This is a genomic window from Serratia sp. LSHTC3 (genome assembly GCF_057197125.1).
The window spans coordinates 902576-959315 of the sequence record NZ_JBXUNP010000002.1 but is presented as its reverse complement, the minus strand read 5'-3'; the positions used below and the strand labels follow the sequence as shown (position 1 = coordinate 959315).

The following is a 56740-nucleotide window of genomic DNA, read 5'->3' as shown; positions in this document are numbered from 1 at the left end:
GAAAAATTACGGCGTGTCGGTGGTCGGCGTGACCATTTCCGCCGAACAGCAGAAGCTGGCTCAGGCGCGCTGCGCCGGGCTGGATGTGCAGATCCTGTTGCAGGATTACCGCGATCTGCACCAGCAGTTCGATCGCATTGTCTCGGTCGGCATGTTCGAGCACGTCGGGCCGAAAAACTACCGCACCTATTTCGACGTGGTGGAGCGCAATCTGGCGCCGCACGGCCTGTTCCTGCTGCACACCATCGGCTCCAACAAGACCGACATGAACGTCGATCCCTGGATCAACAAATATATCTTCCCGAACGGTTGCCTGCCCTCCGTGAGGCATATCGCCGAGGCCAGCGAAGGCCATTTCGTGATGGAAGACTGGCACAACATCGGCGCCGACTACGATCGCACGCTGATGGCCTGGTTCGAGCGCTTCAAACAGGCGTGGCCGCAGCTCGCCGAGCGCTATTCCGAACGCTTCGAACGGATGTTCAGCTATTACCTGAACGCCTGCGCCGGCGCGTTCCGGGCGCGCGATCTGCAGTTATGGCAGGTGGTGTTCAGCCCGAAAGGCGTTGAAGGCGGCATTCGCGTCGCCCGCTGAACGCTTTCCCGATAAAAAAGCCCCGGCAACATCTTCGCCGGGGCTTTTTTTTTTGCTCTTTCGAACCCTGCGGGTTAACCGCAATAAACGCGAATAATTTTATCGTCGCTGTCGCCAAGGAAGTTCAGACGGCGCAGGTTGAAATCCATGGTGACGGCAGAGTTGTACGGAATGGCTCGCACCTTGCCGTCGATCCGCACGCCTTCCAGCGAGGTCATCGGTTTGCCGACAAAATTTTGATACTGCGAAGCGCCGCAGGTATCGTCCGCATCGGCCATTTGCGCGCCCGCGCCCTGCTCAGGCGAACTGCTGCAAGCGCTCAGCGCCAGCAACGCGGTTAACAACAACGTTTTCCCATAAAACTTCACGCGTTTCTCCTCTCTGCTTATGATTCGATGCCGGCGGTCACGCCAGAATCGCTGTCAGTCTTTGTGCGCCGGCGCCATCGCCGCGGCCAACGTCGCTTCCCGATTGGCCAGCACGCGCTCGACGGTGTCCACCACCGCCTGCGTTTGCGGATCGATCTCGATGTTCACCTTGTCGCCGAGGCGTTTTTTACCCAGCGTGGTGCGATCCAGCGTTTCCGGGATCAGGTGCACGCAGAAACGGTTATTCACCACTTCGCCGATGGTCAGGCTAATGCCGTCGATGCCGATGAAACCTTTGTGCAGCACATATTTCATCAATTCCGCATCCGGCATGCGCAGCCATACCTGGCGGTTATTTTCCGAGGTATAAATCTTGGCCACTTCCGCCGTGCAGATAATATGGCCGGACATCAAATGGCCGCCAATTTCGTCATTGAACTTCGCCGCGCGCTCGATATTGACGATGTCGCCCAGCGCCAGATCGCCGAGGTTGGTCAGGCGCAACGTTTCTTTGATCAAATCGAAGCTGACGCGGTTGCCTTCCACCGCGGTGACGGTCAGGCAGCAGCCGTTGTGGGCCACCGACGCGCCCAGCTCCAGCCCCGGCAGCAGCTCGGCAGGCATTTCGATCACGTGGGTGCGGAAATTGGGTTTCTCATCAATCGCGACCAGCGGCGCGGTGCCTTGTACGATACCGGTGAACATATGTGCCTCTTCTTGCTAAATAGGTTAAAACGCTACCGGCAGTTTGCCCCAGTTGGCGCTGAAAACCAAATCCGCGACGGCAAAAAAAGAATGGCTGCGCATTTAATAACTATTTATCTGCGGCGTTTGCTTAACGACGCCGAGCAGGTACAATCTTTTTGACAAAATTCCGCTATTTTAATTGTTGTCCTCTCGCGGCAGCCCTCCCTCCCACATATATAAATAGAAAAGGTGTATGCGTGCAGAAGTACTTAATTGAAGCGCGTAGTTTATTGGCTCTCGCTATCCCGGTCATCATCGCGCAAATATCACAAACCGCCATGGGCGTGGTGGATACCATCATGGCCGGCGCTTACAGCGCCACCGACATGGCGGCGGTGGCGGTCGGCACCTCGATCTGGTTGCCGGCCATTTTGTTCGGCCACGGCCTGCTGCTGGCGCTGACCCCGGTTATCGCCCAGCTCAACGGCGCCGGCCGTCGCGATCGCATCGCCCATCAGGTGCGTCAGGGCTTCTGGCTGGCCTTCGGCGTCTCTGTGCTGCTGATCGTCGTGCTGTATAACTGCAAGTTCGTCATCGACATGATGCACAACATCGATCCGCAGTTGGCGGATAAAGCCGTCGGCTATCTGCACGCCATCATGTGGGGGGCGCCGGGTTACCTGTTCTTCCAGGTGATGCGCAACCAGTGCGAGGGGCTGTCCAAAACCAAACCCGGCATGGTGATCGGCTTCCTCGGCCTGCTGGTGAATATCCCGATCAACTACATCTTTATCTACGGCAAGTTCGGCATGCCGGAGTTGGGCGGCGTCGGCTGCGGCGTCGCCACCGGCAGCGTCTACTGGATCATGTTCCTGATGATGCGCTGGTACGTGAAGCGCGCGCCGTCGCAGCGCGACATCAAACGCCAGGCCGGCGATCTCGGTGGCCCTGACTGGGCGGCGCTAAGGCGCCTGATCGGCATCGGCATGCCGGTGGCGCTGGCGCTGTTCTTCGAAGTCACGCTGTTCGCGGTGGTGGCGCTGCTGGTTTCACCGCTGGGGATCGTCGCGGTCGCCGGCCACCAGATCGCACTTAACTTCAGCGCGCTGATGTTCGTGCTGCCGCTGTCGCTGGGCGTCGGCGCCACCATCCGCGTCGGTTATCGTCTGGGGGAAGGTTCGGTCGAAGGCGCGCGCGTCGCCGCTTACTCCGCCATCGGCGTCGGCATCACCATGGCCGTCTGCACCGCGCTGTTTACCGCCACCTTCCGCGAACCGATCGCCCTGCTGTACAACGACAGCCCGGCGGTGGTGGCGATGGCCTCGCAGTTGATGCTGCTGGCGGCGCTGTACCAGATCTCGGATTCGGTCCAGGTGATCGGCAGCGGCGTGCTGCGCGGTTATAAAGATACCCGCGCGATCTTCTTCATCACCTTTATCGCTTATTGGGTTTTGGGCCTGCCGAGCGGCTATCTGCTGGCGTTAACCGATGCGCTGGTGCCGGCGATGGGGCCAAGCGGTTTCTGGATCGGCTTTATCATCGGACTGACCTTCGCCGCCATCATGATGGCGCTGCGCATGCGCTGGCTGCAGAAACAGCCGACCACCGTCATCCTGCAGCGATCCACACGCTGAACCCGCAGCCCGGCCGGTTTCCTCCCCGGCCGGGCTGCGGTTTGCGGAAAAAAACGCCGGACTGCGCACAACCTCAGCAATCGCGTGAAATACCGAATAAAATTGCGCTTTTCCCCTTGCCAGCGCGCGGGTAGCTCGTTAATATTCGTCCCCGCTGTCAGCCATGACAGACAGGAAAAGATGCGTCCGTAGCTCAGTTGGTTAGAGCACCACCTTGACATGGTGGGGGTCGGTGGTTCGAGTCCACTCGGACGCACCATATTGCTGATTCATCTCTCCCTGTCACGTTATACTTCCCGTTGTATCGTCTCTGCCCGACCGTTCGATTTTTCATGTCGATTGCGCCGAACTACCGCCATCAGCCATCAGGAACGCCACATGACCACCTTCACCGCCAAAACCGCCTTTTTGCCGCTCGACAATGGCCTTGCCCGCCGTGAAGGCGTGATGAGCGACGGTTCGCCGGCGGCGGAAGTGCGTTTCGAGGCCGGCGCCTTCGGCCAGTTGCAAAAGCCCGCGCACGCGCTGCAAACCCGGGTGATATCCGGCGAATTCGAGTTCACCCTCGGCGGCGACACCCGGATAGTACGTGCCGGTGAGAGCCTTACCCTGCCGGCCAACGTCGCCAGCGGCTGCTTCTGCCTGAGCGCCGGCACGCTGCTGGAAATTCCCCAAACGCGTTAAACCTGCATTTACAGCAAGGTTATTTGCGCAACAATCGGCCCGCAACGCGTTGCATTTGCGCCACATTTAGCCCCGTATTGCTCTATCCGCCGCACCGCCGCGGTTTTTTATTTTGTTTCCCGCCGCTTAGCCTTTATAATGCGCAACGTCTATCAGTTGAATGGTTTCAGCCCTTGATCTGCGAAAACGCAATAACAACACGATGTGATCTTACCCCGTTGCGCAGCATCCCCGCGCCCCCGCGCGGGCTGAATTTTTCCGCCCCACTTCAACTGTCGTCACCTATCCTTAACTATGTTTTTCACCACCAGGCACGGCCCAAATTCCCTACCGGCGTAAACCGCGCCGGTCAAATTCGTTTTTTTATCCATCACAACTTGTAGAAAACTCCGCCATGAAAAAGACCAAAATTGTTTGTACCATCGGTCCAAAAACCGAATCGGAAGAAATGCTGACCAACCTGCTCAATGCGGGCATGAACGTGATGCGTCTCAACTTCTCTCACGGCGACTATGAAGAGCACGGCAACCGCATCAAGAACATGCGCGCCGTGATGGCGAAAACCGGTATCAACGCCGGCATCCTGCTGGATACCAAAGGCCCGGAAATTCGCACCATGAAACTGGAAGGCGGCAAAGACGCCTCGCTGGTCGCCGGCCAAACCTTCACCTTCACCACTGACCAGAGCGTGATCGGCAACAGCGAGCGCGTGGCGGTCACCTACGCCGGCTTCGCCGCCGACCTGAAGATCGGCAACACCGTGCTGGTTGACGACGGCCTGATCGGCATGGAAGTCACCAACGTGACCGAGAACGAAGTCATCTGTAAGGTGCTGAACAACGGCGACCTGGGCGAGAACAAAGGCGTTAACCTGCCGGGCGTGTCCATCCAGCTGCCTGCGCTGGCCGAGAAAGACAAACGCGACCTGATCTTCGGCTGCGAGCAAGGCGTCGACTTCGTGGCAGCGTCCTTCATCCGTAAACGCTCCGACGTGCTGGAGATCCGCGAGCACCTGAAAGCCCACGGCGGCGAGCAGATCCAGATCATCTCCAAGATTGAAAACCAGGAAGGCCTGAACAACTTCGACGAAATCCTCGAAGCGTCCGACGGCATCATGGTTGCCCGTGGCGATCTGGGCGTTGAAATCCCGGTAGAAGAAGTGATCTTCGCCCAGAAGATGATGATCGAGAAATGTAACCGTGCGCGTAAAGTGGTCATCACCGCCACCCAGATGCTCGATTCCATGATCAAAAACCCGCGCCCTACCCGCGCGGAAGCCGGCGACGTTGCCAACGCCATCCTGGACGGCACCGATGCCGTCATGCTGTCCGGCGAGAGCGCCAAGGGCAAATACCCGCTGGAAGCGGTCAACATCATGGCGACCATCTGCGAGCGTACCGATCGCGTGATGCCAAGCCGTATCGACACCCTGAACGATCGTCGCAAGCTGCGCATCACCGAAGCGGTGTGCCGCGGCGCGGTTGAAACCGCCGAGAAACTGGACGCGCCGCTGATCGTGGTCGCCACCAGCGGCGGCAAGTCGGCAAAATCCGTGCGTAAATACTTCCCGAACGCGGTGATCCTGGCGCTGACCACCAATGAGACTACCGCGCATCAGCTGGTGCTGAGCAAGGGCGTCATCCCGCAGATGGTCAAGGAAATCGCCTCCACCGACGACTTCTACCGCATCGGTAAAGAAGCCGCCCTGGCCAGCGGCCTGGCGCAGAAAGGCGACGTCGTGGTGATGGTCTCTGGCGCGCTGGTGCCGAGCGGCACCACCAACACGGCCTCGGTACACGTGCTGTAATATAAAACGTGACATAATTGTCTTGATCAAAACGCCGCTTTGCGGCGTTTTTTTTATCAGCAGTAAACTATTTTTCTCAAAACGCAACCGCGATCCGCTCATTATTTAGCTAATAAAGAATCGGAGTAGTCCCATGGAAGCCGGCTGTTTTCCCTCGTTTTTTTAACTAATTTGTAAAACCAGATGCAAGTTTGAGCGAACGATCAAAATAAAGCACCTCAACACTAAAAAATTATTCTCTTTCGAAAAAAGTTTGTGTAATACTTGTAACGCTACATGGAGATTAACTCAATCTAGAGGGTGTTATAATGAATCGTACTAAACTGGTACTGGGCGCGGTAATCCTGGGTTCCACTCTGCTGGCTGGCTGCTCTAGCAACGCTAAAATCGATCAACTGTCTTCTGACGTTCAGACTCTGAACGCTAAAGTTGATCAGCTGAGCAACGACGTGAACGCAATGCGTTCTGACGTTCAAGCTGCTAAAGACGACGCAGCACGCGCTAACCAGCGTCTGGACAACCAAGCTCACGCTTACAAAAAGTAAGATAGCTTTGGTTATTGAAAACGGCGCACATTGTGCGCCGTTTTTTTTTGTCTGTTCGCCAGCCAGGGGGGTTCCTGCACGGCAGGCAAAAAAAAGAGGTTCAGCACGCTGAACCCCTCTTCGACCGCTCAATCCTGCAAACTTAGTTCACCGAACTGATTGGCGCTGCCTTGAATGGGCTCTTATTCGCCGCAGGAGCCGCTGCAGGTGTCAAACTCACCGCAGACGGACTCTCCCCTACGTTGACCAGCACCGGCATGCCAGAACGGCGTACAACCGCGCTATCGAATACGGCGCGATCGGTCTGACCATCGGCCGCAAAGGCTTTCTCCGCTTTAGACAACGCGATCGGCATGGTCTGCGGATCGTCGCTTTCCACCCGCGACAGCGGTTGGTGCACTTCCACATAGCGTTTGCCGTCCGGCTCAACGGAAATCTTCACCGGATCGTTGATCACTTGCACCCGCGTACCGCGCGGCACCATGTTGAACAGCGCCTCGATATCCGTCGGACGCAGGCGAATGCAGCCGGAGCTGACGCGCATGCCGATACCGAAGTTGGCGTTGGTGCCGTGGATCAGGTATTCACCGCGCCCCATCGCCAGACGCAGGGCGAACAGCCCCATCGGGTTCTCAGGGCCGGCCGGCACCACCGCAGGCAGCGTCACGCCCTGGGATTGATAGCGCTTGCGGATGTTGGCGGTGGGCGTCCAGGTCGGGTTAGGGATCTTCTGGCTGATGGAGGTCACCTCCAGCGGCGTGTGCATCCCGGTCTGGCCGATGCCGATCGGATAGACGATCACTTTGTTCTCGCCTTTCGGGTAGTAATAAAGGCGCAGCTCGGCCAGGTTGACGATGATCCCTTCACGCTTGGTGTCAGGCAGCAGCATTTGGGTCGGAATGGTCAACACCGTACCCGGCTTGGGCAGGAACGGATCCGTGCCGGGGTTGGCTTCCAGCATGCCCAGCAGGCCGATCTTGTAGTCAGCGGCGATGGCTTCCAGCGGGCGGCCGTCGTTTGGCACGGTATAAGTGGTGTTTTCGCCGATCAGACGGCTGTCCGGCGGCGGCAGCGGGTACTCGGTCGCACTGGCGGCCTGCGTGCCGGCCAATACGGTGGCGAAGACCATGCCCATTAAACTCAACGCACGTTTCATTATCATCCCTATATTTTTTATGACGGTTCGCCCACAAGGCTAACGAGCGCCAGGTGGTGGGTAAATCAGACAATACCTGATTAATACTAGCAACGCTGGTATCAAAGGCAATAAGTCCTCTAAAAATCAACACGTTATAACGTAATCGCCGTCATTGATTGTCAACGAAACGTCAACAGTTAAGCTGCTGAAATATCACTGAATTGGGCGCGTTGCCCGGAGGAAAATTGTGAATTGTAAAGACTCATTGACAAAGCAAAGGTATCAATGAGTCTTGAGGATGAAGGCGTTATGGATCAGGCCAGCTGCGCCGCTTTACTGCGAATGGCGCGGATCATCGCCTCCAGCCCCTGCGAGCGCGAAGGCGTCAGATGTTGGCTGAGCGCCAGCTCGGTGAAAAACGGCCGCACATCGAGATCGACGATCTGCTGCGGCGTCAATTGGCGATAAAGAATGAACACCACCGCCAGCAACCCTTTGACGATCGCCGCGTCGCTGTCGCCGTGAAACTCGACCTGCCCCTGCTCATCGCGGCGCATCACGATCCACACCTGGCTCTGACAGCCGGAGATCAGGTTGGCGGCCTGCCGCTCCGCCTCGTCCAGCGGCGGCAATTTAGCGCCGAGTTCAATCACGTACAGGTATTTCTCCTCCCAGTTCAGACAGCGGGAGAAATTACGCACCAATTTATCTTTGTCCGGCAAATTCGCCATGGGGATCCTTTTGTACCGCCGGGGACACGCCCCAGCCTAACCTAATAACTGATGAATGCGTTGCAGCCCGGCCACCAGCCGGTCCACCTCTTCGCGGGTATTATATAACGCCAGCGAAGCACGGCACATGCTCGGCACCTGATAAAACGCCATCAGCGGCATCGCGCAGTGATGGCCGGTGCGAATGGCGATACCGTACTGATCGAGGAAGCTGCCGACGTCATAGGCGTGGTGCTCTCCCAGATTGAAGGCGATCACCCCGGCGCGATGCGCCGGACCATAGATTTTCAGCGTCGGCACCTGCTTGAGCGCCTCGAGCGCGTAATGCATCAGCGACTGTTCATAATCGTGGATCGCATTCAGGCTCAAGGCTTCGACGTAATCAAACGCCGCGCCCAGCCCCATGATGCCGGCGGTGTTCGGCGAACCGGCCTCGAAGCGCCACGGCGGATCGGCGAAGGTGGTGCCCGCCGTCAGGCTGACCTGCCGGATCATCGAGCCGCCCCCTTCCCACGGCGGCATCTGCTGCAACAACGCCTGGCGGCCATACAGCATGCCGATGCCGGAAGGGCCATACAGCTTATGGCCGGAAAACACGTAGAAATCGCAGTCCAGCGCCTGGACATCGACGCGCTGGTGCATCACCGCCTGCGCGCCGTCCACCAGCACCGTCAGATCCGGTGACAGGGTTCTGGCACGGGCGATGATCTCGCGCACCGGGTTGACGGTGCCCAGCACGTTGGAGACCTCGGTCAGCGCCAGCAGTTTACAGGACGCGTCGACCAGTTCCGGCAACCGAGCCAGATCCAGCGTGCCGTCCGGCTGCAGCGGCCACACCCGCAGCTGCAACCCGCGCTCCTGCGCCAGCATCTGCCACGGCACGATGTTGGCGTGGTGCTCCATCTCGGTGATGAGAATCGCATCGCCCGGCTGCAGCAGGTGGCGGCCAAAGCTGTTGGCCACCAGATTGATGCCTTCGGTGGTGCCCTTGACGAACACCATCTCTTCCGCCGAGGCAGCATTGATAAAGCGCGCCGCCTGTTCCCGCACCGCTTCCATCTGCTGAGTCGCCTCGGCGCTCAGGGTGTGGATACCGCGATGCACCGCCGCATACCCGTGGCGGTAGAACTCCAGCTCGCGGTCGATCACCGCCTGCGGTTTCTGCGCGCTGGCGGCGCTGTCGAGATAGGCCAGCGGTTGGCCGTTCACCTCACGCGCCAACAGCGGGAAATCGCCGCGTACGCGTTCAATCGGATAACTCATGCAGCCTCCCCCGGCAGGCGCTGGGCGATGCGCGCCAGCACCCGTTCCCGGATGGTGTCGTTGGCGATGCCTTCGGTCAGCTCGGCGGCGAAGGCGAAGATGATCATCTGCTGCGCCGCGTGCTTGTCGATGCCGCGCGACTGCAGATAGAACAGCTGCTCTTCATCGATGCGCCCCACGGTAGCACCGTGGCTGCACTTGACGTCATCGGCGTAGATCTCCAGCTGCGGCTTGGTATCCACTTCCGCCACCTTGCCCAACAGCAGGTTATGGTTGGTCATCTGGCCGTCGGTTTTGATCGCGTGCTTGGCCACTTTGATCATGCCGTTGAACACCGCCTTGCCGCGATCGCTGACCACGGTTTTATGCAGCTGGCGGCTTTCGCAATAGCCCTTGTTGTGCTCCAGATAGGTGCGGGTGTCGCAAATCTCTTTGCCCACCGGCAGCACCAGGCTGTTGATCACCAGATTCGCGCCTTCGCCGTTCAACTGCGCGCTGGTGTTGTGCCGCGTCAGGCCGGCGCCCAGCAGGAAGCTGTCGCTTTTCACCCGCGCGTCGCGGCCGATAACCAGATCGTTGTGGGCAAAGTGGTAGCTTGGCTGGCTCTCAAACGCCAGCTTGCAGTGCAACAGCCCGGCGTTGTCCGCCACATTGGCGGTCAGGCGCGCGCCGGTGAAGTGTGCGGCCTCGCCCAGGCTGACATAGTGTTCGATCACTTCCGCCTCGGCCCCGCGCCCGATCTCCAGATGATGGCGGTGATGCACGGTGTTCACTTCCCCGGCGGCGCCGCGTCCGCTGCTGATGTGCAGCAGATACAGCGGGCGTGCAGGGTTCTTGCCGGCCGGCAGGCGGATCAGGCTGGTTTCCTGCGCCAGGCTTTCGGTCAGGTGCAGAAAAATCTCCGGCTGGATCGGCTCCGGCAACGCCTGCGGCGTGCCATAGGCGGTCAACTCGAACTGGTAGTCGCCCAGGTCGCTATCGCTCAGCGCGGCGCTGTAGCAGCCATCGATAAACACCAGCCGACAGGCATCGATGCCGAGCGCCAGCGCATCGAGCTGCTCTGCGCTCACCGGGGCGGGCTGCGGCTCGAGGAATTGCTGCTCCAGCAGGCTCTCCAGCGGCGTGTATTTCCAGTTTTCATGCTTGCGCGTCGGCCAGCCGAGGCGCAGCGCCTGCTGCCAGTGCGCCAGCGCATGCGGCGAACGCTCGCCGCCGCGGCCTTCGAACAGGCGATACAGTTGCTGCAGCGCGTTTGAATTACTGTTGGTCGGTAAGCCAGCCATAGCCCTGCTCCTCCAACTGTTTCACCAGCGAGAAATCGCCGGATTTGACGATGCGCCCCTGGGACAGCACGTGTACGTAATCCGGCTGGATGTAGTCCAGAATGCGCTGATAGTGGGTGACGATGATAAAGGCGCGCTTGCCGTCCCGCAGCGAGTTGACGCCGTTGGCGACGATTTTGAGCGCATCGATGTCCAGGCCCGAATCGGTTTCATCGAGAATGCACAGATCCGGCTCCAGCGCCGCCATCTGCAGAATGTCGTTGCGTTTTTTCTCGCCGCCGGAGAAGCCGACGTTGACCGAACGGGTCAGCAGATCGGCCGGCATGTCCAGCAGCGCGATTTTCTCTTCGATGAAATCGGCGAAGTCAAAGCGATCCAGCGGCTCCTGCTCGCGGTATTTGCGCACCGCGTTGACCGACGTCTGCAGGAAGAAGTGGTTGCTGACGCCGGGGATCTCCACCGGGTACTGGAAGGCCAGGAACACGCCCTCGCCCGCGCGATCTTCCGGATCCAGCTCCAGCAGATCCTTGCCCTTGAAGGTGACTTCCCCTTCGGTCACTTCGTACTCTTCACGCCCGGCCAGCGTGGCGGATAGCGTGCTCTTACCCGAGCCGTTCGGCCCCATGATGGCGTGCACTTCGCCCGGTTTGATCTCCAGATCCAATCCCTTGAGGATCTCGTTGCCTTCCACGCTGACTTTCAAATTCTTGATGCTTAACATGCTGTGTCCTCAGATAGCGCCGACGGCGCTAAAAATGCGGCGATTAACCCACGCTGTGTTCCAGGCTGATGGCCAGGAGTTTTTGCGCCTCGACGGCGAACTCCAGCGGCAGCTCGGAGAAAACGTCCTTGCAGAAACCGTTGACGATCATCGAAATGGCGTCATCCTCGCTGATGCCGCGCTGCAGGCAGTAGAACAGCTGGTCATCGCCGATCTTCGAGGTAGTGGCTTCGTGCTCCAGCTGAGCGCTGTTGTTGCGCGCTTCAACGTAAGGGAACGTGTGGGCACCGCTGTCCGGCCCGATCAGCATCGAGTCGCACTGGGTAAAATTACGGGCGTTTTCCGCCCCCGGCAGGATTTTCACCAGGCCGCGATAGGTGTTCTCGCTGTGGCCGGCGGAGATGCCTTTGGCGATGATGGTCGACCTGGTGTTTTTGCCGATGTGGATCATCTTGGTGCCGGTATCTGCCTGCTGATGGCCGCTGGTCAGCGCCACCGAGAAGAATTCGCCGATCGAGTTGTCGCCCTGCAAAATCACGCTCGGGTATTTCCAGGTGATGGCCGAGCCGGTTTCCGACTGGGTCCAGGACATTTTCGAACCGGCGCCTTCGCACAGCGCGCGCTTGGTGACGAAGTTGAGGATACCGCCCTTGCTCTCGCCGCCGGAGAACCAGTTCTGCACCGTCGAGTATTTCACTTCGGCGTCTTTATGCAGGATCACTTCCACCACCGCCGCGTGCAGCTGGTAGCTGTCGCGCACCGGGGCGGAACAGCCTTCGATATAGCTGACGTAGCTGCCTTCGTCGGCGATCAGGATGGTGCGCTCGAACTGGCCGGTTTTGGCGGCGTTGATGCGGAAGTAGGTCGACAGCTCCATCGGGCAGCGCACCCCTTTCGGCACATAGACGAAGGTGCCGTCGGAGGCCACCGCGGCGTTCAGCGCAGCGAAGAAGTTATCGTTGGACGGCACCACGCGCCCCAGGTATTGACGCACCAGATCCGGGTATTCCTGGATCGCTTCGCCGAACGAACAGAAGATCACCCCGCTCTCCGCCAGTTTTTCACGGTAGGTGGTGGCGACCGAGACCGAGTCGAAGATGGCGTCCACCGCCACCTCGCTGCCCTCGCGCACCGGCACGCCGAGCTGGTTGAACGCCAGCTCCACTTCGCTGGTCAGGTAATCTTTTTCCGTCGCCGCGCCCGGTTGCTGCTCGGCGCCGGGTTGCGAACCGCATGCATCGTCGCAGCTGCCGCAGGACGGCGCCGAATAGTAACTGTAGTCCTGGTAGTTCAGGCGTTCGTAATTGGCCTTCAGCCAGTGCGGCTCTTCCATCTGCAGCCAGGCGCGATAAGCCTCAAGGCGGAATTCCAGCATCCACTCGGGTTCGTTGCGCTTGGCCGAGATGGCGCGCACCACCTCTTCGTTGATGCCCTTGGCCAACTCATCGGTTGCCAGCTGGGTGAAGAAACCTTCTTTGTAGCGACCTTCGCTGACCCAAGCCTGCACTTCATTAGGCATTTCTACATTGCTTCGTGTCATGTTGATTGCATCGCTCAAACGCCAAAGCTCTCGCCGCACCCGCAGGCATGCTGAGCTTTAGGGTTGTTGAATTTGAATATCTGATTCAGCCCTTCGCGGACGTAATCTACCGTGGTGCCATCGATGAACGGCATGGCCTTCAGCGGCACATAGAGTTTGGCGCCGTCGCGCTCAAACAGCAGATCGTCATCGGCGGGTTCGCGGGTCAGATCCAGCACATAGGCAAAGCCGGCGCAGCCGGATTGTTTCACCCCTAGCTGCAGCCCTTTCACCTGCGGATCCTGCTGCATCAGTTTGGTTATTTGTCGTACGGCGCTGTCGCTGAGCGAAATGCCTTGCCAGACATTTTCATCCAGAGAAAAAGTGCCGACATTTTCCGTTTGCATAGGGTCTACCTCACACTCGTGTTTGGCCACAGCCAATCTGGGTTGCTTATATGTTAGTGATAACGATTATCACTTCAACCGTTTGTTTTGCGGGGGTATCCGCCGCAAGCGCGGTTTTTCGCTGCGGCGTGCGGCAAGCCAGCGGGACATCCGTGGCGGCTTGCGGCGTCTGGCGGCAAGGTGTGCATGCTATCCCTATGAATTTATTCTTTATCCTGCATCACCGTACCGCACTCCCCGGTGGCCCGTCAGCGTTACAGCGCCGCGGTACGTTGCCGATCTAAACATTCATAGAAAATACCTATTTCTGCATTCTGTCTGTCGTAAATGTGCGTTTATCGGCATTTCGTGGCGCAGCGCAAGCGCGCGCCCTCAGGTTAAAGTTTAGTCGCTCAGCATCAAGTTGGGTCGTCGGCGACCTTTTACACCCCGCGCAATGAAAAAACGCCACGCCGGGGATTGATCGGCAGCGCGGCAGTTTATATGATAATGATTATCATTCAATTTAAATTTGAGCGCGAAGCCAATGACTCTTTCGATCAACGCATGGTTGCTGGGCAAGATTGATGACTACAAATTCAGCGTGCGCGACGCCACGGTGGACTTTTACATGGCCGAAGCGGCGCTACGGCGCCCGGAATGCAATATCGACCACCTGAAGCGGTACAACAGCGTCAGCCTGACCATGGCCAATTTGTGTCTGGAGAACGGCGACGACGACAGCTACCTGCACGCGCTCAGCAAGCTGCACAACCGGCTGATCGTCGAGATCAACAACCCACAGCGTTGCCAGCTGTTTCGGGTGCAAAGCTACCACTTCGCCCGCCATACGCTGACGCTGATCTGCCAAAAATATGCAATGGAAGGCACCTGGGAGAAGGCGAACGCGTTTCAGAAGGACTTCGTCAAACGCGTGCCGTTTCAGCTGTAAAGCGAAAGGCTCCGCAGGCCGAGCGCCTGCGGAAAGCGGCGGGGATCAGTCGATGACCGCCGTGGTCAGACGCGAGGTGCAGCACAACCGATCGCGCGCGTCGAAGATCTCGATTTGCCACACCTGATGGCGACGGCCGACGTGCAGTGCGCGGCACACCCCGCGCACCTGGCCATCGAACACCGCGCGCAGGTGGTTGGCGTTGATCTCCAGCCCCACCACTTTCTGCTCGCCCTCACTGCACAGGTAGCCGGCCATCGATCCCATCGATTCCGCCAGCACCACCGACGCCCCGCCGTGCAACAGCCCGAACGGCTGCCGGGTACGGCTATCGACCGGCATGGTGGCCTCGAGGAAATCCTCGCCCAGTTGGGTAAACTCGATGCCCACATGGCTGACCATGCAGCCGTCGCCGGCGCGGTTCAGCTGCTCCAGCGATGTTTCACGTTTCCACAATTTCACTCAATCATCTCCAGAAGTGCCTGTAATGGGTGGCGCACGCCATTGCCCTCGATGCGTTTCACCTGGCTGCGGCAGGAATAGCCGGTCGCCAGGCAGCGCTGCCGCGGCAAACGCTGTAGCGTCGGATGCCATGATAGCTCATAAATGCCGAGCGAGTTTTGCAGGTTCCTGGCTTCATGGCCGTAAGTGCCCGCCATGCCGCAGCAACCGACGCTGACGCTCTCCAGTTTGGCGCCGAAGCGGGCGAAGATCGCCGCCCACTGTTGGCCGCTGGCCGGCAACGCGGTGGTTTCGGTGCAGTGGCCGAACAGATACCACGGCTCGCCGGTCGCCGGCTGTTCGGCACGATCCGCGATCCGCTGCTGCAGCCATTCATGCACCAGCTGCACCTGGAAATCGCCGCGCTCGGCGCCGAGGATCTCGCGGTATTCGTCGCGGTAGCACAGCACCAGCGCCGGATCGACGCCCACCAGCGGCATGCCTAGCTGCGCCACACGGTTGAGGAAATCGGCGGTTTTGCGCGCGGTGCGGGCGAACCGCGTCAGGAAGCCCTTCACATGTTGCGCCTTGCCGTTCGGCGAGAACGGCAGCAGCACCGGTTTATAGCCGAGCTTCTCCACCAGCCGGACAAAGTCCGCCACCACTTTGGCGTCGTAATAGCTGGTGAACGGATCCTGGACGATCAACACGTGTTCTGCGCGCTGCTCGGCGCTCAGCCCTTCCAACTGCTCCAGCGTCAGCGTGATCGCGCGGTGGCCGGACAGCTGCTGACGCAGCGTCGGGCTGGACAACAGCGGCAGATCGACCATGCCGATGGCGTTGCGGCTCATCTCCCGCAGCCACGGCTGGCGGAAGAAGAAGTTGAACACCTTCGGCGCGCGGGCCATCAACGGGGTATAGCTCTCCACGCCGGCGACCATGTAGTCGCTTACCGGGCGCAGGTAGCGGGTATGGTAAAGCTGCAGGAAGCGCGAACGGAATCCCGGCACGTCAATCTTGATCGGGCACTGGGTGGAGCAGGCCTTACAGGCCAGGCAGCCGGACATCGCCTCTTTCACTTCGTGCGAGAAGTCATACTCGCCCTTGCCGGCGTGCCAGCTGTTGCGGGTTTTCTCGATCAGGCCGCGCAAGCTGAGGCGCTGCTGCGGCAGCTGTTTCTCCAGCGCCAGCGGATCGACCCCCTGCTCGGCCAACAGACGCAGCCACTCGCGCACCAGCGTCGCCCGCCCTTTCGGCGAATGAATGCGGTTGCCGCTGATCTTCATCGACGGGCACATCGGGCTGCGTACGTCGAAGTTGAAGCACAGGCCGTTGCCGTTACACTCCAGCGCGCCGCGGAACGAGGTGCGCACCTCGACCGGGATCTGGCGATCGAAGGTGCCGCGTTTGACCGCATCCACCTGCATCATCGGCGCATCCACCGCCAGCGGCGAACAGATCTTGCCTGGGTTCAGACGGTTATCCGGATCGAACGCCGCCTTGATGCGGCGCAGCTCTTCATACAGCGCTTCCCCGAAGAATTCAGGGCTGTATTCCGCGCGGAACCCCTTGCCGTGCTCCCCCCACAGCAGGCCGCCGTATTTGGCGGTCAGCGCCACCACCCGATCGGAGATCTGCTTCATCAGCACTTCCTGCTGCGGGTCGCACATGTCGAGCGCCGGGCGCACGTGCAGCACCCCGGCGTCGACGTGGCCAAACATGCCATAGCTCAGATTGTGGTCATCGAGCAGTTGCCGAAATTCGACGATATAGTCCGCCAGATGTTGCGGCGGCACACAGGTGTCCTCGGCGAACGGAATCGGCTTGGCGCGCCCTTTGGCGTTGCCCAGCAGCCCGACCGCCTTCTTGCGCATGTTGTAAATGCGCTCGATGCCAGCCAGATCGCCGCAGATCTGGTACCCGATCACGCCGCCCTGCCGCTGCGCGATCAATTCGTCCAGCCGTTGGCACAGGGCTTCCATCTGGCCGTCGATCAGCGCCCGATCGTCGCCGGCGAACTCGACGATGTTCAGCCCGAGCATCTCTTTATCCGGCACGTCGGCGATCAGTTCGTTCACCGAGTGCCAAACGATGTCTTCACGCGCCAGGTTCAGCACCTTGGAATCGATGGTTTCCACCGACAGCGCCTTGGCCTCGACCATAAAGGGCGCATTGCGCAGCGCCGAGTCGAAGGAATCGTACTTCACGTTGACCAGGCGGCGCACTTTCGGCAGCGGCGTGATGTCCAGCCGCGCCTCGGTGATAAACGCCAGCGTGCCCTCGGCGCCGGTCAGAATACGCGTCAAATCGAAGGTTTGCAGATCGTCGCTCAGCACGTGGCGCAGATCGTAACCGGTGAGGAAGCGGTTGAGCTTGGGGAATTTCTCCAGGATCAGCGCGCGCTGCTCGCGGCAGCGATTGAGCACCGTGCGGTAGATGCGCCCTTCGGCGGTCTCTTCCAGAGCAATCGTTTCCGCCAGCGCCGTCGGCATGGCGCGGGTATCGATCATCTCGCCGCCCAGCAGCACCGCCCGCAGCCCCAACACGTGATCGGAGGTTTTGCCGTACACCAGCGAGCCCTGGCCGGAGGCATCGGTGTTGATCATTCCCCCCAGCGTGGCGCGGTTGCTGGTGGACAGTTCCGGCGAGAAGAAGTAGCCGAACGGTCGCAGGTATTGATTCAACTGGTCCTTGATCACCCCGGCTTCGACTTTCACCCAGCCCTGTTCGACGTTGATCTCCAGAATGCGGTTCATATGGCGCGACATATCGACCACGATGCCGGTATTGAGCGACTGGCCGTTGGTGCCGGTGCCGCCGCCGCGCGGGCTGAAGGTCAGCGTATTGAAGCGCTCTTCTCCGGCCAGACGGGCGATCAGCGCCACGTCGGCGGTGGAACGGGGGAACACCACCGCATCGGGCAGCAGCTGATAGATACTGTTGTCGGTGGCCATCGTCAGCCGGTCGGCATAGCTGGTGGCGGTATCGCCGTTGAATCCGTTTTGCTTCAGTGCTTCCAAAAAGTCGAGCACCCGTTGAACCAGGCCGGGCGCCTGAGAAATCTGTGGGATCATTCGCTTTTTTGACCCTGTCCGTCTATTTTTTATGCGCTGATGTACGCTGAATCGGGCCTTTAATTCAGACCCACCCTATTTTTTAGTGACACTAAAAACTAACATACTCGTTTAGTGAAGGCATTCACATTATTACCGCCCTGCGAGCGCCGCCACAGGCGGCCGCCCGGCGGTGAGAAACCGACCGACAGGCACCCCGATTCGCCGGTGCCAGGGATTTAATTGACCAGGATGAGAACCCACTGATGCCACTCCCGCAATCGCGTTACGACTTACCGCGAATTATTTTCGGCGTGCTGTTTATCGCCATCATGATCGTCGCCTGTTTTTGGGTGATCCAACCGTTTATTCTCGGCTTCGCCTGGGCGGGCATGGTGGTGATCGCCACCTGGCCGCTGCTGCTCAAACTGCAAAAGCTGCTGTGGGGCCGCCGTTCGCTGGCGGTGTTGGTCATGACCCTGCTGCTGATCCTGCTGTTCATTCTGCCTATCTCACTGCTGATCAGCAGCGTGGTGGATAACAGCGCGCCGCTGATCGCCTGGGCCAGTTCGCCGGGCAAACTGCATATTCCCGATCTCGCCTGGCTGCAGTCCGTGCCGATGATCGGCGACAAACTCTATACCAGCTACCACACGCTGGTTAACGCCGGCGGCGCCGCGCTGCTGGCGAAGGTGCAGCCGTACTTTGGCCAAACCGCCACCTGGTTCGTGGCGCAGGCGGCGCATATCGGCCGTCTGCTGCTGCACTGCGCACTGATGCTGCTGTTCAGCGCCTTGTTGTACGCGCGCGGCGAACAGGTGGCGCTGGGTATCCGCCACTTTGCGGTGCGCCTCGGTTCCGCGCGCGGCGATGCGGCGGTGCTGCTGGGCGGCCAGGCAATTCGCGCCGTCGCGCTGGGCGTGGTGGTGACGGCGTTGGTGCAGTCGGTGCTGGGCGGCATCGGTCTGGCGGTAAGCGGCATTCCTGCCGCCACTCTGCTGACGATGCTGATCTTCATCTGCTGTGTGGCGCAATTGGGGCCGCTGTTGGTGCTGGTGCCGGCCATCATCTGGCTGTACTGGCACGGCGACACCACCTGGGGCACCGTGCTGCTGGTCTGGAGCTGCGTGGTGGCCACGCTGGATAACGTGCTGCGCCCGGTGCTGATCCGCATGGGCGCCGATCTGCCGCTGCTGCTGATCCTGTCCGGCGTTATCGGCGGTTTGCTGGCCTTCGGCATGATTGGCCTGTTCATCGGCCCGGTGGTGTTGGCGGTGTCTTATCGCCTGCTGACCGCCTGGATGGATGAAGCGCCGGAGCCGACCTCCGCGCCGGAGCAAGTCATCGACGAGCTGGAAAAACGCTAATTCCCCCTTCCGCCCGCACCGTCGGGCGGAACTTTTCACGCCCGTCATTATTCCTACCTCATTCGAGTAATATCTCCGCCCAATATAATGCCGCCCTATATTGATTACGGTACGGCGAATGAAAGGTGCAATGTAAATCCCTGTTTGTTGCAAACGGAAAAAAGAGATAACTCCCGCAAATAAAATGTGATGCCGCTATCGATTAGGATGATTCTTAATGACTAGTCGCGTTCAAAAATCTAGTATTATGGCCATCTATTGCTTCAAATCACTGATTTTAAAGCAACCTTTCTGAACAATGTAATGCCATACATGTGAATTGCTGTGTGTAGTCTTTGCCCATCTCCTACGGTGGGCTTTTTTTTATTCTTTTTTCGTCGAATTGATTATTTTACGCGCCGTTATTTACATTCTGAAATAAAAAGGCCGCAGCGTTAACTGCGGCCCGACGTTAATGCCTCAGTGAGGCCGAGACATTATTTCTTTTTCGACAAATTGATCCAGGTCTGCACCACAGTGTCCGGGTTAAGCGACAGGCTGTCGATGCCCTGCTCCATCAGCCACTCGGCGAAGTCTTCATGGTCAGACGGGCCCTGGCCGCAAATGCCGACGTATTTGCCGTGGCGCTTGGCCGCCTGAATCGCCATCGACAGCAGCGCTTTCACCGCCTCGTTGCGCTCGTCGAACAGTTCCGACACTACGCCGGAATCGCGATCCAGCCCCAGCGCCAGCTGAGTCATGTCGTTGGAGCCGATGGAGAAACCGTCGAAGTGCTCGAGGAACTGATCCGCCAACAGCGCATTGGACGGGATTTCGCACATCATGATCACTTTCAACCCGTTTTCGCCGCGTTTCAGCCCCTGACGCGCCAACTCGGCCACCACCGCTTCCGCCTGCGCCACGGTGCGCACGAACGGCACCATGATTTCGACGTTGGTCAGCCCCATATCGTTACGCACGCGTTTCACCGCCTCGCACTCCAGCGCGAAGCAATCGCGGAAACTGTCGGCCACGTAACGGCCGGCGCCGCGGAAGCCCAACATCGGGTTCTCTTCGTGCGGTTCATACTTGTCGCCGCCCACCAGGTTGGCGTACTCGTTGGATTTGAAGTCGGACAGACGCACGATCACGCGCTTCGGCCAGAAGGCGGCGCCCAGCGTCGCGATGCCTTCGGTCAGGCGACCGACGTAGAACTCGACCGGGTGATCGTAACCCTGCATCAGCGCGCGAATTTCATTTTGCAGCGCCGGCGTCTGCTGGTCGAACTCCAGCAGCGCGCGCGGGTGCACGCCGATCATGCGGTTGATGATAAATTCCAGCCGAGCCAGGCCCACGCCTTCGTTCGGCAAACGCGCGAAGTCGAAAGCGCGATCCGGGTTGCCGACGTTCATCATGATCTTCAGGGGCAGATCCGGCAGCTCGGTCACTTCGGAGCTCTGCACGCTGAAGTCCAGCATGTCGCTGTAAACGAAGCCGGTGTCGCCTTCCGCGCAGGAGACGGTGACTTTCTGGCCGTCTTTCAACACGTCGGTGGCGTGGCCACAGCCCACCACCGCCGGAATGCCCAGCTCACGCGCGATGATCGCCGCGTGACAGGTGCGCCCGCCGCGGTTGGTGACGATCGCGGCGGCCTTCTTCATGATCGGCTCCCAGTCCGGGTCGGTCATGTCGGTCACCAGCACGTCGCCCGGCTGGATGCGATCCATTTCGCTGATGTCGTGGATCACTTTCACCGGACCGGCGCCGATGCGGTGGCCGATGGCGCGGCCTTCCACCAGCACCGGGCTGGTGCCGTTCAGCTGGTAGCGTTCCATGGTCTGCTCGTTGGAGCGTACGGTCTCCGGGCGCGCCTGCACGATCAGCAGCTTGCCGGTATGGCCGTCTTTCGCCCACTCGATATCCATCGGGCGGCCGTAATGTTTTTCGATCAGGATCGCCTGCTGCGCCAGCGCCTGCACTTCTTCATCCGTCAGCGAGAAACGGCTGCGCTGCGCTTCCGGCACGTCTTCGATGCGCACCTGCTTGCCGTGATCCTGCGACGGCGCGTATACCATGCGGATCTTTTTCGAACCCAGGTTGCGGCGCACGATCGCCGGCTTGCCGTTTTGCAGCGTCGGTTTGTGCACGTAGAACTCATCCGGGTTCACCGCGCCCTGCACCACCATTTCACCCAAGCCGAAAGCGGAGGTGATGAATACCACCTGATCAAAGCCGGACTCGGTGTCGATGGTGAACATCACGCCCGAGGAGGCCAGATCCGAGCGCACCATGCGCTGTACGCCGGCCGACAACGCCACGCCGCGGTGATCGTAGCCCTGGTGCACGCGATAAGAGATGGCGCGATCGTTGAACAGCGACGCGAACACGTGCTTGATCGCCACCATTACGGCGTCGATGCCCTGCACGTTGAGGAAGGTTTCCTGCTGACCGGCAAAGGAGGCGTCCGGCATGTCTTCCGCCGTGGCGGAGGAGCGCACCGCAAAGGAAGCTTCCGGTTCGCCGTCGGCGAGCTGTTGGTAAGCCTGATGAATTTCACGCTCGAACTCGGCGTGGAACGGCGTGTCAATCACCCATTGGCGGATCTGGGCGCCGGCCTTGGCCAGTTGGGCAACGTCGTCAACGTCAGTCTGATCCAGTAACTGATAGATGCGCTGGTTAACACCGCTTTGTTCGAGAAAATCGTTAAACGCCTGTGCGGTGGTGGCAAAACCGTTAGGCACGGCCACGCCCAAATCGGAAAGATTGGTGATCATTTCACCGAGGGAGGCATTTTTGCCGCCGACACGGTCAACGTCGTGCATGCCAAGCTGGTTGTACCAAAGCACATTACGCAAGTCTGGGCCATTGTTGGACATCGAGACAATCCTTATTGCTATCAGTAGGGTAAAGACGGATTTAATTCGCTTGCTTTACGGCACCGCTAACACGGAGCCGAATCAGACTAGCACACTGATCCGGGGAAAATGGAAAGGTGAATCGATCAACCCACTGAAGAAAGTGGTTTTTAAGAGAATGTCCTAACCGGCTGATTTGTCTGGGAACCGTTCCCAATCGCACGAAAAGCTTAGTTCTCAACAAATTACGCTCTTTTTAAAATTCTGTTTTAATGACCACGCAAACGCTATCGTTTTTGGTGAAAATAGCGGCAAATTTACGTTTCGGCTCGAACAGGGTCGCTGCGCCGCGATTTCTGCCGCCGCCAAAGCGCGCTTTTCTTCGCGCGCCGCCGCAAGGCGGTTTACCGCCCCGCCGTCACAATTTTTTCCCTCGCCCCTTTACCGGCGGATCGTCTGCGGCTCATGATATTGGCAGTGATGACAGCAGGAACACCGTTTTCAGGTAAGGAGCCTCGGGTGGAAAGAAGCGTTTTTTATATTTCGGATGGTACGGCGATCACCGCCGAAGTGCTGGGGCACGCGGTGCTGTCGCAGTTCCCGGTCACGGCGACCACGTACACCTTGCCGTTTGTCGAAACCGAGGCGCGCGCACGCGCAGTTCGCCAACAAATCGATGATATCTATAATGAAACCGGTGTACGGCCGCTGGTGTTTTACTCCATCATCTCGCCGGAAGTGCGCGACGTGATCGTTCAGAGCCAAGGCTTCTGTCAGGATATCGTGCAGGCGCTGGTCGGCCCGCTGCAGGGTGAGCTGGAGGTGGAGCCGACGCCGGTGCCGAACCGCACCCACGGCCTGACCGCCAGCAACCTCGGCAAGTACGACGCGCGCATTGCCGCCATCGACTATACCCTGGCGCATGACGACGGCATTTCGCTGCGCAACCTCGATCAGGCGCAGGTGATCCTGCTCGGCGTGTCGCGCTGCGGCAAAACCCCCACCAGCCTTTATCTGGCGATGCAGTTCGGCATCCGCGCCGCCAACTACCCGTTTATCGCCGACGATATGGACAATTTGCACCTGCCGGCCTCGCTGAAACCGTTTCAGCATAAATTATTCGGCCTGACCATCGATCCGGAGCGCCTGGCGGCGATCCGCGAAGAACGGCGTGAAAACAGCCGCTACGCTTCATTGCGTCAGTGCCGCATGGAGATCGCCGAGGTCGAAGCGCTGTTCCGCAAAAACCAGATCCGCTACCTCAATACCACCAACTATTCGGTCGAAGAGATCTCCACCAAAATCCTCGACATCCTTGGCATGAGCCGCCGCATGTTCTGATCTTTTCCTCGCGGGGCCGCCGCGCCCCGCCGCCTGCCGTTTATTTCAGCAGCAGCTGATTTTTTTGTGCTTTTTTTCGCGGCTTTGATCAACAGAACGCAATCTCTACGGTTGAATTCAGCGCTTTTTGCGTTATTGTGATCGCCATCACTTCCCGGCACTCCTGCCGCAGAGAAGAACAGTTTCCAGGGAACAACATGCACAAAACAGATGAACTGCGGACCGCGCGCATCGACAGCCTCGTCACGCCGCAAGCGTTGGCGGACAAGCTGCCGATCTCGGCGGCCATCGCCGATAACGTGACAGCGTCACGTAAACGCATTGAAAAAATCCTCACCGGTGAAGACCGCCGCCTGCTGGTGGTGATCGGCCCCTGCTCGATTCACGATCTCGACGCCGCCGTCGATTACGCCGGCCGGCTGAACGCCCTGCGCGAGCGCTACCAGGATCGCCTGGAGATCGTAATGCGCACCTATTTCGAAAAACCGCGCACCGTCGTCGGCTGGAAAGGCCTGATCTCCGATCCGGCGCTGGACGGCACCTTCCAGGTCAACCGCGGCATCGAAATGGCACGCCGCCTGCTGCTGGAAGTGAACCAGCTCGGCCTGCCGACCGCCACCGAATTCCTGGACATGGTCGTCGGCCAATACATCGCCGATCTGATCAGCTGGGGCGCCATCGGCGCACGCACCACCGAAAGCCAGATCCACCGTGAAATGGCCTCGGCGCTCTCCTGCCCGGTCGGCTTCAAAAACGGCACCGACGGCAACACCCGCATCGCCATCGACGCCATTCGCGCGGCGCGCGCCGGGCACATGTTCCTGTCGCCGGACAAACATGGCCAGATGACCATCTATCAGACCAGCGGCAACCCGTACGGCCACATCATCATGCGCGGCGGCAAAACGCCGAACTACCACGCCAGCGATATCGCCGCCGCCTGTGACAGCCTGCGCGAGTTCGATCTGCCGGAGCACCTGGTGATCGACTTCAGCCACGGCAACTGCCAGAAAATGCACCGCCGCCAGTTGGAAGTGGCCGACAACGTCTGCCAGCAGATCCGCGCCGGCTCTGCCGCCATCACCGGCGTGATGGCGGAAAGCTTCCTGGTGGAAGGCACGCAGAAGATCGTCGCCGGCCAACCGTTGACCTATGGTCAGTCGATCACCGATCCTTGCCTGAGCTGGTCCGACAGCGAACAGTTGCTGGCGATGCTGGCGGATGCGGTCGATAGCCGTTTCTGACGCAACATAGACCGGGGCCTCGCCCCGGCTTTCTCCCTTCTGTCCCGCTCATCTATACTGATTGCAACGCTTTAGCACCCGCCGAAACGCACTGGGAGCCCCGGCATGATTCACTCTCTGTTATCCATTCCCTGCGTCACGCTGCAGGGCGAGCAAAAAACGCTGGGCGATTTCCCGGCGCGCGCTTACCTGGTGGTCAACACCGCCAGCAAGTGCGGCTTCACCCCGCAATACCGCGGGCTGGAAAATTTGTGGCGATACTATCGCGAGCGCGGCCTGATGGTGCTCGGCTTCCCCTGCAACCAGTTTGGTTCTCAGGAGCCGGGCAGTCCGCTGGAGATCGCCAATTTTTGCAGCCTCAACTACGGCGTCAGTTTCCCGCTGTTCAGCAAGATCGACGTTAACGGCCCCGGCGCCCACCCGCTGTTCAATGAGCTGAAACGCCTGGCGCCCGGCATTCTGGGCAGCCGCCGCATCAAATGGAATTTCACCAAGTTCCTGCTCACCGCCGACGGCCAGCGCGTGACGCGCTTTGCGCCGATCACCAAACCCGAACGCCTGTTTGACCGCATCGAAACCCTGCTGAAATAACGCCCCTTTTTTACGGGCCGAGTGCGCTCGGCCCGCCGCCGGATGTCCGTTCGACAAAAAGGTTCCATCGGTAAGAAAATTTTCCTTGATGTAACCTTTCCTTCACATGATAATGATTCTCAGTTTGATATTAATTACCATTTAATAACCTGTTTTATAAGCACAATGATGATGGATACTGCCAACACGCCAACCCCCGCCGCCGCGGCCCCGACCGAGCACAGCGCAAACGCGCCGCCCAGCTACGACAGCGCACAGCTGCTCGGCGCCGACGGCATCGCGTTCATTACCCATCAGGGCCAGCGCTATCAGCTGCGGCAGACCAAAGCCGGGAAATTGATCCTGACCAAATAACCACAGAACCCTCAAACGCCAGCCACCCCGATCGTTTGATCCAGGCAGCCAGCAAATCTATTGATATGTTTTATTACATACGGAGAGTTGCACCATGCCTCTGACATTTTCCACCCGGCTGCGTTTTTCCGCGTTGAGTCTGGCGATTGCCTGCGCTCTGCCTACGGTGGCCTTGGCACAAAACACCAGCACAACAACTTCTTCCAACGCGGCAGCGGCCAAAAACGCCGACGAGACCATGACCGTGGTCGCCACCGGCAACCAACGCAGCAGCTTTGAAGCGCCGATGATGGTCACGGTCATCGAAGGCAACTCGCCGGAAAGTCAAACTGCAGGCACCGCCGCCGATATGCTGCGGCGCGTGCCGGGCATTACCGTCACGGGTTCCGGGCGCAGCAATGGGCAGGATCTCATGATGCGCGGTTACGACCGACGTGGCGTGCTGACGTTAGTTGACGGCATCCGCCAGGGGACCGATACCGGCCATATTAACGGCACTTTTTTGGATCCTGCGTTAGTGAAACGCATTGAAATCGTGCGCGGCCCCTCCGCGTTGCTGTACGGCAGCGGCGCGTTGGGTGGCGTAGTGTCTTATGAGACCGTCGATGCCGCCGATCTGCTGCTGCCGGGCCAGGATAGTGGGTTCCGCGTCTACGGCACCGCCGGCACCGGCGACCACAGCCTGGGCATGGGCGCCAGCGCCTACGGCAAGACCGATAACCTCGACGGCCTGCTGTCGTTCGGCACCCGCGACGTCGGCGATCTTCGTCAGGGTAACGGCTTCGATGCGCCTAACGACGAAACCATCAGCAACGTGCTGGCTAAAGGCACCTGGAAGATCGACAATAGCCAGTCGCTAAGCGGCAACCTGCGCTACTACAACAACAGCGCCCAGGAGCCGAAAAACCCGCAAACACCAGCCAGCTCCAGTGGAAACTTAATGACCGATCGTTCGACGATTCAACGCGACGCGGCATTGAGTTACAAACTGAAGCCGATCGGCCAGGATTGGCTGGATGCGGAAGCGAAAGTGTATTATTCAGACGTGAAAATTAACGCTCACGCCAATGGCAGCGAGGATGAAGCGCGTAAACAAACCACGAAAGGCGTCAAACTCGAAAACCGCACGCGCCTGTTTGCGGATACTTTCGCTTCACATCTGCTGACCTACGGCACCGAGGCCTACAAACAGGAGCAAACGCCGGGCGGCGCTACCGAAAGTTTCCCGCACGCAAAAATCAATTTCGCTTCAGGCTGGCTGCAGGACGAAATCACGCTGCGCGATCTGCCCGTCACCCTGCTCGCCGGCACCCGCTATGACAATTACAAGGGCTCAAGCGACGGCTATGCCGATGTGGATGCGAACAAATGGTCCTCACGCGGCGCAGTCAGCATTACGCCTACCGACTGGCTGATGCTGTTCGGCTCCTATTCTCAGGCGTTCCGCGCGCCAACGATGGGTGAGATGTACAACGACTCCAAGCACTTCTCAATTCCAATGGGGCCAACCACCATCACCAACTATTGGGTGCCTAACCCGAATTTGAAGCCGGAAACCAACGAGACCCAAGAGTACGGGTTTGGTCTGCGTTTCGATGATTTGATGCTGGCCGATGATAGCCTGCAGTTCAAAGCCAGCTATTTCGATACCAAAGCCAAGGACTACATCACCACCGATGTCACGATGGAACTGGGACGCGGTCCGCGCGGCCCTTACTGCATCAGTTGCACCACCTTCTCGACCAATGTCGATCGCGCCAAAATCTGGGGATGGGACGCTACGCTCAGCTATAAAACCCCCTGGTTCGGCTGGGATTTGGCTTACAACCGCACCCGTGGCAAAAATGAAGCGACCGGTGACTGGTTAAGCAGCATCAATCCGGACACCGTCACCAGCTCGCTGGACGTGCCGCTGGGCGAAACCGGTCTGTCTGCCGGCTGGGTCGCCACCTTCGCCGAACGCGCGACGCGCGTGGAGACAGGCACGGCCGAACAAGCCGGTTATGGCGTCAACGACTTCTATCTGAGCTACAAGGGCCGCGACCGTCTGCAGGGCATGACCACCACCGTGGTGTTGGGCAACGCCTTCGACAAAGAATATTACTCGCCGCAGGGCATCCCGCAGGATGGCCGCAACGCCAAACTGCTGGTCAGCTACCAGTGGTAATCATTTGACTATCTGGCGGACAACCCGATTGTCCGCCGTTCGCATTACAGCGCAGGAGAATCCGGCATGAGCAACACCCTATACGAACGCTACCAACAGGCTAAAATCGATCACCCCGGCAAATACGCCCGCGATCTGGCGGCGATCCTTGGCGTCAGCGAAGCGGAGCTGACGCACGCCCGTGTCGGTCACGACGCCCGCCGCCTGCAGGCCGACGCGCGCACCCTGCTGACCGAGCTTGAGCAAGTGGGCGTCACCAAATCCATCACCCGCAACAGCTATGCGGTGCATGAGCAGATGGGCCGCTACCGCAACCAGCACCTTAACGGCCACGCCGGGCTGATCCTCAACCCGCGCGAGCTGGATCTGCGTCTGTTCCTCAACCACTGGACCAGCGTTTTCGCCATGAGCGAAACCAACAAACGCGGCGTGCGCCACAGCATCCAGTTCTTCGACCAACAGGGCGATGCGCTGCACAAGGTCTACACCACCGAGGAAACCGATCTGCCGGCCTGGATGGCACTGGTGGAGCGCCATCTGAGCGAAGAAAACCCGGCGCTGGCCCTGCAGCCCGCCGAGGCGAGCACCTCGGATGAAACGACGCAGGATCATGCCAAAATCGACGCTGAATGGCGCGCGATGACCGACGTTCACCAGTTCTTCCAGCTGCTGAGCCGCAATAAACTCACGCGCCAGCAGGCCTTCCGCGCCGTCGGCGACGATCTGGCCTATCAGGTGGACAACAGCGCGCTGTCGCAGCTGCTGGAAGCGGCGCAGCAGCAGCAAAACGAGATCATGATATTCGTCGGCAACCGCGGCTGCGTGCAGATTTTCACCGGCCAGATCGAACGTTTGATGCCGCAGGAAGGTTGGATCAACGTGTTCAATCGCCGCTTCACGCTGCATCTGATTGAAGGCGCCATCGCCGAAAGCTGGATCACCCGCAAACCGACCAAGGACGGCATCGTCACCAGCCTGGAGCTGTTCGCCGCCGACGGCACGCAGATTGCGCAGCTGTATGGCCAGCGTACCGAAGGTCAGCCGGAACAAACCCAGTGGCGCGAGCAGGTTGCCGCGCTCGCCGCCAAGGACATCGCCGCATGAAATCTTCCTTAATCCGCCGCCTGGCGCTGATGATGACGCTGGCGCTGCCGCTCACCGCCGCGGCGGCACAGCGCATCGTCTCGATCGGCGGCGACGTGACGGAAATCGCCTTTGCGCTCGGCGCCGGCGACGACGTGATCGCCCGCGATAGCACCAGCCTGCACCCGGAAGCGGTGAAAAAGCTGCCGGACGTCGGCTATATGCGCCAGCTGAACGCCGAAGGCATTCTGGCGCTGAAGCCGACGCTGGTGCTGACGACCGAGCTGGCACAGCCGGCGCTGGTGCTCAAACAGCTGGCGGACAGCGGCGTCAAAGTGGTCAGCGTGCCGGGTGACACCACCCTGCAGGCGGTGCCGCAGAAGATCGCCGCGATCGCCGCCGCGTTGCAACGCGTTGAGCAAGGCAAACAGCTGAGCGAGCGCTATCAACAACAGCTGGCGGCGGTCGACACCTCTCCGCTGCCGGTGAAGGTGTTGTTTGTCATGAGCCACGGCGGCATTACACCGATGGCGGCCGGGCAACACACCGCCGCCGACGCGGTGATCGCCGCCGCCGGCCTGAAAAACGCCATGCAGGGCTTTGACCGCTACCGCCCGCTGTCGCAGGAAGGTGTCATCGCCAGCGCGCCGGATCTGTTGCTGGTCACCACCGACGGCGTGCGCACCCTCGGCGGCGAACAGCAGCTGTGGACGCTGCCGGGCCTGGCGCTGACGCCGGCGGGCAAGCAGCGGCGCGTGCTGATCGTCGATGACATGGCGCTGTTAGGCTTCGGCCTGGAAACGCCGGCGGCGCTGGCCAAGCTGCGCCACGCGGCGGAGCAAAAGTAATGCGCTGCCGCACCTCGCCTCAGCTGGCCATCATCGGTCTGCTGGTGCTGCTGACGCTGCTGGCGCTGGTCGCCGCTAATCTCGGCGCGCTGACGCTGTCGTTTCGCACCCTGTGGCGCGAACCTTTCAGCGACGCCGCCTGGCACATCTGGCTGAACATCCGCCTGCCGCGCGTGCTGCTGGCGGTGGTGATCGGCTGCGCGCTGGCGGTGTCCGGCGCCGTGATGCAGGGGCTGTTCCGCAACCCGCTGGCGGATCCTAGCCTGCTGGGCATCAGCAGCGGCGGCGCGCTGTTTGTCGCGCTGTTCATCGTGATGCCGCTGGCGTTGCCGGTGACGATCGCGTTGTATGGCCACATGCTGGCGGCGTTCCTCGGCAGCCTGCTGGTATCGCTGTTGATCTACGGCATCAGCCGCAGCGGGCACGGCAATCTGTCGCGGCTGCTGCTGGCGGGCATCGCGATCAACGCCCTGTGCATGGCGGCCATCGGCGTGCTCTCCTACGTCAGCAGCGATCAACAGCTGCGCCAGTTCTCGCTGTGGATGATGGGCAGCCTCAGCCAGTCGCAGTGGCCGACGCTGGCCGTTTCCGCCTCGCTGATTTTGCCTACGGCGCTGCTGACGCTGCTGCAGGCGCGCCGGCTGAACCTGTTGCAGCTGGGGGATGAAGAGGCCCACTACCTCGGGGTGAACGTCCAGCGCGCCAAGCTGCAGCTGCTGTTGCTGAGCGCCCTGCTGATCGGCGCGGCGGTGGCGATGAGCGGCGTGATCGGCTTCGTCGGTCTGGTGGTGCCCCATCTGGTTCGCATGCGCCTCGGCGGCGATCACCGTTGGCTGCTGCCCTGCTCCGCGCTGGGCGGCGCCTGCCTGTTGCTGGTCAGCGATACGCTGGCGCGCACGCTGGTGGCCCCGGCCGAAATGCCGGTGGGGTTGATGACCAGCCTGATCGGCGGTCCTTACTTCTTGTGGCTGGTGATGCGCCAGCGGGAGCGAACCGGTGGATAACGCCGCCAACCTCACGGCCCGGGAGCTGCGCTACAGCCTCGGTACGCGCCGCCTGATCAACGACGTTTCGCTCAGCCTCGCCGGCGGTGAAATGGTGGCGATTATCGGCCCTAACGGCGCCGGAAAATCGACGCTGCTGCGCTTGCTGACCGGCTATCTGACGCCGGACTGCGGCGAATGCCGGCTGCTTGGCCGCCCGCTGGAACACTGGGCGCCGCAACAGTTGGCCAAAGTCCGGGCCGTGATGCGCCAGTACAGCGATCTGGCATTTCCCTTCAGCGTGGAAGAAGTGGTCAGCATGGGGCGGGCACCGCACGGCAAACGCGACGAGCATCAGGCGCTCCAACAGGTGATGGAACAAACCGACTGCCTGGCGCTGGCGCAGCGCGACTACCGTCAGCTTTCCGGCGGCGAACAACAACGGGTGCAGCTGGCGCGGGTGTTGGCGCAGCTGTGGCAGCCGCAACCGTCCCCCGCCTGGCTGTTCCTCGACGAGCCGACCTCGGCGCTGGACCTGTATCACCAGCAGCACACCCTGCGCCTGCTGCGCTCGCTGACGCGCCAACAGCCGCTGGGCGTCTGCTGCGTGCTGCACGATCTCAATCTGGCCGCGCTGTACGCCGATCGGATCCTGCTGTTGCATCAGGGCCGCTTGGTGGCGAGCGGCACGCCGCAGGAAGTGCTGCAGGCCGACATTCTCACCCGCTGGTATCAGGCCGATCTCGGCGTGGTGCATCATCCCGAAGCGTCGCTGCCGCAGGTCTATCTACGTCAATAACATCAAGGGCGCCATGAGGCGCCCTTTTTCATCTCAGCTGGAGCAGGAAATCTCCAAATGTTTGCCCCAGTCCGGCGGCAGCGCGGCGAGATCGTCATACTCCGGCGCATCGTCGAACGGCCGCAGCAGGGCCTGATGCAACCGCTGCAAACGGCCCACGTCGTCTTTCTCTGCGTCCTCAATCGCCTGCTGCGCCAGATAGTTGCGCAGGATCAGGCGCGGGTTCACCGCCTTCATCGCCCGTTGCCGTTCCGCATCACTCACCTGTTCCTGCTGCAGACGCCTGCGATACTGCTGATACCAGGCATCGAACGCCGCGCGGTCGATAAACTCGTCGCGCAGCGGCGACTGTGCCTGTTGCTGTTCAGTGTCGCTCAACAGGCGGAACGTGCGGGTATAGTCCCGCCCTTCCTGCGCCATCAGGCTCAACAGACCGGTGAGCACGTCATTATCCTGCGCCGTCGGCGTGAAGAAGCCGAGTTTGGCGCGCATCTGTTCACCGTAGGCGCGCATCAGCGCCGGCTCATACGCCGCCAGCGCCTGCTGCAGCTGTTCGGTGGTCATCAGCCCCGACAGGGTCTGCGCCAGGCGATGCAGGTTCCACAGCGCCACCGCCGGTTGATTGTCGAAAGCGTAGCGCCCCTGATGGTCGGAGTGGTTACAGATATAGCCGGGCTGGTAGTCATCGAGGAAGCCGTAGGGGCCGTAATCGATGGTGATGCCGAGAATCGACATGTTGTCGGTGTTCATCACGCCGTGGGCGAATCCGACGGTTTGCCAATGGGCGATCAGGCGCGCCGTACGTTCGACCACGTCGGTAAACCACAACAGGTAACAATCGGCCTGATCCTGCAACTGCGGCCAGTGACGGGCGATGACGAAATCCGCCAGCTGCCGCACCTGCTCCGGCTGTTTGCGGTAGTAAAAGTGTTCGAAGTGGCCGAAGCGCACATGGCTTTCCGCCACCCGCAGCAGCATCGCGCCGCGTTCCGGCTGCTCGCGATATACCGGTTGTTGACTGGTGACAATAGTTAACGCACGCGTGGTGGGGATCCCCAGATGGTGCAACGCCTCAGAGGCCAGAAACTCGCGGACAACCGAACGCAGCACCGCGCGACCATCACCCATGCGTGAATACGGCGTCAGCCCGGCGCCCTTCAGGTGCCAGTCGCGGTGGCTGCCGTCCGCCATGACCTGTTCGCCCAGCAAAATGCCGCGGCCATCGCCCAGTTGCCCGGCCCACACGCCGAACTGGTGGCCACTGTACACCTGCGCCAGCGGCTGCATGCCCGGCAGCAGCGTTTCTCCCGCCCAAATCGGGGTTTTATCCTGAGTAAACCAACTTTCATCCAGCCCCAGCTCGCGCGCCAGCGGCTCGCTATGGTACAGCAGGCGCGTATCCTTGAGCGGCGTCGGATTCAGAGCGGTGTAGAAACCAGGTAGTTGTTGGTAGTAAGCGTTATCGAACTGCGGCATAGGCCCTCCGTTTCAGCGTAGTGTAGAGCGTGAACGGGCGGATTAACACCGAAGGAATGCAGGGAGAACGCATCCGCCTGTCGCCAGAACGGATGCGGGAGGTTTCGCGTGAGGAAACGCGCTGAACGTCAGCTGACAAACGCGGTTATCAGCAAAACGTGGGGGAATAACGGCGACTGAATCACGCTAAACATCACCCCGTCGCTTATTTACCTCATTGTGTGTAGTTTTTTTGTATCACTTCTTAATTATTGAACTCGCTGGGCATCGTCAGCAAAGCTTGCAGATTATCCACACCAACGCTGGGCCATAAAAAACCTTGCAGGCCTAAAACACCGGCGTATCTGAGTTTATTAAAATACTCTTTTTTCTCTATTCCTCCGACGATCACGCCGTTACATAACAGGTTGATATTCTTTAACAACGAGTCAATGACCACGTCATACCCCTGATGGGTAAACAGCTGCCAGTAAAAACGTTTGTCTATCTTTACGTAGTCAAACAAACCATCGTACAACGCGGTCAACGTGGCCTTACCGGAACCGAAATCATCGAGCCACAGCGTAAACATTTCGCTTAATCGCCGCACGCTCGGGTTGTTCTTACCGGCCGAAAGATTCGGAAAACTCTCACTCATTTCAAATGCAATAAAAGGATATTGCCCGATCCTTTGGCACAACGCCGAATCGGAAAGAATAAGCTCAACGATGGTTTCTTCGATATTGATGGTCAACTGTACGTTGTTATCGGTAAACCAAGCCGCATGCTGCTCCGCAAGTTTCAGTTGCTCATTAAATAACTCAATCCTTTGTTCAGGCGCCAATAAATTAATCCCAATTTCGGCCGGCATGGCTAAATCACCGTCGAGACTGTTGAAACGGCTCAACATTTCCACCGCCAACAGCCCGCCCTCCATTGAGTAAACAGGTTGAAAAACATAGCTACTAATAAAGTCAGCTTCGAGTTGGATGTTCATTTTAATGCCACAGGATGAATGGCTAGCGTATCATCGTATATCAATACATTTTATCGATCAATCCCTCTGGGATTAATCGGAAATATCAATGTAAATACCCATGAAATATCATTTAATTGATAGATTAAAGCTATACGACAATCGTAAAAGGCGCAAAGAAAAGCAGCCGGACTTATGCCAAGGTAGCCGCCAAACGCGTTATGCGAAAAGGTATTTGACTTAAGTTGAATGGATTTATGACTAAATTTGACTTATCTCCTTTGTTTTATTTAAGAAAAATCCTAAATAAAGTAAAATAATCTTTCATTCTTAACGCCAATTTTCCCTGCCGTTAACGACGACTGATTAAATTTAATAACGCATCAATTCCGCCCGTTATTCGCGGCATTGAAAACGTAAAAAAATGCCCACCTTGATTTTCAGAAAATCTGCGCTACCACCATGCAAAACGTCGATTTCAGCGATAAAAAAAGGGATGAGCACGCTCATCCCTTCATCACCAGGCCTGCGCTAGCGGATCGTTTCGCTCAGCCATTGCCGCAGCTCGGCTAATTCGGCCGCCTGCTGAGGATAGTCCGCCATCAGCCGGTCACAGCAAGCGGCAACGGGCTCGCTTCGATACGCGCAGCCCACCAGCATCTCCGCCAACCGCTGCAGCGGGGCGGGATTCAGGCTGTCGGTGAACACCTGCGCGCGAACGATCGCCCCCTTCTCCACATCGAAGAACAGGTCTACGCCGCCCCAGACAAAGCGCTCGTTGAGCAAGTGGCTGAACGCCGGCGCCTTGCCAAAATTCCATTCCCAACTGCTCTGTTTGGCGAACTGCGCGGCAAAATCGGGCAGATCGGGGAATACATCCGGCGAAATGATCTCCGGCTCGGCCGTTTCGCCATAGTGGGCGAAGAAGGCCTGCACGATAGCGTCGCATACCTGCTCATGGCTGATGCCCGGCAAAAACTCCGCCAGGTTGGCGACGCGCGAACGCACCGAAGTGATACCCTTGGCCTGCAGCTTTTTGGGATCCGGGTTCAGGTAGTCCGCCAGCCGTTCCAGATCGGCATTCAGCAGCAGCGTGCCATGGTGGAAACCGCGATCCTGCGTTTCTCGATAGGCCGAGCCGGATATTTTGCGTGGCCCGTCGGCGGTTTCCATCACCAGATCGTTGCGCCCCGACGCGCCGGCTGTGACGCCCAACTGCCGCAGCGCTTGCAGAATGATGTCGGTCGAGACGCTCTTGTCGTAGCCCGGTTTGCCGGCCATAAAGGTGAAGCAGGTATTGCCCAGATCGTGAAATACCGCCCCGCCGCCGCTGCTGCGCCGCGCCAACCGAATGCCGTCCTGCTCCATACGCCGGGTATTGCACTCTTTCCAGGGATTCTGCGACTGGCCAATCACCACCGTTTCGGCATTGCGCCACAGGAAGAGAATTTTTTGCGTGGTCATTTCGCGGAAGATGCACTCTTCCACCGCCAGGTTGAACCAGGGATCGTAGGAGTCGGAGATCAGTAAACGCAGGCTGTTCATGGCAGGCACCGTTCAAAACACGAGATGCCGCCATGATACACCAAATCAACGGGTTAAGGCTAAATGCGTCGCGCCTGCCAGTACACCCGCTTCCAGTAGACGTTATCGAGCGAGGAACGGATCACCCCGCGGCTGGTCGACGCATGGATAAATTGGTCGTTGGTATCGTAAATGCCGACGTGCAGGCCGTTCTCACCGCCGCCGGTTTTGAAAAACACCAGATCGCCCGGCATCAGCTCATCGCGTGAAACCTTGGTGCCCAGTGAGGTTTGTTCTTCGGTCGAACGCGGCAGTTGCATGTCGAAGCGATCGCGGAACGTGCGGTAAACAAACCCGGAGCAATCCACGCCGCCGCGATCCAGGCCGCCGTAACGGTATGGCGTGCCGTACCACTGGCGCAGTTGTTCATTGAGCTGGGCTACCACCACGATAGAATCCGCCAGGCGGCCGCTGGGTGGCGGCGCATGGCTGCTGCAACCGGCGAGGATTAAACTGGCTAATAAAAACCACACACGCATCCGCATAATATCCCTTCATTGAACACGTTGCCGCATTATGCCATTCGGTACACCACTACACTGCCTGCGAGGCAAAGCCGGCACCACGTAAGGAGAGCGCTATTTCGCGTTAATTTATCTCCCGCACGGGGAAAAAGGCAAGCGCCATGAGGGAGATAATAGCAGGATCGCCGGTTTTGGCCCTATTGCGGCGATTTGGTCTCGGATTTGCTGTTAATCAGCCAGACGCCGAACAGAATAAACAGCGTGCCCAACGTTTTCAGCAGCGTAGCGGATTCGTTAAACCACGGCAGGATCACCGCCGCCAGGTAAACCAACGCATAGCTGACGCTCAGCAGAGGATAAGCGCGGTTTAACGGCAGATGGCGCAGCGCAAAGAACCAACACAGCATCGACAGCGCATAACCGAAGATGCCACCGCCCACCGCCAGCAGCGGCAGCCAGTAGTCGCCGATCAGCGCCAACGAGACGTCGGCGAACGACATCAGCGGGATTTGCACCATGCCCCACTTCATCAGCAACTGCGCCAGCGTCACCAGCAACACGCTGGCGGCGCCCCAGGCATAGCCCCTCATGAATGCACGCTCATCAGCAGGATCCCCAGCATAATCGACGCCACGCCGCACCAGTGGCGAACGGTTGTCGGCTCATGAAACAGCCAGCGCGCCGCCAGCGTCACCATTACGAAGTTCAGGCTGAGCATCGGGTAAGCCAGGCTGAGCGGCAGGCGTTGCAACACATTGAGCCACACCGCCATGCCCAGCCCCAACAGCAACACCGCCAACGCCAACCAGCGCAGCGTCTGTTTCAGCCGCGCCTCGTCTGCCCGTTCCCAGCAGTGCGCCGCCTGTTTCTGGCACAGCTGCCCACCACAGGTGAGCAGGCTGACCACTATCACCAACAAAAAACCGATCATGGTTGCTGTTTATACCACATCAGCACCAAGCGGTTCATACGATCCACCTTGTCTGCGGCCGGCAGCTCCTGCGGCAGCGCTTCATCACGGGACAGCTGCAACACCAGCGACACATTTCCCTGCTTGCGCGCCTGCGCCAGCCACTGCGGGAAGTCGGCATCGCTGATCAGGTGCCCCTTGGCGTCCGGATACTCCAGACCATAGGCCACCTCGCCTTTCTGGCTGTACATCAGCACGTCGCTGCGCTTCAGTTCCCAGGCCAGGCCGGCCGCCAATCCGACGCTGTCGCTCAACACATAGCGGCTGTCGCTCAGTTCGGCCATCGTGGCGCGGGCGAAGTTTTGCGGCAGTTTGGAATCGGTCACCTGTTGCGGAATGGCGTAACCGATCACCAGGCACAGCAGCACCGGGCAAGCCGCCGCCCAGCGCCATTGGCGGCCGTTATCGCGCGCAGAAACCAGTGCGAACAGCAGCCAGCCGCCGAAGGCGATCAGGCCGAGCACCACTTTCGGCCACTCCTGGGGAGTAAACAGATGCGCTTTCGGCAGCAGACCGGAGCTCAACACCACCAGCGCCACGATGCCAATCAGCCCGAACAGGCCGTTCAACCAGGCGTTGGCCTTGAACAGCCTGGCGCGCAGCGTGGCGGCATAGTCTTCCGCATAGGCGGTCATCAGCAGCGCCAGCGGCGCCATGCACGGCAGAATGTAGGTCGGCAGCTTGCCTTTGGCGATGCTGAAGAAGATCAGCGGCATCAGCGCCCAGCTCAGCAGGAAGAACAGCTCCGGACGCTGTACGCGCTCGCGCCAACCTTTGAGCAGCGCGCCGGGCAGCAGCGCCAGCCAAGGCAGCACCGCCGCCAGCAGAACCGGCAGGTAATACCAGAACGGCGCCTTGTGCTGGGCGTTATCTTCGGCGAAGCGCTGAATGTGCTCGACCCAGAAGAAGTAATTCCAGAAATCGGGCTCACGTTGCGCGATCGCCAGCGCCCACGGCAGGCTGAGCAACGTGGCGGTAACGATCGCCACCGGGCCGTAGCACAGCAGATCCTTGATGCGACGTTGCTGAATGACAATCGGGATCACCGCGATCACCGGCACCGCCAGCGCCAGGAAGCCCTTGGTCATAAAGCCCATGCCGCAGGCCAGGCCCAGCAAGGCGTAAGCGCCCAGCTTGCCCTTGACCGAGGAAGCCTTCAGCGTCAGGTAATAGCTGACCATCGCCGCCGCCAGCCACAGCGAAATCATCGGATCCAACACGCTGTAAGTGCCGATGCTGAACACCAGCACCATCGACAGGAACATCAGCGCCGCCAGGCTGGCGCGCCGCGCATTGCGCCACATCAGCATCGCCAGCGCGAACACCAGCAGCGCGGTCATGCCGGTGCTGAACACCGAGCCGAAGCGCACCGCAAAGTTGTTTTCGCCGAACAGCCATTGGCTGATGTTATTGAACCAGTAACCCGCTACCGGCTTCTCGAAATAGCGCAGCCCCAGCAGGTGCGGCACCACCCAATCGCCGCGTTGCAGCATCTCACGGCTGATCTCGGCATAACGCGTTTCATCCGGCTGCCACAGCAGGCGACCGTTAAGCGGGATCAGATAGACCAGAGCAAAAAAAACGGCCAGCAGAATGGCCCAGGATCCTTTTAGCGCCTTCATGTAACGTCCTTCACATCGGTTTGACAGCCCAGCCAACCTTCGCGGCCGGGGAAAGGAGCGCGCTTGATGCGGCCCAACGGCAGTGACGCCAAATCTTGCGGTAACAGCGCGCTCAGCGGGCAGAATTCGATGCCCTGCTGCCGTGCGCGTTGCAATAACTGTTCGAACATCGCCGCTTGCGACATGCCTTCCACTTCGGTGTGAATGGTGTACACCGGTACGCCGCGATCGTTCTCGATGGCGCGCAGAATGTAGTCGTTGAAGTCGGCCATGTTGACTTCGCTGCCAATCACTTCATCGAAGGTCGGCAACGTCACCGGGATCTGCACCGTACCGTGACGCCCGTCGCTCAGCACCGGACGGAACGGATGAGTGCCGCGGCAATCGCTGTTGTAATGGAAGCCGAAGCGCTGCTTGACCTCCAGCACGCGCGTATCGGCGCGCCAGCCCGCCACGGCGGAGCATTTCACCGGCTGGCCGGTGCAGGCGCTCAGGGCGTCGACACCCAATTGCACCTGCTCGGTCAATTGCACCTCGCTCCACTTGCCGACCTTGGCCTGCCAGCCCTGGTGATCCCAGGCGTGCAGCCCGACTTCATGGCCGGCTTCGGCGGTGCGCTTCATCAGCGGCCCCAACGCGCGCGAAATATTGCGCCCCGGCCAGGCGGTGCCGGCCAGCAGAATATCCAGGCCGTACAGCGAGGCGGCGTTCGAACGCAGCATTTTCCACAGAAATTTCGGACGCAAAAGGCGCCAAAGATGGCGCCCCATGTTGTCCGGTCCCACGCTGAAGAAGAAGCTGGCCTGAATGTCGTACTTTTCGAACAGGTCCAGCAACTGCGGCACCCCTTCACGGGTGCCGCTGAAGGTATCTACATCAACCCGCAGACCGACTTTCTTCATGCACCGTTCCCTTCCTGAACGGTTGTGCGCAGGAAGTAGTCCAGCGTATCGGCGACGGTTTGCTTCATCTCGATGGTCGGCTGCCAACCCAGCAGGCGGTGAGCGTTTTTGATGCTCGGCGTGCGGTGCTCGACGTCCTGGTAACCTTTGCCGTAGTAGCTGCTGCTCTCTACGTCCTTGAAGCCGGCAAACGGCGGGAAGCGATCGCGCAACGGGTGGTTGTTGAAGCTTTCCAGCAGCATTTCCGCCAGCTCGCGAATGCTCGCTTCGTTGGTCGGGTTGCCGATGTTGACGATCTGGCCGTCGCACAGGCCGTCGCGGTTCTCAATGATGCGGAACAGCGCTTCGATGCCGTCGTTGATGTCGGTGAAGCAACGTTTCTGCGCGCCGCCGTCCATCAGTTTGATCGGCGAACCTTCCACCAGGTTGAGGATCAGCTGGGTGATGGCGCGGGAAGAGCCGATGCGCGCAGCGTCCAGGTTATCCAGGCGCGGCCCCATCCAGTTGAACGGACGGAACAGCGTGAACTTCAGGCCTTCTTTGGCGCCGTAAGCCCAGATCACCCGATCCAGCAGCTGTTTGGAGACCGAATAGATCCAGCGCTGCTTGTTGATTGGCCCGACGATCAGACGCGAATGGTCTTCGTCGAACTCTTTATCGTCGCACATGCCGTACACTTCAGATGTGGACGGGAAGATGATGCGCTTGTTGTATTTCACGCAGTCGCGAACGATCTTCAGGTTCTCTTCGAAGTCCAGCTCGAACACGCGCAGCGGGTTACGGGTGTATTCGATCGGCGTCGCGATCGCCACCAGCGGCAGCACCACGTCGCATTTCTTGATGTGATACTCGATCCACTCGGAGTGGATGCTGATGTCGCCTTCCACAAAGTGGAAACGCGGGTTGTCGAGGAAGCGGCTGATGGCGTCGGAACCGATATCCAGACCATAGATGTCGTAGCGGTCATCGCGCAGCAGGCGCTCGGTCAGGTGGTTGCCGATGAAGCCGTTGACCCCGAGGATCAGCACGCGGGTGCGGCGTTTCATTACGGCATTCGGCTTGGCGGCCAAACGCACGTCGGTGACGATACCCATTTCCTGCGCCAGGCGGCTGCCCTGCACATACAGACCGCTGTCGTTCTGACCGGCAACGATCTCCAGCGCACCTTCGCCACAGGCGATGACCAGCGGCGAGGTGCTCAGCACGGTGCCCGGCTGTTTATCGTGTTGGGTGTCCAGCACGCGAGAGCGCCAGACGATCAGCTTGCGCTGACCGAGGTGGCTGAAGGCACCCGGGTACGGCTCGGTGACGGCGCGCACCAGGTTGTTGATCTCTTTGGCGGATTTGTGCCACAGGATCTCACCGTCCGCCGGGGTGCGGCGACCGAAGTAGCTGGCCTGAGACTCATCCTGCCGGGTGAAAGTGGCGGTGCCGTTCTTCAGCTTCGGCAGCTGCTCTTTCAACACGATCTGCGCGGCTTCCAGCACTTTTTTGTGCAGCGTCAGCGCGGTGTCGCTGTCGGCAATGGTCACTTTCTGCTGACCGACGATGTCACCGGCGTCCGGGCGTTTCACCATTTTGTGCAGCGTGGCGCCGGTTTCGGTTTCGCCATTCACCAGCGCCCAGTTCACCGGCGCGCGGCCGCGGTAACGCGGCAGCAACGAGCCGTGCAGATTGAAACCGCCCTGCGGCGCCAGCGACAAGATCTCGTCGCTCAGCATGTGGCGGTAATAGAACGAGAAGATCACGTCCGGCTGCAGTGCGCGAATGCGGTCAACCCACAGCGGGTGATTTACGTCTTCCGGCGCATAGACCGGCAGATCCAATTCGGCGCCCAAACGGGCCACAGAGGAGAAGAAGTTGTTCTCACCAGGGTCGTCGGTGTGCGTGAACACGGCCTGCACGTCATAACCCGCCTCAGTCAGCGCTTTCAGACCTGCGCAGCCAATATCATGGTAAGCAAATACAATAGCTTTCATCATTCTTCTTCCTGAGTATTGTGGTCATGCTGTGCACCGACCACTTTCTGAACAAAATAGCGAGGACGCGCACGCACGTCGGTATAGATACGGCCGATGTATTCACCCAACAGCCCCATGCCGACAAACTGGGCGCCGATAAAGGTGAACAGGACGGCGAAAAGGGTGAACACGCCGCCGGCGGCCCATTCAGGGCCGAGCAGCAGACGCAGTGCAATCAGCACCAGCGCCAGCACAAACCCGGACAGCGCCACGATGCTGCCGACCACGCTGAGCAAACGCAGCGGCGTGGTGGTCAGGCAGGTGATCAGGTCATACATCAGGTTGATCAGCTTCATCAGGCTGTACTTGGAGTCGCCAAACTCGCGTTCGGCATGGCGTACGTCGATCTCGGTCGTGCGACGGGCGAAGGTGTTCGCCAGAATCGGGATAAAGGTGCTGCGCTCATGACAGTGCAGCATCGCCTCAACGATATGACGACGGTAGGCGCGCAGCATGCAGCCGTAGTCCCCCATCGACTTGCCGGTGGCGCGTTGAATCATCATGTTGATCACGCGCGAGGCACTTTTGCGGAACCAGGAGTCCTGACGGTTGGCGCGCACGGTGCCCACCACGTCATAGCCCTCTTCCGCCACGCTGACCAAACGAGGGATCTCCTCCGGCGGGTTCTGCAGATCGGCGTCCAGCGTAATCACCAGATCGCCGGTCACCTGGTTGAAACCGGCCATGATCGCCGAGTGCTGGCCGTAGTTGCGGTTCAGCAAAACGGCGATCACGTGGCTGTCCGGCTTTTCCGCCGCCGCGGTCAACATGTCAGCGGAGTTGTCGCTGCTGCCATCGTCGACGAGGATGATTTCATAAGGTTGAGATAACTGCTTACAGGCGGCAGTAGTACGCTCCAGCAACGCCGGCAGGCTTTCCTGCTCGTTGTATACCGGAATGACTACCGACACTTTTTTGATCGGTTCAACGCGAGACACGTAAAGACTCCACAACAGAAGACAAGGCATTGACCACGCGATCCACGTCGGCGTCGGTCATGTCAGGGAATAGCGGTAAGGTGCACAGCCGCGCCGAGTTCCATTCGGTATTCGGCAAAGAAAGCTGTGGATAACGCTCACGGTAGAATTTCTGGGTGTGCGCGGCGCGGAAATGCAGCCCGGTGCCGACGCCAACCTCTTTCAGGCGCTCCATCAGCTGGTCGCGATCGATACCGCAACGCGCCGGATCGACGCGGACCATGAACAGGTGCCAGGCGTGGTCATGCGGATAATCCGGCACGCCCAACGGTTGGAACGGCGAGCCTTCCAACGCGCTCAGGTAGCGCTGTGCCAGCGCCTTACGCCGTGCGTTCAGCTCAGCGAAGCGCGACAGCTGCACCACGGCGATCGCCGCGTGAATGTCGGACAGGTTGTACTTGTAACCCGGCTCCACCACTTCGGCCTGCGGTTTGCGGCCTAGCTGCTGGCGATCGAAGGCATCGACGGCCAGACCGTGGAACTTCAGGCAACGCAGGCGATCCGCCAGCGCATCGTCATCGGTGGCGATCAGACCGCCTTCAGCGCAGGTCACGTTTTTAATCGCATGGAAAGAGAAAATCGCCGTGCCGCGCGCGCCGACCCATTCGCCGTTGTAGCGCGTGCCGACCGCGTGGGCGGCGTCTTCGATCAGCGGTAAGCGGTGGCGTTCGGCCACGGCGCGCAAAGCGTCCATCTGCAGGGGGGCGCCGGCATAATGCACTGGAACAATCGCTTTGGTTTTCGGGGTGATGGCAGCCTCGACATCGGCAGCGCTGACCATCAAGGTCTCACTGTCAACGTCGATCATTACCGGCGTAGCGCCCAGCAGTTCGATCATGTTGAGGGTGGAAACCCAGGTTTGCGAAGGGGTGATGACTTCGTCGCCGGGCCCGATGCCCAGCGCCATCAGCGTGATGTGCATGCCCGCGGTGGCGGAACTGACGGCGATGGCGTGCTTACAGCCGAAAGTGGAACAGAAGTCATTTTCCAGTTGCTGGTTTTGCGGCCCGGTGGTGATCCAGCCGGAACGCAACACTTTCTCTACCGCGGCGATTTCTTCGTCGCCGATGGCCGGACGAGAGAAAGGCAAAAATTGATCCATAGTTAACCCCAAACGTATCGAACTGCTTTTGATGACACTGTAAATCCCTTTCGTTTAACGAATATTAAACGCCAGAGAAGAATCGTTTCCGTGGATTAACTGCCAATGTAAGGCCGCAAGCTTAACTAAACCTTAAGACGAGACTTGTCATCAGTGGGAGAACTGATAGGAAGGCGCCGTCATCATTAATTTAATTTTATTATGTAAATCAATTTCTTATATTTTTTAATAATTACTTACGTATTTTATTTTTGCCGAATCAAGCGTAGCACGTCATTGGCGTTTTTCAAGAAAACTCACGAGAAAATGAGAGGCAGCACAATAATAGCCGATGATTACCCGGCTATTTATATTCACTACGTTTAGTTTTCGTTTATATTTATACCCCAGGGCGAATTAAGCCGTGCGGGTCATGATCCAACGCTGGTTCCCCACCCATTGCAGGTGGAAATCCACTTCATAGATCTGCGACAACAGTGCGGGCGCCATCACCTCACGGGTGATGCCCTGCGCGACCAACTGCCCAGCGTGCAACAACCAAACCCGATCGGCCTGCTGCAGGGTATGATTCAGATCGTGTGCGCACACCAGCGCGCTGCGCCCACTTTGGCAGAATTCGCGCAGCAGGCGATCCAGCGCGACCTTTTGCGCCACATCCAGGCTATTGGTTGGTTCATCCAGCAACAACAATCGGCTGTGCGGGTTAACGCTGGGCCACACCTGCAGCAATACCGCCGCCAGCCGCACCCGTTGCCATTCTCCACCTGAAAGCTGTGTCAGCATGCGTGACAGTTTATCCACCAGCTTCAACCGCTGGCACAGATAGAGGATGGTGTGTTCCACCTCGGTTTGCGCCGCGCCGGCAGGCCGGTGCAACGCCAAATACTGAAACACCGGCATCAGCGACACCGGCGGCTGTTGCTGGCTGAGATAACCGCGTCGGCGCGCCAGCTCGCTCCCCGGATAATCGGAGAGCGCGCGTCCGTCCAGGCAGACTTCGCCCCGCCCCGGCAGCATACCCGCCACCCGCGCCAGCAGGGTACTCTTCCCTGCGCCATTTGGGCCGATCAGGTGAACCTGCAACCCGCCGTCAATCTGTGCCGAAAAAGGCGCCAGGCGCCCCGCCACCCCAACCTCAACGAGTTGCAGCATCCGTATTACCCTGCCAGCGCCTGTTTCACCGCCGCCACCAGCGCCGGATCCTCAGGTGTGGTGTCCGGCGAGAAGCGCTGGATCACCGTGCCGTCGCGCGCGATAAGGAATTTCTCAAAGTTCCACAGAATATCGCCGGGATGCTTCGGCGCACGCCCTTTGCTGGTCATCCGCGCCAGGAACTCGCTGCCTTCCGGCGCGACGGCCTCCGGCTGTGCGGCAATCAACGCTTGGTACAGCGGATGACGGTGTTCGCCGTTCACCTCAATCTTGGCAAACATTGGGAATTGCACGCCGAAGGTGCCGCGGCAAAACGCCAGGATCTCTTCGTTGCTGCCCGGCTCCTGGCCCAGGAATTCATTGGACGGGAACCCCAGCACTTCCAGCCCCCGCTCGCGATAGGTTTCGTACAGCGCTTCCAGCCCTTCGTACTGCTTGGTCAGGCCGCACTCCGAGGCCACGTTGACCACCAGCAGCACCTTGCCCTGATAGGCACCCAGCGTGGTCGTCTGATTTTCGATGGTTTGTAACGGCAGGTTGTCGATTGGCTTGTTCATCGGTTGTCATCCTTTGGTTTTTTAATGGCAGGTGAATGAAGAAAACTACCTTACGCCTTTTGTCCGGGTCAGTAACCAGATAAATAGCGGCGCCCCCAGCGTGGCTGTCACCACGCCGATCGGCAGCTCGGCCGCCAGCAGCGCAACGCGGGCGATCACATCGGCCACCAGCAACACCCCGGCCCCCGCCAGCGCGCAGGCCGGCAGCAGATAGCGCTGGTCTGTCAGGCCGGTGAGCCGCAAAATATGCGGGATCACCAGCCCAACGAAGCCGATCACCCCGGCGAGCGCCACGCTGACGCCAACCAGCCAGCCGATCGCCAGCACCAGCAGGTTACGCCACACATGCAGCGACAGCCCGAGCTGGCGCGCCTGCACCTCGCCCAGCGCCATCAGGTTGAGCGCTCGGCCCTGGCCACACAGCCACAGCAACACCGGCAGCAGCGCCAGCACCAGCCACTTTTGGCGCCAGTCGACGCCGCCGAAACCGCCCATCATCCAGTACATCAGCTGCCGCAGATCGAGGCTGGTGCTGAAATAGACCGCCCAGGTCATCAGCGCGCTGCACACGATGCCCAGCGCCACGCCGACCAGCAACAGCCGTGCATTGGTCAGACGTCGCCGGCGAGCGAAGCCCAGCAGCAAGAAGGTCATCGCCAGCGCACCGGCTATCGCGGCGGCGCTCATCAGCGCCACCGGCAACAAACCGTGCCCCAACAACACCGTCAGCACCAGCGCTACGCCGGCGCCGTTAGCGACGCCCAGCAGACCGGGCTCCGCCAGAGGATTTTCAAACAGCGCCTGCATCACCGCGCCCGCCACCGCCAGGGCGGCGCCGACCAGCATCACCGCCAGCGCGCGCGGCAAACGCAGTTGCCAAACAAACAGTTGCGCTCGATCGCTGAACCACGCTGACGGCCATATCCATTGGTCGCCGGCGCAAAGGCTGACCAGCAACGCCACCGCCACGCCCAGCGCCAACAGACTGAGCTGGCGTTTATCGCGGTAGCGTTGATGTTGCAACAGTAAGGTGAAGGTACGGCTGGTTGGCATGGCGCGGCGGTTCCCTGCCGGCCGCTGTCGTGGCCGGATAATTGACGTTTGAGTCGAATATTAGGGGGTTAACGCCGCAAGGGGAAGTCTTGCGTAGATAGTGGCTCAGGAAAGCAGCAGCTGACCTTGCCCGTCATCGCAACAATGATGGCAAAACCAGCCGCCGATAAACTCAGGGATTAACGATGCGGGCCGGAGTTGCCCGGTGGATAAGGTTGGCCGCGGCCGCCTTCGCGGCGGTCATGGTCACCGCGATCGTCATGACGGCGGTCGTGGTCGCCACTATCGCGATCGCCGTGGAATGGATTGCCGCTGCGTTCCGGCCCACGATGCTCATAGCCACGCGGCGGCGAAGGTTGCCAGCGTCCGCCGTCCCAGTACATACCGCGCGCATTGCGCTCACCCAGGCCGCGGCCCTGGTGCGCATGCCACCACTGCGGTGGACGCCAGTCGTAGCCATCCCAGTAATAGCCGCGACGGTCCTGATCCCCCAGATGCAGAGAAACGCCCGGCACGTTGATATCGACGGAGACATCGGCCTTCGCCGCCAGCGGCAGCAACAGCGGGAAACACACCAGCAACAGGATCTTTTTCATTTCACCTTCTCACTCTATTTTCTTGCTGCAGTGGTTATATCAGCGTGCTTATTTAACGACTATCTCACCGATGCCTATTTTCAGATTGTTTTCGACGGCCTTACACAATCCCTACACTGTTTGCCGCCGCCTTTAATTATCATAACCACTGACAAGATTTAACGAATAACTGACGTCTCTCAAGCGGCGCGGCAATTATAGTTAAATGGATTTCCACCGGAGGATTATAAGATGATTAAACGTATCGGTATGCTGCTGACCGTTGTAGCCCTGGCCTCAACCCTGAGCGCCTGCTGCTGGGGCCCGCACGGGGGCGGTGGCCACCGCGGCGACGGCCCTGGCCATTATTACGGCCGTTATTGAAACAACAAATATGGCTGTTCACCACACAAAATAAGATATAAGAATACTCCGTAATTGAGATTAAATAAATTTTCACCGAGGTGATTTAATGAATAATTTTAATTCATGCATTGCCTATTAGGAATAAACTGAATTTTGTCTCAGAAAAGAAAAAGGCCGCGCAAGCGGCCTTTTTTGATGTCACGTCACTCACCCTTTCGGGCTGGCGTTTTCTACCCGGCTTTTCAGCTTCTGTCCCGGACGGAAGGTCACCACACGGCGCGCCGTAATCGGAATGTCTTCGCCGGTCTTCGGGTTACGCCCCGGACGTTGGTTCTTGTCACGCAGATCAAAGTTGCCAAAACCCGACAGTTTTACCTGTTCGCCATTCTCAAGAGCCCGACGGACCTCTTCAAAGAACAGTTCCACCAGGTCTTTGGCGTCCCGTTTGCTAAGCCCAAGCTTCTCAAACAGGTGTTCTGACATTTCAGCTTTAGTAAGCGCCATAGGTTCAATCCCTCAAGGATGCTTGGAATCGCTGTTTTAGAGCCTCTACGCATTTTGCAACGGTAGCGGCTATCTCCTCTTCTTCCAGTGTACGAGCGGTATCCTGCAATACCAGACTGATAGCCAGGCTCTTGTCACCTTCTGCCACGCCCTTGCCACGGTACACGTCAAACAAGTTTACGCCAACTACCTGATTTGCGCCAACTTTCTTACACTCGGCCAAAATATCTTCTGCGGGGACGTTTTCAGCCACCACAATGGCGATATCACGGCGGTTTGCCGGGAAGCGCGAAATCTCCCGCGCCTGAGGCACGGCGCGGCTCGCAAGCTTGTTCCACTCCAGTTCAAACACCACGGTGCGGCCGTTAAGATCCAGTTTACGTTCAAGTTCCGGGTGAACCACACCGATGAAACCTACGCGCTCGCCGTGCAAATAAATCGCCGCACTTTGCCCTGGATGCAGGGCCGGATTGGCTTCCGCCCGGAACTGAATTTCGGATAATTTACCGGTCAGCTCGAGGACGGACTCCAGATCCCCTTTTAAATCATAGAAGTCGACGGGCTTGCGCGCCAGATCCCAATGTTCATCGTGCGTATGGCCGGCGATCACGCCCGCCAGCATGACATCCTGACGGATACCCAGATCTGCCGCACTATCAGGCACAAAGCGCAGGCCGCTTTCGAACAGGCGCAGACGCGTCTGCTGGCGGTTCTGGTTATACACCACCGCAGACAGCAGGCCGGTCCACAGCGACAGGCGCATCGCCGACATTTCTACCGAAATCGGGCTTGGCAGGATCAGCGCTTCTTCATTCGGGTGCAGCAGCGCCTGCACCTTCGGATCGACGAAGCTGTAGGTGATCGCTTCCTGATAACCGTGATCGACCAGCATGGTCTTCACGCGCTTCAGCGTCAGATCGGCTTCGCGATGCTGGGTCATCACCAGATCGGCGCGCACCGGCACATCCGGGATGTTGTCGTAGCCGTAAACGCGCGCCACTTCTTCCACCAGATCCTCTTCGATCTCCATATCGAAACGCCAGCTTGGCGCGACCGCTTGCCAGCTGTCGCCCTGCTCGGTCACCTGGCAACCCAGGCGGCGCAGAATGTCGCTGACCTGCTCGCTTGGCACCACGTGGCCGATCAGGCGATCCAGTTTCTCGCGGCGCAGCGTGATGGTGGCGCGCTTCGGCAGTTCGTTCTCGTGGGTCACGTCGATAATCGGGCCGGCCTGACCGCCGCAAATATCGAGCAGCAGGCGCGTGGCGCGTTCCATCGCTTTGTACTGCAGCGCCGGATCGACACCGCGCTCATAGCGGTGAGAAGCGTCGGTGTGCAGGCCGTGACGACGCGCGCGGCCGGTGATCGACAGCGGGCTGAAGAAGGCGCATTCCAGCAGCACGTCCTGAGTTTCCCCGTTGACGCCGGAATGCTCGCCACCGAAGATGCCGCCCATCGCCAACGCTTTTTGATGATCGCCGATCACTAAGGTGTCGGCGTTCAGTTTGGCTTCACTGCCGTCCAGCAGCCTCAGCGTTTCGCCTTCTTCCGCCATGCGCACCACGATGCCGCCGTCGATGCGGCTCAGATCGAAAGCGTGCATCGGCTGGCCAAGCTCCAGCAGCACATAGTTGGTGACGTCAACCACCGCATCGATGGAGCGGATGCCACAGCGACGCAGCTTTTCACGCATCCACAGCGGGGTTGGCGCCTTGACGTCGATGCCTTTCACCACGCGGCCCAGATAGCGCGGGCACGCCTGCGGCGCGTCAACGCGGATCGGCAGCGTGGCGTCGATGGTGGCAGCCACCGGGCTCATATCCGGCTCGGTCAGCGCCACCTGGTTGAGTACGCCCACGTCGCGCGCGACACCGATGATACCCAGGCAGTCGGCGCGGTTCGGGGTAACGCTGATCTCGATGGTGCTGTCGTTCAGTTTCAGGTAGTCACGGATGTCGGTGCCGATCGGCGCATCCAGCGGCAGCTCGATGATGCCGTCATGATCGTCGGAAATGCCCAGCTCGGAGAACGAGCACAGCATGCCTTCCGAAGGCTCGCCGCGCAGCTTGGCGGCTTTGATTTTGAAATCGCCCGGCAGCACCGCGCCCACGGTGGCGACCGCCACTTTCAGGCCGGTACGGCAGTTCGGCGCGCCGCAAACGATGTCGAGCAAGCGATCGCCGCCCACGTTAACTTTAGTGACGCGCAGTTTGTCGGCGTTCGGGTGCTGACCGCACTCGACCACTTCACCCACCACAACGCCGTTAAACGCGCCGGCAACCGGATCCACGCCGTCCACTTCCAGGCCGGCCATGGTGATTTGATCGGATAATGCTTCGCTGCTAATGGCCGGGTTTACCCACTCGCGCAACCAGAGTTCACTGAATTTCATGTGATATTCCCGCCTTACTTAAACTGTTTGAGGAAACGCAGATCGTTTTCGAAGAATGCGCGCAGGTCGGTGACGCCGTAACGCAGCATCGTCAGGCGCTCCATGCCCATGCCGAAGGCGAAGCCGGAGTAAACTTCCGGATCGATGCCGACGTTGCGCAGCACGTTCGGATGCACCATGCCGCAGCCCAGCACTTCCAGCCACTTGCCGTTCTTGCCCATCACGTCCACTTCAGCGGACGGCTCGGTGAATGGGAAGTAGGACGGACGGAAACGAACCTGCAGGTCTTCTTCAAAGAAGTTGTTCAGGAAATCGTGCAGCGTGCCCTTCAGGTTGGTGAAGCTGATGTCTTTATCGACGATCAGCCCTTCCATCTGGTGGAACATCGGGGTGTGAGTCTGATCGTAGTCGTTACGGTAAACGCGGCCCGGCGCAATGATACGGATCGGCGGCTGTTGGTTCTTCATGGTGCGGATCTGCACGCCGGAAGTCTGGGTGCGCAGCAGGCGTGTGGCGTCGAACCAGAAGGTATCGTGGTCGGCGCGCGCCGGGTGATGCCCTGGAATGTTCAGCGCGTCGAAGTTATGGTAATCGTCTTCAATCTCCGGGCCGGTGGCAACGGAAAAGCCCAACTCGCCGAAGAAGGTTTCGATACGGTCGATGGTGCGGGTCACCGGATGCAGGCCGCCGTTCTCCATGCGACGGCCCGGCAGGGAAACGTCGATGGTTTCAGCCGCCAGGCGCGCGTTCAGCGCTGCGCTTTCCAGCGCGTTCTTACGCGCGTTCAGGGCGTCCTGTACTTCTTGCTTGGCCTGGTTGATCACCGCGCCGGCCGCCGGACGGTCTTCCGCCGGTACGTCACGCAGAGACTGCATCTGCAAGGTGAAATGACCTTTCTTGCCAAAATATTCGACGCGCACCAAATCTAACGCGGCAACATCCTGGGCATCTTCTACGGCTGCCTTGGCATTGGCAACCAGCTCTGCGAGATGTGGCATTGCTTTCCTCTTCCTCTGGCCGGGATGGCCCTAAGTAATTGTTATCTATATTCGAACACGCCTTTGACCATTATTCAAAGACTTTTCAATACGTTGCCGGCCGGCCGGCTCGCCTGCGCGGCACAGGGCCGACTGAGTGTCTGCCACCCTCGCCGCAGCAATGTGCAAGGCAAGGCGATGGCCAAAAACAAAAAAGCCTCCACGAGGGAGGCTTAGGCGCTACTTTTCGTTTCTTTTCTTACGCGCAAAGCCTCCTGAAATCAGGCGCTAAAGTAAAAAAAGAAACGAAAAATAGCTGCGTGCATGATTGCGGTACCTTGTCGCTAATTGTCCACCAGTGATATAGCGGCGGGCAATAAAAGTCAATATTTGTCGCTGAAAACAAAGATTAAAAGAGGGAGCAAGCTCCCTCTTCAACTGACTTACGCCAGAGCTGCTTTCGCTTTCTCAACCAGTGCGCCGAAGGCCACTTTGTCGAAGACTGCGATGTCAGCCAGGATCTTACGGTCAATTTCGATCGAGGCTTTTTTCAAGCCGTTGATGAACTTGCTGTAAGACAGACCGTTCTGACGAGCAGCTGCGTTGATACGTGCAATCCACAGCTGACGGAACTGACGCTTACGTTGACGACGGTCACGGTAAGCATACTGACCAGCTTTGATTACTGCCTGGAAGGCAACACGATATACGCGCGAACGGGCACCGTAGTAACCTTTCGCCTGCTTCATGATTTTCTTGTGACGTGCGCGTGCAATTACACCACGTTTTACGCGAGCCATATGCTCTCTCCTAAAGTCTTATTCTAAATTCAAAAAAAATGGCTTATGCGTACGGCAGGCACGCGGTAACCAGGACCAGATCGTTTTTAGACACCATGCCTTTCGGACGCAGGTGACGTTTACGCTTGGTTGCTTTTTTGGTCAGAATATGACGCAGGTTGGCATGTTTACGCTTAAAACCACCGCTGCCGGTTTTTTTGAAGCGCTTGGCTGCACCACGTACAGTTTTAATCTTTGGCATTTTAATTAAATCCACTTCGCATTGTTAAACAACGAATCAGTTGGGCGAATAAAACCCACACAGCGCAAGCGCCGCGCGGGTTCCATTACTTGTAAGCCTTACTGTTTCTTCTTAGGAGCGAGCACCATAATCATCTGGCGGCCTTCGATCTTCGTAGGGAAGGATTCGACCACTGCCAGATCCATATCTTCACACAGGTCTTTACGGACGCGGTTAAGCACTTCCATACCGATCTGCTGGTGCGCCATCTCACGCCCACGGAAACGCAGGGTGATTTTGGCTTTATCGCCATCTTCCAGAAAGCGAATCAGGTTGCGTAGTTTGACCTGATAGTCGCCATCATCGGTGCCAGGACGGAATTTGATTTCCTTGACCTGAATAACTTTTTGCTTCTTCTTCTGTTCTTTCGTCGACTTGCTCTTCTCGTAGAGGAATTTGCCGTAATCCATGATTCGGCAAACTGGCGGTTCGGCATTTGGGCTGATTTCTACTAAATCAACGCCCGCTTCCTCAGCTTTTTCAAGAGCTTCATTCAGACTGACAATACCAATCTGCTCGCCATCGACGCCGGTTAGGCGAACTTCTTGCGCGCGAATTTCTCTGTTAATGCGATTAGGACGCGCCGGTTGAACTCGTTTTCCGCCTTTAATACTTTATTCCTCCAGTTGATGAAGACTACGGCTGCGAATCTCTTTCAGCAGCTTGTCTACGACTTCGTTTACGTCCAGGCTTCCCAGGTCTTTGCCACGGCGGGTACGAACGGCAACTTTGCCGGCTTCGACCTCTTTGTCGCCGCACACCAACATGTAAGGGACTCGACGTAAAGTATGTTCGCGAATTTTAAAGCCAATCTTCTCATTTCTCAAGTCCGCTTTCACGCGAATACCTGCATCCTGCAGTTTTTTGGTCAATTGCTGGACGTAATCAGACTGGCTGTCGGTGATATTCATCACCACCACCTGCACCGGAGCGATCCAGGTCGGGTAGAACCCGGCGTATTCTTCGGTCAGGATACCGATGAAGCGTTCCATGGAGCCCAAAATGGCGCGGTGAATCATTACCGGCACGACGCGATCGTTGTTTTCGCCAACATACGAGGCGCCCAAACGGCCCGGCAAGAAGAAATCGAGCTGCACGGTACCACATTGCCATGCGCGATCCAAACAATCATGCAGGGTAAATTCAATTTTCGGTCCGTAGAAGGCGCCCTCGCCCGGCTGGTACTCGAACGGAATGCCGTTCTCGGTCAGCGCGGCGGCCAGGTCTTCTTCCGCACGAGTCCACATGTCGTCGGTACCGATGCGTTTTTCCGGGCGAGTCGACAGCTTGACGGCGATCTTGTCGAAGCCGAAGGTGCCGTACACGTCATAGACCATGCGAATGCATTCGTTCACTTCGGCGCGCACCTGCTCTTCGGTACAGAAGATGTGGGCGTCATCCTGCGTGAAGCCGCGCACGCGCATCAGGCCGTGCAGGGAACCCGAAGGCTCGTTGCGGTGGCAGCTGCCAAATTCGCCCATGCGCAGCGGCAAATCGCGGTACGACTTCAGGCCCTGGTTGAAGATCTGCACGTGACCCGGGCAGTTCATCGGCTTGATGCAGTATTCGCGGTTTTCCGACGCGGTGGTGAACATGGCGTCTTTGTAGTTTTCCCAGTGGCCGGTTTTTTCCCACAGCACGCGGTCCATCATAAACGGACCTTTCACTTCCTGGTACTGGTACTCTTTGAGCTTCATGCGCACGAAGGCTTCCAGCTCGCGGAAGATAGTCCAACCGTCGTTGTGCCAGAACACCATGCCCGGCGCTTCTTCCTGCATGTGATACAGATCGAGCTGTTTGCCGATCTTGCGGTGATCGCGCTTGGCCGCCTCTTCCAGGCGTTGCAGGTAGGCGTTCAGCTGCTTCTTGTCTGCCCAGGCGGTACCGTAGATACGCTGCAGCATTTTGTTTTTGCTGTCACCGCGCCAGTAAGCGCCGGAGGTTTTCTGCAGCTTGAAATGGTGGCAGAAACGCATGTTCGGCACGTGCGGGCCGCGGCACATGTCGATGTATTCTTCGTGGTGATACAGGCCAGGACGATCGTCATGGCTGATGTTCTCATCCAGGATCGCCACTTTATAGATTTCGCCGCGCTCAGCGAAGGTGTCGCGGGCTTCTTGCCAGCTGACCTTCTTCTTGATGACGTCGTAATCCTTATCGGCCAACTCGTGCATCCGCTTTTCCAGCAGATCCAGGTCTTCCTGCGTCAGGGTGCGGTCGATATCCACGTCATAATAGAAACCGTTGTCGATAACAGGACCGATCGCCATTTTGGTATCCGGCCACAGCTGCTTGATCGCATGACCCAGCAGGTGCGCGCAGGAGTGGCGCATGATTTCCAGACCGTCTTCGTCTTTGATGGTGATGATGGCCAGCTGCGCATCCGATTCGATCAGATCGCTGGCATCAACCAGTTCGCCATTGACGCGACCGGCGATACAGGCTTTCGCCAGGCCAGGGCCGATATCGCGCGCGACATCCATCGGGGAAACGGGGTGGTCGAAATGACGCTGACTACCGTCAGGAAGAGTAATAACAGGCATTAATAATTCCTTATCTACAGTGGTGACCCACACGACAGATCACATGCAGTACGAAAATTGGATTTTGGGTTTGGTCAGCCAGGTTTCAGATCTCGCCCACAATTGCCAGATTGAAACCTCACTGGGTATACAGAATGGAACGCATACCTTCTCAGCCGCATTCGGCTAAGCGAATAGTATCACTAAAATTGTTCCGGATAAATAAAGCGCCGCCGCCCTCACACTTTCGCTTCATTCGGCGCAAAAACGGTCTTCATGTAGCTGAGGGTGGCCAGCAGACACAGGCCGTAGCCCAGCAGTTCGCAGCCCTCTTCCACCATGTTTTTCACAACCCGGTTGTAACCGTCCAACATCAGCGTTTGCCACAGCGCGCTCATGCCGAACAGGCGTGAAAACACCAGAATGCACAGCAGGCCCGCGCACATCATGCCGTAGCCGGGATGCGTCGCGAAATAGGCCAGGCCGCGCACCGTCGCCGCAATGTGCCTGGCGGCATGGCACAGACAGACCAAGGCGACCGCCAGCGCGAACCACACCCAGGCGCCGTGCCACAACGCATCGAAGGCGAAGTCCATCTCGCGGATCAGCATGCAGAGAAAGAAGCCGCCGACCAGCATCCAGGCGGAGCGGCGTTCCGCCTGCCGCCAGGCCGCGGCGAAAAAACCGCCGGCGATGGCGAGCAGCAACAGTTCCTGCGCCGCTTCGGTCAGCGAGGTTTCATGCACGAAGTTATGCAACCAGTGCACATCGATAAACACCAGGCCGACCAATGCCGCCATGAAGGCGGCGGAAAGCGCGAATGCGCTGATTTTCCCCAGTAAAAGTTTCAACTCGTCTTGCATAATCAATCTCATTATCGTTTTAAAGCGCGCCTATGGTAGGCAGCTGAGCCTGCGGGGTGTAGCAATTGGTGCTGAACGTCGGCCTTTACCGGCCAATTGCGGCGAAAAAGGCCATAAAACACAAAAATTGTGCATTTTTTCTGAGCGCCGCTCGTTTTTCAGCCTGCGCTCATCATGAGTGCGCGGTATTAACGACGTTATAGGGGCTGATGCATTTTGGTGCGCGTTCGGCGCCGCGGGCGATTGCGGTCAACGACGCCCCGTTGGGATGTGAGGATGAACCTGAGCTCGCCGGCGAGTGCAACGGCAATGATGAAACGCCGGCCGACGGTTAATTAACGTTACGAGCTATCCCCATTGCCGCCAGGCACGCGGCAGGCTAGGCTGTTTAGCTCGTAGGCCGCCGCTTGGCGGCCTGAACGTTGCACAGGGAGTCTACTTTATGACGGGTATTTTGCAGTTATTCCAGGCCATCGGACTGGGTTTGGTGCTGCTGTTGCCGCTGGCCAACCCGCTGACCACGGTGGCGTTGCTGCTCGGTTTGTCCGGTAATATGACGCGCGAAGAGCGCAATCAGCAGTCGCTGATGGCCTCGGTTTATGTGTTCTGCATCATGACGGTGGCGTTTTACGCCGGGCAGGTGGTGATGAACACTTTCGGTATTTCGATCCCCGGCCTGCGCATCGCTGGCGGCCTGATCGTCGCCTTCATCGGTTTCCGCATGCTGTTCCCGCAACAAAGCGCCGATGAGGCGCCGGAGGTGGAGAGCAAGTCGCACGAGCTGCGCCACAAGACATCGGCCAACATCGCCTTCGTGCCGTTGGCCATGCCGAGCACCGCCGGGCCGGGCACCATCGCGATGATCATCAGCTCGGCGTCGAGCGTCAAAGCGAACACGCTGGGTTTTGAACCCTGGGTGCTGGCCGTGGCGCCGGTCGCCATCTTCCTGACGGTCGCGGTGATCCTGTGGGGCTGCCTGCTCAGCTCCGGCGCCATCATGCGCCTGGTAGGGAAAAGCGGCATCGAGGCGATCTCGCGCCTGATGGGCTTCCTGCTGGTGTGCATGGGGGTACAGTTCATTATCAACGGCGTGCTGGAGATCATCTCCACCTATACGCCGGCCGCCTGATCACACAAAACGGGCGCGATCGTCGCGCCCGTTGCCGTTATTTCCCCATCGGCGCCTGCGCGCCCAAAATGCCCTTGCC

Annotated in this window: 55 protein-coding genes, 1 tRNA gene, 1 other RNA gene and 1 other annotated feature (2 of these 58 cut by a window edge); of the genes, 20 read left to right on the top strand and 37 right to left on the bottom strand. The window is 59.1% G+C overall.

The window, feature by feature from the left end; translation table 11 throughout:
• Positions 1–595, top strand: partial view of a cyclopropane fatty acyl phospholipid synthase gene (cfa, locus tag AC2CGI_RS11890; protein ID WP_004931341.1) — the 3' portion only. Its footprint begins 557 nt before the window's first position; only the last 595 of its 1152 coding nucleotides appear in the window; the start codon falls outside the window, past its left edge; the stop codon is at positions 593–595.
• 74 nt (positions 596–669) lie between these two features.
• Here cfa and AC2CGI_RS11885 read toward each other — a convergent pair whose 3' ends face one another.
• Positions 670–963, bottom strand: coding sequence for an I78 family peptidase inhibitor (locus AC2CGI_RS11885; protein ID WP_004931344.1), 294 nt, complete (start codon positions 961–963; stop codon positions 670–672).
• 54 nt (positions 964–1017) lie between these two features.
• Complete coding sequence (locus AC2CGI_RS11880; RefSeq protein ID WP_004931347.1) at positions 1018–1668, bottom strand: riboflavin synthase; 651 nt, start codon at positions 1666–1668, stop codon at positions 1018–1020.
• Between the two features lie 239 nt (positions 1669–1907).
• On the opposite strand from AC2CGI_RS11880, the gene AC2CGI_RS11875 reads away from it, so the two are divergent.
• From AC2CGI_RS11875 to AC2CGI_RS11855, 5 genes are all read left to right on the top strand, one after another.
• Complete coding sequence (locus AC2CGI_RS11875) at positions 1908–3284, top strand: MATE family efflux transporter (RefSeq protein ID WP_015377722.1); 1377 nt, start codon at positions 1908–1910, stop codon at positions 3282–3284.
• A gap of 182 nt (positions 3285–3466) precedes the next feature.
• Positions 3467–3543, top strand: a tRNA-Val gene (locus AC2CGI_RS11870).
• 119 nt (positions 3544–3662) lie between these two features.
• Complete coding sequence (locus AC2CGI_RS11865; protein ID WP_015377721.1) at positions 3663–3968, top strand: cupin domain-containing protein; 306 nt, start codon at positions 3663–3665, stop codon at positions 3966–3968.
• A 394-nt stretch (positions 3969–4362) separates the two neighbouring features.
• Positions 4363–5775 carry a pyruvate kinase PykF gene (pykF, locus tag AC2CGI_RS11860; RefSeq protein ID WP_004931353.1) on the top strand — a complete coding sequence of 471 codons (1413 nt, stop codon included), beginning with the start codon at positions 4363–4365 and terminating at the stop codon, positions 5773–5775.
• Positions 5776–6083: 308 nt separating this feature from the next.
• The gene (locus AC2CGI_RS11855; RefSeq protein WP_004931354.1) at positions 6084–6320 is read left to right on the top strand and encodes a major outer membrane lipoprotein; all 237 of its coding nucleotides are present in this window, start codon (positions 6084–6086) and stop codon (positions 6318–6320) included.
• Positions 6321–6462: 142 nt separating this feature from the next.
• Here AC2CGI_RS11855 and AC2CGI_RS11850 read toward each other — a convergent pair whose 3' ends face one another.
• The 7 genes from AC2CGI_RS11850 to sufA form a co-directional block, all read right to left on the bottom strand.
• Complete coding sequence (locus AC2CGI_RS11850) at positions 6463–7476, bottom strand: L,D-transpeptidase family protein (protein ID WP_004931356.1); 1014 nt, start codon at positions 7474–7476, stop codon at positions 6463–6465.
• 296 nt (positions 7477–7772) lie between these two features.
• On the bottom strand, positions 7773–8189 hold the full coding sequence (sufE, locus tag AC2CGI_RS11845) for a cysteine desulfuration protein SufE (RefSeq protein ID WP_015377720.1): 417 nt from the start codon (positions 8187–8189) through the stop codon (positions 7773–7775).
• A gap of 36 nt (positions 8190–8225) precedes the next feature.
• Positions 8226–9452: a cysteine desulfurase SufS gene (gene sufS / locus AC2CGI_RS11840; RefSeq protein ID WP_015377719.1), complete on the bottom strand. Its 1227-nt coding sequence runs from the start codon at positions 9450–9452 to the stop codon at positions 8226–8228.
• A complete protein-coding gene (sufD, locus tag AC2CGI_RS11835) occupies positions 9449–10735 on the bottom strand; it encodes a Fe-S cluster assembly protein SufD (RefSeq protein WP_076740275.1) in 1287 nt (428 codons plus the stop codon). Before sufD ends, sufS begins: the two co-directional genes overlap by 4 nt.
• The gene (gene sufC / locus AC2CGI_RS11830; RefSeq protein WP_016927936.1) at positions 10710–11456 is read right to left on the bottom strand and encodes a Fe-S cluster assembly ATPase SufC; all 747 of its coding nucleotides are present in this window, start codon (positions 11454–11456) and stop codon (positions 10710–10712) included. Before sufC ends, sufD begins: the two co-directional genes overlap by 26 nt.
• Before the next feature lie 43 nt (positions 11457–11499).
• The gene (gene sufB / locus AC2CGI_RS11825; protein ID WP_004931367.1) at positions 11500–12996 is read right to left on the bottom strand and encodes a Fe-S cluster assembly protein SufB; all 1497 of its coding nucleotides are present in this window, start codon (positions 12994–12996) and stop codon (positions 11500–11502) included.
• A 14-nt stretch (positions 12997–13010) separates the two neighbouring features.
• The gene (gene sufA / locus AC2CGI_RS11820; protein ID WP_004931368.1) at positions 13011–13382 is read right to left on the bottom strand and encodes a Fe-S cluster assembly scaffold SufA; all 372 of its coding nucleotides are present in this window, start codon (positions 13380–13382) and stop codon (positions 13011–13013) included.
• A 526-nt stretch (positions 13383–13908) separates the two neighbouring features.
• Here sufA and AC2CGI_RS11815 point away from each other — a divergent pair.
• Positions 13909–14313, top strand: a complete 405-nt coding sequence (locus tag AC2CGI_RS11815; protein WP_004931369.1) for a hypothetical protein — start codon at positions 13909–13911, stop codon at positions 14311–14313.
• 45 nt (positions 14314–14358) lie between these two features.
• On the opposite strand, the gene menI is transcribed toward AC2CGI_RS11815, so the two are convergent.
• Together menI and ydiJ are read right to left on the bottom strand one after the other, a co-directional pair.
• Positions 14359–14775 (bottom strand): 1,4-dihydroxy-2-naphthoyl-CoA hydrolase, encoded by a 417-nt coding sequence (gene menI / locus AC2CGI_RS11810; protein WP_004931370.1) that lies wholly within the window; start codon positions 14773–14775, stop codon positions 14359–14361.
• Positions 14772–17828 (bottom strand): D-2-hydroxyglutarate dehydrogenase YdiJ, encoded by a 3057-nt coding sequence (gene ydiJ / locus AC2CGI_RS11805; RefSeq protein WP_076740276.1) that lies wholly within the window; start codon positions 17826–17828, stop codon positions 14772–14774. Before ydiJ ends, menI begins: the two co-directional genes overlap by 4 nt.
• Before the next feature lie 245 nt (positions 17829–18073).
• On the opposite strand from ydiJ, the gene ydiK reads away from it, so the two are divergent.
• Complete coding sequence (ydiK, locus tag AC2CGI_RS11800) at positions 18074–19174, top strand: AI-2E family transporter YdiK (RefSeq protein ID WP_004931374.1); 1101 nt, start codon at positions 18074–18076, stop codon at positions 19172–19174.
• 257 nt (positions 19175–19431) lie between these two features.
• Positions 19432–19541: antisense sRNA RprA (gene rprA, locus AC2CGI_RS11795), an RNA gene on the top strand.
• Between the two features lie 109 nt (positions 19542–19650).
• Here the strand turns inward: rprA and ppsA are convergent.
• The gene (gene ppsA, locus AC2CGI_RS11790; protein WP_004931376.1) at positions 19651–22029 is read right to left on the bottom strand and encodes a phosphoenolpyruvate synthase; all 2379 of its coding nucleotides are present in this window, start codon (positions 22027–22029) and stop codon (positions 19651–19653) included.
• A 459-nt stretch (positions 22030–22488) separates the two neighbouring features.
• Here ppsA and ppsR point away from each other — a divergent pair, with 459 nt between their 5' ends.
• From ppsR to AC2CGI_RS11745, 9 genes are all read left to right on the top strand, one after another.
• On the top strand, positions 22489–23349 hold the full coding sequence (ppsR, locus tag AC2CGI_RS11785) for a posphoenolpyruvate synthetase regulatory kinase/phosphorylase PpsR (RefSeq protein ID WP_049239973.1): 861 nt from the start codon (positions 22489–22491) through the stop codon (positions 23347–23349).
• A 197-nt stretch (positions 23350–23546) separates the two neighbouring features.
• On the top strand, positions 23547–24593 hold the full coding sequence (locus AC2CGI_RS11780) for a 3-deoxy-7-phosphoheptulonate synthase (RefSeq protein ID WP_015377715.1): 1047 nt from the start codon (positions 23547–23549) through the stop codon (positions 24591–24593).
• Positions 24594–24698: 105 nt separating this feature from the next.
• Positions 24699–25184, top strand: a complete 486-nt coding sequence (locus tag AC2CGI_RS11775; RefSeq protein WP_015377714.1) for a glutathione peroxidase — start codon at positions 24699–24701, stop codon at positions 25182–25184.
• A 171-nt stretch (positions 25185–25355) separates the two neighbouring features.
• On the top strand, positions 25356–25538 hold the full coding sequence (gene hemP / locus AC2CGI_RS11770) for a hemin uptake protein HemP (RefSeq protein ID WP_016927944.1): 183 nt from the start codon (positions 25356–25358) through the stop codon (positions 25536–25538).
• 94 nt (positions 25539–25632) lie between these two features.
• A complete protein-coding gene (locus AC2CGI_RS11765) occupies positions 25633–27705 on the top strand; it encodes a TonB-dependent hemoglobin/transferrin/lactoferrin family receptor (RefSeq protein WP_015377712.1) in 2073 nt (690 codons plus the stop codon).
• 66 nt (positions 27706–27771) lie between these two features.
• Positions 27772–28809, top strand: a complete 1038-nt coding sequence (locus AC2CGI_RS11760) for a hemin-degrading factor (protein WP_015377711.1) — start codon at positions 27772–27774, stop codon at positions 28807–28809.
• A complete protein-coding gene (locus tag AC2CGI_RS11755) occupies positions 28806–29636 on the top strand; it encodes a heme/hemin ABC transporter substrate-binding protein (RefSeq protein ID WP_015377710.1) in 831 nt (276 codons plus the stop codon). Before AC2CGI_RS11760 ends, AC2CGI_RS11755 begins: the two co-directional genes overlap by 4 nt.
• Positions 29636–30640 (top strand): FecCD family ABC transporter permease, encoded by a 1005-nt coding sequence (locus AC2CGI_RS11750; protein WP_016927948.1) that lies wholly within the window; start codon positions 29636–29638, stop codon positions 30638–30640. The genes AC2CGI_RS11755 and AC2CGI_RS11750 overlap by 1 nt, the downstream gene beginning before the upstream one ends.
• Complete coding sequence (locus AC2CGI_RS11745; protein ID WP_076740277.1) at positions 30633–31418, top strand: heme ABC transporter ATP-binding protein; 786 nt, start codon at positions 30633–30635, stop codon at positions 31416–31418. Before AC2CGI_RS11750 ends, AC2CGI_RS11745 begins: the two co-directional genes overlap by 8 nt.
• Positions 31419–31451: 33 nt before the next feature.
• Here AC2CGI_RS11745 and AC2CGI_RS11740 read toward each other — a convergent pair whose 3' ends face one another.
• From AC2CGI_RS11740 to AC2CGI_RS11670, 15 genes are all read right to left on the bottom strand, one after another.
• On the bottom strand, positions 31452–32894 hold the full coding sequence (locus AC2CGI_RS11740) for a protein adenylyltransferase SelO (RefSeq protein ID WP_076740278.1): 1443 nt from the start codon (positions 32892–32894) through the stop codon (positions 31452–31454).
• 244 nt (positions 32895–33138) lie between these two features.
• Entirely contained in the window at positions 33139–33870 is a 732-nt protein-coding gene (locus AC2CGI_RS11735; RefSeq protein WP_004931399.1) for an EAL domain-containing protein, read from the bottom strand.
• Positions 33871–34380: 510 nt separating this feature from the next.
• Positions 34381–35394 (bottom strand): lipoate--protein ligase, encoded by a 1014-nt coding sequence (lplA, locus tag AC2CGI_RS11730; protein ID WP_004931401.1) that lies wholly within the window; start codon positions 35392–35394, stop codon positions 34381–34383.
• A 59-nt stretch (positions 35395–35453) separates the two neighbouring features.
• Positions 35454–35918, bottom strand: coding sequence for an NlpC/P60 family protein (locus tag AC2CGI_RS11725; RefSeq protein ID WP_016927954.1), 465 nt, complete (start codon positions 35916–35918; stop codon positions 35454–35456).
• Positions 35919–36094: 176 nt separating this feature from the next.
• Positions 36095–36487 (bottom strand): 4-amino-4-deoxy-L-arabinose-phosphoundecaprenol flippase subunit ArnF, encoded by a 393-nt coding sequence (arnF, locus tag AC2CGI_RS11720; protein WP_044031356.1) that lies wholly within the window; start codon positions 36485–36487, stop codon positions 36095–36097.
• Positions 36484–36828, bottom strand: coding sequence for a 4-amino-4-deoxy-L-arabinose-phosphoundecaprenol flippase subunit ArnE (gene arnE / locus AC2CGI_RS11715; RefSeq protein WP_004931404.1), 345 nt, complete (start codon positions 36826–36828; stop codon positions 36484–36486). The genes arnF and arnE overlap by 4 nt, the downstream gene beginning before the upstream one ends.
• Positions 36825–38489 (bottom strand): lipid IV(A) 4-amino-4-deoxy-L-arabinosyltransferase, encoded by a 1665-nt coding sequence (gene arnT / locus AC2CGI_RS11710; protein WP_021505478.1) that lies wholly within the window; start codon positions 38487–38489, stop codon positions 36825–36827. The genes arnE and arnT overlap by 4 nt, the downstream gene beginning before the upstream one ends.
• Positions 38486–39391, bottom strand: coding sequence for a 4-deoxy-4-formamido-L-arabinose-phosphoundecaprenol deformylase (gene arnD, locus AC2CGI_RS11705; RefSeq protein WP_076740279.1), 906 nt, complete (start codon positions 39389–39391; stop codon positions 38486–38488). Before arnD ends, arnT begins: the two co-directional genes overlap by 4 nt.
• The gene (gene arnA, locus AC2CGI_RS11700) at positions 39388–41370 is read right to left on the bottom strand and encodes a bifunctional UDP-4-amino-4-deoxy-L-arabinose formyltransferase/UDP-glucuronic acid oxidase ArnA (protein WP_031300477.1); all 1983 of its coding nucleotides are present in this window, start codon (positions 41368–41370) and stop codon (positions 39388–39390) included. Before arnA ends, arnD begins: the two co-directional genes overlap by 4 nt.
• Positions 41370–42350, bottom strand: coding sequence for an undecaprenyl-phosphate 4-deoxy-4-formamido-L-arabinose transferase (gene arnC / locus AC2CGI_RS11695; protein ID WP_015377702.1), 981 nt, complete (start codon positions 42348–42350; stop codon positions 41370–41372). Before arnC ends, arnA begins: the two co-directional genes overlap by 1 nt.
• A complete protein-coding gene (arnB, locus tag AC2CGI_RS11690; protein ID WP_076740280.1) occupies positions 42337–43491 on the bottom strand; it encodes a UDP-4-amino-4-deoxy-L-arabinose aminotransferase in 1155 nt (384 codons plus the stop codon). The genes arnC and arnB overlap by 14 nt, the downstream gene beginning before the upstream one ends.
• Positions 43492–43887: 396 nt before the next feature.
• On the bottom strand, positions 43888–44643 hold the full coding sequence (gene btuD / locus AC2CGI_RS11685) for a vitamin B12 ABC transporter ATP-binding protein BtuD (RefSeq protein WP_021505482.1): 756 nt from the start codon (positions 44641–44643) through the stop codon (positions 43888–43890).
• 5 nt (positions 44644–44648) lie between these two features.
• Positions 44649–45200: a glutathione peroxidase gene (locus AC2CGI_RS11680; RefSeq protein WP_076740281.1), complete on the bottom strand. Its 552-nt coding sequence runs from the start codon at positions 45198–45200 to the stop codon at positions 44649–44651.
• Between the two features lie 45 nt (positions 45201–45245).
• Positions 45246–46253, bottom strand: a complete 1008-nt coding sequence (btuC, locus tag AC2CGI_RS11675) for a vitamin B12 ABC transporter permease BtuC (protein WP_004931412.1) — start codon at positions 46251–46253, stop codon at positions 45246–45248.
• 179 nt (positions 46254–46432) lie between these two features.
• A complete protein-coding gene (locus tag AC2CGI_RS11670) occupies positions 46433–46849 on the bottom strand; it encodes a DUF2502 domain-containing protein (protein WP_076740282.1) in 417 nt (138 codons plus the stop codon).
• Between the two features lie 231 nt (positions 46850–47080).
• Here AC2CGI_RS11670 and AC2CGI_RS11665 point away from each other — a divergent pair, with 231 nt between their 5' ends.
• Positions 47081–47212, top strand: a complete 132-nt coding sequence (locus AC2CGI_RS11665; RefSeq protein WP_015377698.1) for a hypothetical protein — start codon at positions 47081–47083, stop codon at positions 47210–47212.
• 189 nt (positions 47213–47401) lie between these two features.
• Here AC2CGI_RS11665 and ihfA read toward each other — a convergent pair whose 3' ends face one another.
• The 9 genes from ihfA to AC2CGI_RS11620 all read right to left on the bottom strand — a co-directional run bounded on the left by ihfA (position 47402) and on the right by AC2CGI_RS11620 (position 55532).
• A complete protein-coding gene (gene ihfA / locus AC2CGI_RS11660) occupies positions 47402–47698 on the bottom strand; it encodes an integration host factor subunit alpha (protein WP_004931414.1) in 297 nt (98 codons plus the stop codon).
• Between the two features lie 4 nt (positions 47699–47702).
• A complete protein-coding gene (gene pheT, locus AC2CGI_RS11655) occupies positions 47703–50090 on the bottom strand; it encodes a phenylalanine--tRNA ligase subunit beta (RefSeq protein WP_076740283.1) in 2388 nt (795 codons plus the stop codon).
• A 14-nt stretch (positions 50091–50104) separates the two neighbouring features.
• A complete protein-coding gene (gene pheS / locus AC2CGI_RS11650) occupies positions 50105–51088 on the bottom strand; it encodes a phenylalanine--tRNA ligase subunit alpha (RefSeq protein WP_004931416.1) in 984 nt (327 codons plus the stop codon).
• Between the two features lie 186 nt (positions 51089–51274).
• Positions 51275–51397, bottom strand: a sequence feature (Phe leader region).
• Positions 51349–51393 (bottom strand): pheST operon leader peptide PheM, encoded by a 45-nt coding sequence (gene pheM / locus AC2CGI_RS11645; RefSeq protein WP_121626058.1) that lies wholly within the window; start codon positions 51391–51393, stop codon positions 51349–51351. It overlaps the preceding feature by 45 nt.
• A 113-nt stretch (positions 51398–51510) precedes the next feature.
• Positions 51511–51867, bottom strand: coding sequence for a 50S ribosomal protein L20 (gene rplT / locus AC2CGI_RS11640; protein ID WP_004931417.1), 357 nt, complete (start codon positions 51865–51867; stop codon positions 51511–51513).
• Between the two features lie 43 nt (positions 51868–51910).
• A complete protein-coding gene (gene rpmI / locus AC2CGI_RS11635; RefSeq protein ID WP_004931418.1) occupies positions 51911–52108 on the bottom strand; it encodes a 50S ribosomal protein L35 in 198 nt (65 codons plus the stop codon).
• Between the two features lie 98 nt (positions 52109–52206).
• Positions 52207–52758, bottom strand: a complete 552-nt coding sequence (gene infC, locus AC2CGI_RS11630; protein WP_048233542.1) for a translation initiation factor IF-3 — start codon at positions 52756–52758, stop codon at positions 52207–52209.
• Between the two features lie 3 nt (positions 52759–52761).
• Positions 52762–54690: a threonine--tRNA ligase gene (thrS, locus tag AC2CGI_RS11625; protein ID WP_015377696.1), complete on the bottom strand. Its 1929-nt coding sequence runs from the start codon at positions 54688–54690 to the stop codon at positions 52762–52764.
• A 218-nt stretch (positions 54691–54908) separates the two neighbouring features.
• Complete coding sequence (locus tag AC2CGI_RS11620; protein WP_075686466.1) at positions 54909–55532, bottom strand: hypothetical protein; 624 nt, start codon at positions 55530–55532, stop codon at positions 54909–54911.
• Between the two features lie 442 nt (positions 55533–55974).
• Between AC2CGI_RS11620 and AC2CGI_RS11615 the strand changes: the two genes are divergently transcribed.
• Positions 55975–56661, top strand: a complete 687-nt coding sequence (locus AC2CGI_RS11615; protein ID WP_004931428.1) for a MarC family NAAT transporter — start codon at positions 55975–55977, stop codon at positions 56659–56661.
• Positions 56662–56698: 37 nt separating this feature from the next.
• Here the strand turns inward: AC2CGI_RS11615 and AC2CGI_RS11610 are convergent, their stop codons facing one another.
• A protein-coding gene (locus AC2CGI_RS11610; RefSeq protein ID WP_015377692.1) for an ABC transporter substrate-binding protein crosses the window boundary here: on the bottom strand, positions 56699–56740 show its final stretch. 1092 nt of this gene lie beyond the right edge of the window; the window shows 42 of its 1134 coding nt (coding positions 1093–1134); its start codon lies beyond the right edge, outside the window; the stop codon is at positions 56699–56701.

Coding starts and splice junctions, on each gene's coding strand:
- sufC (WP_016927936.1), bottom strand. CDS start 11,456: ATGTTAAGCATCAAGAATTTGAAAGTCAGCGTGGAAGGCAACGAGATC.
- arnA (WP_031300477.1), bottom strand. CDS start 41,370: ATGAAAGCTATTGTATTTGCTTACCATGATATTGGCTGCGCAGGTCTG.
- ppsR (WP_049239973.1), top strand. CDS start 22,489: ATGACAGCAGGAACACCGTTTTCAGGTAAGGAGCCTCGGGTGGAAAGA.
- arnD (WP_076740279.1), bottom strand. CDS start 39,391: ATGAAGAAAGTCGGTCTGCGGGTTGATGTAGATACCTTCAGCGGCACC.
- ydiJ (WP_076740276.1), bottom strand. CDS start 17,828: ATGATCCCACAGATTTCTCAGGCGCCCGGCCTGGTTCAACGGGTGCTC.
- pykF (WP_004931353.1), top strand. CDS start 4,363: ATGAAAAAGACCAAAATTGTTTGTACCATCGGTCCAAAAACCGAATCG.
- arnT (WP_021505478.1), bottom strand. CDS start 38,489: ATGAAGGCGCTAAAAGGATCCTGGGCCATTCTGCTGGCCGTTTTTTTT.
- btuC (WP_004931412.1), bottom strand. CDS start 46,253: ATGCCAACCAGCCGTACCTTCACCTTACTGTTGCAACATCAACGCTAC.
- AC2CGI_RS11750 (WP_016927948.1), top strand. CDS start 29,636: ATGCGCTGCCGCACCTCGCCTCAGCTGGCCATCATCGGTCTGCTGGTG.
- btuD (WP_021505482.1), bottom strand. CDS start 44,643: ATGCTGCAACTCGTTGAGGTTGGGGTGGCGGGGCGCCTGGCGCCTTTT.
- lplA (WP_004931401.1), bottom strand. CDS start 35,394: ATGAACAGCCTGCGTTTACTGATCTCCGACTCCTACGATCCCTGGTTC.
- AC2CGI_RS11780 (WP_015377715.1), top strand. CDS start 23,547: ATGCACAAAACAGATGAACTGCGGACCGCGCGCATCGACAGCCTCGTC.
- AC2CGI_RS11615 (WP_004931428.1), top strand. CDS start 55,975: ATGACGGGTATTTTGCAGTTATTCCAGGCCATCGGACTGGGTTTGGTG.
- ydiK (WP_004931374.1), top strand. CDS start 18,074: ATGCCACTCCCGCAATCGCGTTACGACTTACCGCGAATTATTTTCGGC.
- AC2CGI_RS11880 (WP_004931347.1), bottom strand. CDS start 1,668: ATGTTCACCGGTATCGTACAAGGCACCGCGCCGCTGGTCGCGATTGAT.
- AC2CGI_RS11740 (WP_076740278.1), bottom strand. CDS start 32,894: ATGCCGCAGTTCGATAACGCTTACTACCAACAACTACCTGGTTTCTAC.
- AC2CGI_RS11760 (WP_015377711.1), top strand. CDS start 27,772: ATGAGCAACACCCTATACGAACGCTACCAACAGGCTAAAATCGATCAC.
- arnB (WP_076740280.1), bottom strand. CDS start 43,491: ATGGATCAATTTTTGCCTTTCTCTCGTCCGGCCATCGGCGACGAAGAA.
- arnF (WP_044031356.1), bottom strand. CDS start 36,487: ATGAGGGGCTATGCCTGGGGCGCCGCCAGCGTGTTGCTGGTGACGCTG.
- pheT (WP_076740283.1), bottom strand. CDS start 50,090: ATGAAATTCAGTGAACTCTGGTTGCGCGAGTGGGTAAACCCGGCCATT.
- ihfA (WP_004931414.1), bottom strand. CDS start 47,698: ATGGCGCTTACTAAAGCTGAAATGTCAGAACACCTGTTTGAGAAGCTT.
- AC2CGI_RS11670 (WP_076740282.1), bottom strand. CDS start 46,849: ATGAAAAAGATCCTGTTGCTGGTGTGTTTCCCGCTGTTGCTGCCGCTG.
- sufD (WP_076740275.1), bottom strand. CDS start 10,735: ATGGCTGGCTTACCGACCAACAGTAATTCAAACGCGCTGCAGCAACTG.
- AC2CGI_RS11775 (WP_015377714.1), top strand. CDS start 24,699: ATGATTCACTCTCTGTTATCCATTCCCTGCGTCACGCTGCAGGGCGAG.
- sufS (WP_015377719.1), bottom strand. CDS start 9,452: ATGAGTTATCCGATTGAACGCGTACGCGGCGATTTCCCGCTGTTGGCG.
- rpmI (WP_004931418.1), bottom strand. CDS start 52,108: ATGCCAAAGATTAAAACTGTACGTGGTGCAGCCAAGCGCTTCAAAAAA.
- AC2CGI_RS11620 (WP_075686466.1), bottom strand. CDS start 55,532: ATGCAAGACGAGTTGAAACTTTTACTGGGGAAAATCAGCGCATTCGCG.
- sufA (WP_004931368.1), bottom strand. CDS start 13,382: ATGCAAACGGAAAATGTCGGCACTTTTTCTCTGGATGAAAATGTCTGG.
- AC2CGI_RS11665 (WP_015377698.1), top strand. CDS start 47,081: ATGATTAAACGTATCGGTATGCTGCTGACCGTTGTAGCCCTGGCCTCA.
- AC2CGI_RS11850 (WP_004931356.1), bottom strand. CDS start 7,476: ATGAAACGTGCGTTGAGTTTAATGGGCATGGTCTTCGCCACCGTATTG.
- ppsA (WP_004931376.1), bottom strand. CDS start 22,029: ATGTCCAACAATGGCCCAGACTTGCGTAATGTGCTTTGGTACAACCAG.
- arnE (WP_004931404.1), bottom strand. CDS start 36,828: ATGATCGGTTTTTTGTTGGTGATAGTGGTCAGCCTGCTCACCTGTGGT.
- AC2CGI_RS11815 (WP_004931369.1), top strand. CDS start 13,909: ATGACTCTTTCGATCAACGCATGGTTGCTGGGCAAGATTGATGACTAC.
- rplT (WP_004931417.1), bottom strand. CDS start 51,867: ATGGCTCGCGTAAAACGTGGTGTAATTGCACGCGCACGTCACAAGAAA.
- AC2CGI_RS11755 (WP_015377710.1), top strand. CDS start 28,806: ATGAAATCTTCCTTAATCCGCCGCCTGGCGCTGATGATGACGCTGGCG.
- AC2CGI_RS11725 (WP_016927954.1), bottom strand. CDS start 35,918: ATGCGGATGCGTGTGTGGTTTTTATTAGCCAGTTTAATCCTCGCCGGT.
- AC2CGI_RS11765 (WP_015377712.1), top strand. CDS start 25,633: ATGCCTCTGACATTTTCCACCCGGCTGCGTTTTTCCGCGTTGAGTCTG.
- thrS (WP_015377696.1), bottom strand. CDS start 54,690: ATGCCTGTTATTACTCTTCCTGACGGTAGTCAGCGTCATTTCGACCAC.
- AC2CGI_RS11680 (WP_076740281.1), bottom strand. CDS start 45,200: ATGAACAAGCCAATCGACAACCTGCCGTTACAAACCATCGAAAATCAG.
- sufB (WP_004931367.1), bottom strand. CDS start 12,996: ATGACACGAAGCAATGTAGAAATGCCTAATGAAGTGCAGGCTTGGGTC.
- hemP (WP_016927944.1), top strand. CDS start 25,356: ATGGATACTGCCAACACGCCAACCCCCGCCGCCGCGGCCCCGACCGAG.
- AC2CGI_RS11735 (WP_004931399.1), bottom strand. CDS start 33,870: ATGAACATCCAACTCGAAGCTGACTTTATTAGTAGCTATGTTTTTCAA.
- AC2CGI_RS11855 (WP_004931354.1), top strand. CDS start 6,084: ATGAATCGTACTAAACTGGTACTGGGCGCGGTAATCCTGGGTTCCACT.
- AC2CGI_RS11865 (WP_015377721.1), top strand. CDS start 3,663: ATGACCACCTTCACCGCCAAAACCGCCTTTTTGCCGCTCGACAATGGC.
- pheS (WP_004931416.1), bottom strand. CDS start 51,088: ATGCCACATCTCGCAGAGCTGGTTGCCAATGCCAAGGCAGCCGTAGAA.
- sufE (WP_015377720.1), bottom strand. CDS start 8,189: ATGGCGAATTTGCCGGACAAAGATAAATTGGTGCGTAATTTCTCCCGC.